53 protein-coding genes and 1 pseudogene (2 of these 54 only partly in view) are annotated in these 57460 nt (G+C 62.7%); 45 read left to right on the forward strand and 9 right to left on the reverse strand.

Going from position 1 to position 57460, the window contains the following annotated elements; all coding sequences use genetic code 11:
• The 26 genes from AC1RBA_RS23080 to tatC form a co-directional block, all read left to right on the forward strand.
• Positions 1-2087: the final stretch of a glutamate synthase-related protein gene (locus AC1RBA_RS23080; protein WP_492419920.1), read on the forward strand. 2614 nt of this gene lie to the left of the window's left edge; 2087 of the gene's 4701 nt are visible here — the last part of the coding sequence; its start codon lies off the left edge, out of view; it ends in the stop codon at positions 2085-2087.
• Between the two features lie 79 nt (positions 2088-2166).
• The gene (locus AC1RBA_RS23085; RefSeq protein WP_492419921.1) at positions 2167-3630 is read left to right on the forward strand and encodes a glutamate synthase subunit beta; all 1464 of its coding nucleotides are present in this window, start codon (positions 2167-2169) and stop codon (positions 3628-3630) included.
• Between the two features lie 259 nt (positions 3631-3889).
• Entirely contained in the window at positions 3890-4699 is an 810-nt protein-coding gene (locus tag AC1RBA_RS23090; protein ID WP_070219703.1) for an ABC transporter ATP-binding protein, read from the forward strand.
• Entirely contained in the window at positions 4696-5478 is a 783-nt protein-coding gene (mlaE, locus tag AC1RBA_RS23095) for a lipid asymmetry maintenance ABC transporter permease subunit MlaE (RefSeq protein ID WP_070219663.1), read from the forward strand. The genes AC1RBA_RS23090 and mlaE overlap by 4 nt, the downstream gene beginning before the upstream one ends.
• 80 nt (positions 5479-5558) lie before the next feature.
• Positions 5559-6029 (forward strand): outer membrane lipid asymmetry maintenance protein MlaD, encoded by a 471-nt coding sequence (gene mlaD / locus AC1RBA_RS23100; RefSeq protein ID WP_070219660.1) that lies wholly within the window; start codon positions 5559-5561, stop codon positions 6027-6029.
• Complete coding sequence (locus AC1RBA_RS23105; RefSeq protein WP_070219658.1) at positions 6026-6907, forward strand: MlaA family lipoprotein; 882 nt, start codon at positions 6026-6028, stop codon at positions 6905-6907. The genes mlaD and AC1RBA_RS23105 overlap by 4 nt, the downstream gene beginning before the upstream one ends.
• Before the next feature lie 72 nt (positions 6908-6979).
• On the forward strand, positions 6980-7615 hold the full coding sequence (locus AC1RBA_RS23110) for an MlaC/ttg2D family ABC transporter substrate-binding protein (protein ID WP_230506486.1): 636 nt from the start codon (positions 6980-6982) through the stop codon (positions 7613-7615).
• Between the two features lie 52 nt (positions 7616-7667).
• Positions 7668-8015 (forward strand): STAS domain-containing protein, encoded by a 348-nt coding sequence (locus AC1RBA_RS23115; protein WP_034753819.1) that lies wholly within the window; start codon positions 7668-7670, stop codon positions 8013-8015.
• 211 nt (positions 8016-8226) lie between these two features.
• Positions 8227-9144, forward strand: coding sequence for an ABC transporter ATP-binding protein (locus AC1RBA_RS23120; protein WP_070290317.1), 918 nt, complete (start codon positions 8227-8229; stop codon positions 9142-9144).
• Complete coding sequence (locus AC1RBA_RS23125) at positions 9141-9902, forward strand: ABC transporter permease (protein ID WP_070290316.1); 762 nt, start codon at positions 9141-9143, stop codon at positions 9900-9902. The genes AC1RBA_RS23120 and AC1RBA_RS23125 overlap by 4 nt, the downstream gene beginning before the upstream one ends.
• A 46-nt stretch (positions 9903-9948) precedes the next feature.
• A complete protein-coding gene (locus AC1RBA_RS23130; RefSeq protein WP_034753824.1) occupies positions 9949-10185 on the forward strand; it encodes a BolA family protein in 237 nt (78 codons plus the stop codon).
• Between the two features lie 4 nt (positions 10186-10189).
• Positions 10190-11440, forward strand: a complete 1251-nt coding sequence (gene murA / locus AC1RBA_RS23135; protein WP_070290314.1) for a UDP-N-acetylglucosamine 1-carboxyvinyltransferase — start codon at positions 10190-10192, stop codon at positions 11438-11440.
• 12 nt (positions 11441-11452) lie between these two features.
• On the forward strand, positions 11453-12121 hold the full coding sequence (gene hisG / locus AC1RBA_RS23140; RefSeq protein ID WP_070219646.1) for an ATP phosphoribosyltransferase: 669 nt from the start codon (positions 11453-11455) through the stop codon (positions 12119-12121).
• Positions 12122-12147: 26 nt separating this feature from the next.
• Positions 12148-13473 (forward strand): histidinol dehydrogenase, encoded by a 1326-nt coding sequence (hisD, locus tag AC1RBA_RS23145; protein ID WP_070219644.1) that lies wholly within the window; start codon positions 12148-12150, stop codon positions 13471-13473.
• Positions 13470-14408, forward strand: coding sequence for a DNA-methyltransferase (locus tag AC1RBA_RS23150; protein ID WP_492419922.1), 939 nt, complete (start codon positions 13470-13472; stop codon positions 14406-14408). The genes hisD and AC1RBA_RS23150 overlap by 4 nt, the downstream gene beginning before the upstream one ends.
• A 33-nt stretch (positions 14409-14441) precedes the next feature.
• Positions 14442-15536: a histidinol-phosphate transaminase gene (gene hisC, locus AC1RBA_RS23155; protein ID WP_492419923.1), complete on the forward strand. Its 1095-nt coding sequence runs from the start codon at positions 14442-14444 to the stop codon at positions 15534-15536.
• Between the two features lie 19 nt (positions 15537-15555).
• On the forward strand, positions 15556-16146 hold the full coding sequence (gene hisB / locus AC1RBA_RS23160) for an imidazoleglycerol-phosphate dehydratase HisB (RefSeq protein ID WP_010402123.1): 591 nt from the start codon (positions 15556-15558) through the stop codon (positions 16144-16146).
• Between the two features lie 38 nt (positions 16147-16184).
• Positions 16185-16823 carry an imidazole glycerol phosphate synthase subunit HisH gene (gene hisH / locus AC1RBA_RS23165; RefSeq protein ID WP_071650181.1) on the forward strand — a complete coding sequence of 213 codons (639 nt, stop codon included), beginning with the start codon at positions 16185-16187 and terminating at the stop codon, positions 16821-16823.
• A gap of 55 nt (positions 16824-16878) precedes the next feature.
• Positions 16879-17652 carry a 1-(5-phosphoribosyl)-5-[(5-phosphoribosylamino)methylideneamino]imidazole-4-carboxamide isomerase gene (gene hisA / locus AC1RBA_RS23170; protein ID WP_492419924.1) on the forward strand — a complete coding sequence of 258 codons (774 nt, stop codon included), beginning with the start codon at positions 16879-16881 and terminating at the stop codon, positions 17650-17652.
• Positions 17653-17713: 61 nt separating this feature from the next.
• Positions 17714-18475 (forward strand): imidazole glycerol phosphate synthase subunit HisF, encoded by a 762-nt coding sequence (gene hisF, locus AC1RBA_RS23175; protein ID WP_070290307.1) that lies wholly within the window; start codon positions 17714-17716, stop codon positions 18473-18475.
• Positions 18476-18501: 26 nt separating this feature from the next.
• Positions 18502-18939: a phosphoribosyl-AMP cyclohydrolase gene (hisI, locus tag AC1RBA_RS23180; protein ID WP_070219635.1), complete on the forward strand. Its 438-nt coding sequence runs from the start codon at positions 18502-18504 to the stop codon at positions 18937-18939.
• Positions 18936-19307, forward strand: coding sequence for a phosphoribosyl-ATP diphosphatase (locus AC1RBA_RS23185; protein WP_034753849.1), 372 nt, complete (start codon positions 18936-18938; stop codon positions 19305-19307). The genes hisI and AC1RBA_RS23185 overlap by 4 nt, the downstream gene beginning before the upstream one ends.
• Positions 19308-19322: 15 nt before the next feature.
• Positions 19323-19694 carry a histidine triad nucleotide-binding protein gene (locus AC1RBA_RS23190; RefSeq protein ID WP_492419925.1) on the forward strand — a complete coding sequence of 124 codons (372 nt, stop codon included), beginning with the start codon at positions 19323-19325 and terminating at the stop codon, positions 19692-19694.
• An 80-nt stretch (positions 19695-19774) separates the two neighbouring features.
• A complete protein-coding gene (gene tatA, locus AC1RBA_RS23195) occupies positions 19775-20011 on the forward strand; it encodes a Sec-independent protein translocase subunit TatA (protein WP_046683197.1) in 237 nt (78 codons plus the stop codon).
• Between the two features lie 47 nt (positions 20012-20058).
• Complete coding sequence (gene tatB / locus AC1RBA_RS23200; RefSeq protein WP_492419926.1) at positions 20059-20592, forward strand: Sec-independent protein translocase protein TatB; 534 nt, start codon at positions 20059-20061, stop codon at positions 20590-20592.
• On the forward strand, positions 20589-21344 hold the full coding sequence (gene tatC, locus AC1RBA_RS23205; RefSeq protein WP_035823092.1) for a twin-arginine translocase subunit TatC: 756 nt from the start codon (positions 20589-20591) through the stop codon (positions 21342-21344). The genes tatB and tatC overlap by 4 nt, the downstream gene beginning before the upstream one ends.
• Before the next feature lie 84 nt (positions 21345-21428).
• On the opposite strand, the gene AC1RBA_RS23210 is transcribed toward tatC, so the two are convergent.
• The 5 genes from AC1RBA_RS23210 to AC1RBA_RS23230 all read right to left on the reverse strand — a co-directional run bounded on the left by AC1RBA_RS23210 (position 21429) and on the right by AC1RBA_RS23230 (position 30708).
• Positions 21429-21827 (reverse strand): hypothetical protein, encoded by a 399-nt coding sequence (locus AC1RBA_RS23210; RefSeq protein WP_162995523.1) that lies wholly within the window; start codon positions 21825-21827, stop codon positions 21429-21431.
• A gap of 172 nt (positions 21828-21999) precedes the next feature.
• Positions 22000-23859 carry a DUF885 domain-containing protein gene (locus AC1RBA_RS23215; protein ID WP_492419985.1) on the reverse strand — a complete coding sequence of 620 codons (1860 nt, stop codon included), beginning with the start codon at positions 23857-23859 and terminating at the stop codon, positions 22000-22002.
• A gap of 169 nt (positions 23860-24028) precedes the next feature.
• Complete coding sequence (locus AC1RBA_RS23220; RefSeq protein ID WP_492419927.1) at positions 24029-24517, reverse strand: hypothetical protein; 489 nt, start codon at positions 24515-24517, stop codon at positions 24029-24031.
• Between the two features lie 69 nt (positions 24518-24586).
• Positions 24587-28768, reverse strand: a complete 4182-nt coding sequence (locus AC1RBA_RS23225) for a DEAD/DEAH box helicase (RefSeq protein ID WP_492419928.1) — start codon at positions 28766-28768, stop codon at positions 24587-24589.
• Positions 28765-30708, reverse strand: coding sequence for a dipeptidyl-peptidase 5 (locus AC1RBA_RS23230; RefSeq protein ID WP_492419929.1), 1944 nt, complete (start codon positions 30706-30708; stop codon positions 28765-28767). Before AC1RBA_RS23230 ends, AC1RBA_RS23225 begins: the two co-directional genes overlap by 4 nt.
• Before the next feature lie 198 nt (positions 30709-30906).
• Here AC1RBA_RS23230 and hemE point away from each other — a divergent pair, with 198 nt between their 5' ends.
• Both hemE and AC1RBA_RS23240 read left to right on the forward strand, forming a co-directional pair.
• Positions 30907-31992 (forward strand): uroporphyrinogen decarboxylase, encoded by a 1086-nt coding sequence (hemE, locus tag AC1RBA_RS23235; RefSeq protein ID WP_492419930.1) that lies wholly within the window; start codon positions 30907-30909, stop codon positions 31990-31992.
• Positions 31993-32834: 842 nt separating this feature from the next.
• A complete protein-coding gene (locus AC1RBA_RS23240) occupies positions 32835-34886 on the forward strand; it encodes a primosomal protein N' (protein ID WP_070219618.1) in 2052 nt (683 codons plus the stop codon).
• 1 nt (position 34887) lies between these two features.
• Here AC1RBA_RS23240 and AC1RBA_RS23245 read toward each other — a convergent pair whose 3' ends face one another.
• Positions 34888-35778 carry an ArgP/LysG family DNA-binding transcriptional regulator gene (locus AC1RBA_RS23245; RefSeq protein WP_492419931.1) on the reverse strand — a complete coding sequence of 297 codons (891 nt, stop codon included), beginning with the start codon at positions 35776-35778 and terminating at the stop codon, positions 34888-34890.
• Positions 35779-35909: 131 nt separating this feature from the next.
• Here AC1RBA_RS23245 and AC1RBA_RS23250 point away from each other — a divergent pair, with 131 nt between their 5' ends.
• A complete protein-coding gene (locus AC1RBA_RS23250) occupies positions 35910-37358 on the forward strand; it encodes a dihydrolipoyl dehydrogenase (protein WP_230506476.1) in 1449 nt (482 codons plus the stop codon).
• A gap of 164 nt (positions 37359-37522) precedes the next feature.
• Entirely contained in the window at positions 37523-38644 is a 1122-nt protein-coding gene (locus tag AC1RBA_RS23255) for an HD-GYP domain-containing protein (RefSeq protein ID WP_492419932.1), read from the forward strand.
• Positions 38645-38653: 9 nt separating this feature from the next.
• Here AC1RBA_RS23255 and AC1RBA_RS23260 read toward each other — a convergent pair whose 3' ends face one another.
• Complete coding sequence (locus tag AC1RBA_RS23260) at positions 38654-39139, reverse strand: SRPBCC family protein (RefSeq protein ID WP_070219615.1); 486 nt, start codon at positions 39137-39139, stop codon at positions 38654-38656.
• Between the two features lie 209 nt (positions 39140-39348).
• On the opposite strand from AC1RBA_RS23260, the gene AC1RBA_RS23265 reads away from it, so the two are divergent.
• Positions 39349-41409 (forward strand): UvrD-helicase domain-containing protein, encoded by a 2061-nt coding sequence (locus AC1RBA_RS23265; protein WP_070219613.1) that lies wholly within the window; start codon positions 39349-39351, stop codon positions 41407-41409.
• Positions 41410-41416: 7 nt separating this feature from the next.
• Here the strand turns inward: AC1RBA_RS23265 and AC1RBA_RS23270 are convergent, their stop codons facing one another.
• Entirely contained in the window at positions 41417-41773 is a 357-nt protein-coding gene (locus AC1RBA_RS23270; RefSeq protein WP_070290278.1) for an addiction module antidote protein, read from the reverse strand.
• Positions 41770-42156: a type II toxin-antitoxin system RelE/ParE family toxin gene (locus AC1RBA_RS23275; protein WP_070312005.1), complete on the reverse strand. Its 387-nt coding sequence runs from the start codon at positions 42154-42156 to the stop codon at positions 41770-41772. Before AC1RBA_RS23275 ends, AC1RBA_RS23270 begins: the two co-directional genes overlap by 4 nt.
• Before the next feature lie 160 nt (positions 42157-42316).
• On the opposite strand from AC1RBA_RS23275, the gene AC1RBA_RS23280 reads away from it, so the two are divergent.
• The 14 genes and pseudogenes from AC1RBA_RS23280 to AC1RBA_RS23345 form a co-directional block, all read left to right on the forward strand.
• Positions 42317-42538 carry a SlyX family protein gene (locus AC1RBA_RS23280; protein WP_070312006.1) on the forward strand — a complete coding sequence of 74 codons (222 nt, stop codon included), beginning with the start codon at positions 42317-42319 and terminating at the stop codon, positions 42536-42538.
• Between the two features lie 154 nt (positions 42539-42692).
• Positions 42693-44849: a M3 family metallopeptidase gene (locus AC1RBA_RS23285; RefSeq protein WP_492419933.1), complete on the forward strand. Its 2157-nt coding sequence runs from the start codon at positions 42693-42695 to the stop codon at positions 44847-44849.
• A 226-nt stretch (positions 44850-45075) separates the two neighbouring features.
• Positions 45076-47220, forward strand: a complete 2145-nt coding sequence (locus AC1RBA_RS23290) for a M3 family metallopeptidase (protein WP_492419934.1) — start codon at positions 45076-45078, stop codon at positions 47218-47220.
• 109 nt (positions 47221-47329) lie between these two features.
• Positions 47330-47542 (forward strand): VF530 family protein, encoded by a 213-nt coding sequence (locus AC1RBA_RS23295; RefSeq protein WP_070219603.1) that lies wholly within the window; start codon positions 47330-47332, stop codon positions 47540-47542.
• A gap of 11 nt (positions 47543-47553) precedes the next feature.
• Positions 47554-47832, forward strand: coding sequence for a DUF4404 family protein (locus tag AC1RBA_RS23300; protein WP_070219601.1), 279 nt, complete (start codon positions 47554-47556; stop codon positions 47830-47832).
• Between the two features lie 237 nt (positions 47833-48069).
• Positions 48070-50331, forward strand: a complete 2262-nt coding sequence (locus tag AC1RBA_RS23305; RefSeq protein WP_070290369.1) for a YgiQ family radical SAM protein — start codon at positions 48070-48072, stop codon at positions 50329-50331.
• Positions 50332-50613: 282 nt separating this feature from the next.
• Positions 50614-50721, forward strand: a pseudogene (locus AC1RBA_RS23310) (zinc-ribbon domain-containing protein); the annotation flags it as partial.
• Between the two features lie 168 nt (positions 50722-50889).
• Positions 50890-51639 (forward strand): hypothetical protein, encoded by a 750-nt coding sequence (locus tag AC1RBA_RS23315; RefSeq protein WP_492419988.1) that lies wholly within the window; start codon positions 50890-50892, stop codon positions 51637-51639.
• Positions 51640-51687: 48 nt separating this feature from the next.
• Positions 51688-52413: a hypothetical protein gene (locus AC1RBA_RS23320; RefSeq protein WP_070219459.1), complete on the forward strand. Its 726-nt coding sequence runs from the start codon at positions 51688-51690 to the stop codon at positions 52411-52413.
• A gap of 66 nt (positions 52414-52479) precedes the next feature.
• Positions 52480-53595, forward strand: a complete 1116-nt coding sequence (locus AC1RBA_RS23325) for a hypothetical protein (RefSeq protein WP_492419935.1) — start codon at positions 52480-52482, stop codon at positions 53593-53595.
• Between the two features lie 8 nt (positions 53596-53603).
• A complete protein-coding gene (locus AC1RBA_RS23330; protein ID WP_492419936.1) occupies positions 53604-54698 on the forward strand; it encodes a zinc-ribbon domain-containing protein in 1095 nt (364 codons plus the stop codon).
• 160 nt (positions 54699-54858) lie between these two features.
• On the forward strand, positions 54859-55740 hold the full coding sequence (locus tag AC1RBA_RS23335; RefSeq protein WP_070219456.1) for an EamA family transporter: 882 nt from the start codon (positions 54859-54861) through the stop codon (positions 55738-55740).
• A gap of 208 nt (positions 55741-55948) precedes the next feature.
• Entirely contained in the window at positions 55949-56908 is a 960-nt protein-coding gene (locus AC1RBA_RS23340) for a sugar ABC transporter substrate-binding protein (RefSeq protein ID WP_070219455.1), read from the forward strand.
• Positions 56909-56994: 86 nt separating this feature from the next.
• Positions 56995-57460, forward strand: partial view of a sugar ABC transporter ATP-binding protein gene (locus AC1RBA_RS23345; RefSeq protein ID WP_492419937.1) — the beginning only. Its footprint extends 1088 nt past the window's final position; the window shows 466 of its 1554 coding nt (coding positions 1-466); the start codon lies at positions 56995-56997; its stop codon lies beyond the right edge, outside the window.

Here is a 57460-nt window from a genome sequence, read left to right on the forward strand (position 1 = left end):
CGATCCCGCTCGACGAAGTGGAACCGGCCAAGGAAATCGTCAAGCGTTTCGCCACGGGCGCCATGTCGCTCGGTTCGATCAGCACGGAAGCGCACGCAACGCTGGCAGTGGCCATGAACCGCATCGGCGGCAAGTCGAACACGGGCGAGGGCGGCGAAGATCCGAACCGCTACACGCAGGAACTGAAGGGCATCCCGATCCGCCAGGGCGACACCATGGCGTCCGTCGTGGGCGCCGAGCAGATCGTCGTCGACATTCCGCTGCAGGAAGGCGATTCCATGCGCTCGCGCATCAAGCAGGTGGCGTCGGGACGTTTCGGCGTCACGGCCGCCTACCTGAACTCGGCCGACCAGATCCAGATCAAGATGGCGCAGGGCGCCAAACCGGGCGAAGGCGGCCAGTTGCCGGGCCATAAGGTGTCCGAATACATCGCCAGCCTGCGCTTTTCCGTGCCGGGCGTGGGCCTGATTTCGCCGCCGCCGCACCACGACATCTATTCGATCGAAGATCTGGCGCAGCTGATCCATGACTTGAAGAACGCCAATCCGCGCGCCTCGATTTCCGTGAAGCTGGTGTCGGAAGTGGGCATCGGCACGGTCGCTGCCGGCGTCACCAAGGCCAAGGCCGACCACGTGGTCGTCGCCGGCCACGACGGCGGCACGGGCGCCTCGCCTCTGTCGTCCGTGAAACATGCGGGCACGCCGTGGGAGTTGGGTCTGGCTGAAACGCAACAAACGCTGGTCTTGAACGGTTTGCGCAGCCGCATCCGCGTGCAGGCCGACGGCCAGATGAAGACGGGCCGCGACGTGGTCATCGCCGCCCTGCTGGGCGCCGACGAGATCGGTTTCGCCACGGCGCCGCTGGTGGTCGAAGGCTGCATCATGATGCGCAAATGCCACTTGAATACGTGCCCGGTGGGCGTGGCCACGCAAGATCCCGTGCTGCGCGCCAAGTTCTCGGGCAAACCCGAGTATGTCGTCAATTACTTCTTCTTCGTTGCCGAGGAAGCCCGTCAATTGATGGCGCAGCTGGGCATCCGCACGTATGACGAGCTGATCGGCCGTGTCGACTTGCTCGACAAATCGAAGGCGATTTCGCACTGGAAGGCGCAGGGGCTGGACTTCTCGTCCATTTTCTACAAGCCGGAAACCCCGGATGGCCAGGCTTGCCGTCACGTGGAATTCCAGGATCATGCGCTGGAAAAGGCGCTCGACCACAAGCTGATCGCGCAAGCGCGCGCGGCGCTGGAAAAGGGCGAGCGCGTCTCCTTCATCTCGCCCGTGCGCAACTTGAACCGCACGGTGGGCACCATGTTGTCCGGCGAAGTGGCGAAGAAATACGGCCACGCCGGCTTGCCGGACGACACCATCCACATCCAGTTGCAAGGCACGGCGGGCCAGTCGGCCTGTGCCTTCCTGGCGCACGGCATCACGATCGACCTGGTGGGCGAGGGCAACGATTACGTCGGTAAAGGCTTGTCGGGCGGACGCATCATCGTGCGGCCCAATACCGAGTTCCGCGGCTGGGCCGTGGACAACATCATCATCGGCAACACGGTGCTGTACGGCGCCATCGCCGGCGAAGCGTTCTTCAACGGCGTGGCCGGTGAACGCTTTGCCGTGCGCAACTCGGGCGCCACCACGGTGGTCGAGGGCCTGGGCGACCATGGCTGCGAATACATGACGGGCGGCACGGTGGTGGTCTTGGGCAACACGGGACGCAACTTCGCGGCCGGCATGTCGGGCGGCATCGCCTATGTGTATGACCCGGCCGGCGACTTTGCCACCAAATGCAACACGGCCATGGTCAGCCTGGACAAGGTCGTGTCGGCAGCGGAACAGCATGTCGACCGCGACGCCTGGCACACGCAGCACCGCGACGGCGTACCGGAAGCGGATGAAGTCATCCTCAAGCGCCTGATCGAGCGTCACTTCAAGCACACGGGCAGCACCCGCGCCCGCGTCCTGCTCGACGACTGGGCTGCGGCGCGCGGCAAGTTCGTGAAAGTCTTCCCGAACGAATACAAGCGCGCGCTGATCGAGATGGCAGCGGACGCCGCCATGGAAGTGCAAGCCGTCGCCGCCTGAGCCAGCCAAGCTCATTGCCAAATGAATGACCAGGGAGCGGCCCGGCCGCTCCCCGCCAGCCAAATACAAAGGAAACATCGTGGGTAAAATTACCGGCTTCATGGAATTCAAGCGCCAGGACGAACACTATCTGGAGCCTGCCGCGCGTCTGAAGAACTACAAGGAATTCGTCTTGCACCTGTCGGACGCGCAAGCGACCGTGCAGGGTGCGCGCTGCATGGATTGCGGCATTCCCTTCTGCACCACGGGTTGCCCCGTGAATAACATCATTCCCGACTGGAATGACCTGGTATACCGCGGCGCCTACCGCGAAGCGTTCGATATCTTGCATTCGACGAATAACTTCCCGGAATTTACGGGCCGCATCTGCCCGGCGCCGTGCGAATCGGCCTGTACCCTGGGTATCCATGAAGATCCGGTCGGCATCAAGTCGATCGAGCATAAAATCATCGACATGGGCTGGGAGCACGGCTGGGTCACGCCGCAGCCGGCGAGTTTTAGCACCGGCAAGAAAGTGGCCATCGTCGGCTCCGGTCCTGCCGGCCTGGCGGCGGCGCAGCAGCTGGCGCGCGCCGGCCATGCCGTCACCGTGTTTGAAAAGAGCGACCGGGTCGGCGGCTTGCTGCGTTATGGCATCCCCGACTTCAAGATGGAAAAATCGCACATCGACCTGCGCGTGAAACAGATGGAAGCCGAAGGCGTGGTCTTCCGCACCAGCGTGCTGGTCGGCAAGGATTTCCCTGCGCATGTAAACAACTGGGCCAAGGAAACCATTTTCCCGGAAGACCTGGAAAAAGAATTTGACGCCGTCATCATGGCCGGCGGCGCCGAGCAGCCGCGCGACTTGCCCGTGCCGGGCCGCGAATTGAAAGGCGTGCACTTCGCCATGGATTTCCTGCCGCTGCAAAACAAGGTCAACGCGGGCGACAAGCTCAAGGACCAGATCAAGGCGACGGGCAAGCACGTGGTGGTGATCGGCGGCGGCGATACGGGTTCCGACTGCGTGGGCACCTCGAACCGCCACGGCGCCGCCTCGGTGGCCCAGTTCGAACTGATGCCGCAGCCGCCGGAACAGGAAAACAAGCCGCTGGTCTGGCCGTACTGGCCGACCAAGCTGCGCACCTCGTCCTCGCACGAGGAAGGCTGCGAGCGCGACTGGGCCGTGGCCACCAAGCGTTTCGAAGGCAAGGGCGGCAAGGTGGAAAAGCTGATCGCCTGCAGAGTCGAATGGAAAGACGGCAAGATGAGCGAAGTGCCGAACTCGGAATTCGAGATGAAGGCGGATCTGGTCTTCCTGGCCATGGGTTTTGTTTCACCAGTACAACAAGTGTTGCAAGCGTTCGGCGTCGATACGGATGCGCGCGGCAATGTCAAGGCGACAACGGATGGCGCCGGCTGCTACCAGACCTCGGTGGCCAAGGTGTTTGCGGCCGGCGACATGCGCCGTGGCCAGTCGCTGGTGGTGTGGGCCATCCGCGAAGGGCGCCAGTGCGCGCGCGCCGTCGATGAGTTCCTGATGGGGGCATCCGTGCTGCCACGCTAATTAACGAGCAACTGTTCGTTTTTTTGACAGGGCCACGGCGCGGATTGCGGCGTGGCCCTTGTTATTTTAGTTATCAAGTGGACGGCCATGAACGCCGGCGGATGGGGGCGCGATGCGCAGGTCAAATTTCCACTACAATATCTGACTTTCGATTCATTAGTGTTGTATTCTTCCCCTTTACGGGGCTGTCCCAAGGGGTGTCTCAGCAGAGGTTGGCGTTTCTGCACTACAATACGCCATTAAAATAGTGAGCTTCGTCGTGCCAAATCTTGTTGAGATCCGTGATTTACACTTTGCCTATGGAGAACGTTCGATTTTATCGGGCCTTCAAATGGATTTCCCACGTGGAAAAGTTGTGGCCGTCATGGGTGGCTCCGGCAGTGGCAAGACGACCGTACTGCGCCTGATCGGCGGGCAGTTGCGCCCCAGTTCCGGTTCCGTGAATGTGGACGGCCAGATCGTGCATACGCTGGGAACCGACGAGCTGTATCAGCTGCGCCGCAAGATGGGCATGCTGTTCCAGCACGGCGCGTTGTTTACGGACCTGACGGCGTTCGAAAACGTGGCCTTCCCCCTGCGCGAACACACGGACTTGAATGAAGAGCTGATCCGCACCCTGGTGCTGATGAAGCTGCACGCCGTGGGTTTACGCAATGCGGCGCAATTGAAGCCGGCCGAGATTTCTGGCGGCATGGGCCGCCGCGTGGCGCTGGCGCGCGCCATCGCGCTCGACCCTGAACTGATCATGTACGACGAGCCGTTCGCCGGCCTGGACCCGATTTCCATGGGCGTGACGGCCAATTTGATCCGCAATTTGAACGATGCGCTGGGCTCCACGTCTATCCTGGTATCGCACGATGTGAAGGAGTGTTTCGCCATCGCTGATTACGTCTATTTTCTGTCATCGGGCAAAATTGTGGCGCACGGCACGCCGGCCGAGATGGCCGTGTCGACGCATCCGTACGTCAAGCAATTCGTCAATGCCGAGGCCGATGGCCCCGTGCCGTTCCATTACCCGGGCAAGTCGCTGGCCGACGACCTGGGCCTGCATGCGGGAGCGGGCCGATGATCGCGCGTTTCCTCGCGTCGATCGGAGCATGGTTGCGCAATTCGGTACAAGACCTCGGCTTTGCCGTGCGTTCGTTCTTTATCATCATCGCCTCGTCGGGCGGCCTGTGGCGCCGTCCGCGCCTGGTGATCGAGCAACTGTTTTTTATCGGTAACCGCTCGCTGGTGATTACCGCCGTCTCCGGCCTGTTTGTCGGCATGGTGCTGGGTTTGCAAGGCTATTACACCTTGACCACGTATGGCGCCGAGCAGTCGCTGGGCTTGCTGGTGGCGCTGTCGCTGACGCGCGAACTGGGCCCTGTCGTCACGGCGCTGCTGTTCGCCGGCCGCGCCGGCACCTCGCTGACGGCGGAAATCGGCCTGATGAAGGCGGGCGAGCAACTGTCGGCCATGGAAATGATGGCCGTCAACCCGATCCAGCGCGTGCTGGCGCCCCGTTTCTGGGCCGGCGTGATCGCCATGCCGATCCTGGGCGCCATCTTCACGGCCGTCGGCATCATCGGCAGCTACCTGGTCGGCGTGGTGCTGATCGGCGTCGATGAAGGCTCGTTCTGGTCGCAGATGCAAGGCGGCGTGGATGTCTGGAAAGAAGTTGGCAACGGCACCATCAAGAGCCTGGTGTTCGGCATCGCGGTGACCTTCATTGCGCTGTTCCAGGGTTACCAGGCGCAGCCGACGCCGGAAGACGTGTCCGGCGCCACCACGCGCACGGTGGTCATTTCGTCGTTGATGGTGTGGTGGCTCGATTTCATGATGACGGCGTTGATGTTTAGCAAGTAATTGCCGATAGGCGACAAAATTATCGGCCTGGGCAGTGTTCTGCGCAGGTGGCGGCAAGTAAAAATTATTTAGGATTGTTTATGCAACGTAAATCTTTGGATGTCTGGGTCGGCTTGTTCGTCTTGCTGGGTGTGGCGGCATTGATGTTTTTGGCGCTCAAGGCCGGCAATATGAGCTCGCTGTCTTTCAGCAAGACGTATACCATTACGGCCAAGTTCGACAATATTGGCGGCCTCAAGCCGCAAGCGCCCGTCAAGGGCGCTGGCGTGGTGGTGGGGCGCGTGGCGGAGATCCGCTTTGACGACAAGACGTATCAGGCGCTGGTGAAACTCGATATCGAAGATGGCTACAAATTTCCGAAAGACAGCTCGGCCAAGATTTTGACGGCCGGTTTGCTGGGTGAGCAATATATCGGCCTGGAAGCAGGCGGCGATTTGGCGAACTTGGCAGAGGGCGACAAGATCGCCCGTACTCAATCGGCCACAGTGCTGGAAGACCTGATCAATCAGTTCATCTACAGCAAGGCAGCGGAAGGAAAGGACAGCAAATGAGCGAGTCGACCAAGAAACCCCAAGGCAGCCTGGCGCGTATCGGCCTGGCCATGGCCATCGCCGCCAGCGTGAGCGCTTGCGCCACCGGCACCAATCCGCGCGACCCGCTGGAAGGGTATAACCGCGCGATGTTCAAGTTTAACGATACCGTCGACCAGGTGGCGCTGAAACCGGTCGCCACGGCCTACAAGACGGTGACGCCGTCGTTCGTGCAAACGGGCGTGGGCAACTTCTTCGGCAACCTGGCCGATGTGTGGAGTGCCGTGAACAACTTGCTGCAAGGCAAGGGTGAGGCGGGCTTGCAAGACGTCGTGCGCGTCAGCATGAACTCGACCTTCGGCATCCTCGGCCTGATCGACATCGCGTCGCAGGCCGGCATTCCCAAGCATAACGAAGACTTTGGCCAGACCCTGGGCTGGTACGGCGTCCAGTCGGGTCCGTACGTGATGCTGCCGCTGCTGGGCCCATCGACCGTGCGCGACACGGTGGCCTTGCCGCTCGATATCGCGGGCGACCCATGGCGCTACAAGGATCCCGTCAATGTACGCAATATCGGCACGGTGACGCGCGTGGTCGACAAGCGCGCCGCGCTGCTCGACGCGACCAACCTGATGGAAGCGGCCGCGCTGGACCGTTATGAATTCATCCGCGACGGCTTCCTGCAAGCGCGTGAAAGCAAGGTTTTCGACGGCGATACGGACCGCCGCGACCGCAAAGTGCCAAAAAACGACAGCAGCGATTACGAGCCGGAGTACGAGGCAAAACCGCAAGTTGCCAATGACGCGCCTGCGGCCACGGCCGCCGCCGAGGTGGCGCCAGCGGACCTCGTAACATCTGGTAGCAATACCGTTGCTTCCGAGGCCAGGCCCCAGGAGTAAACTCCCGTACAGAAACACCACGGCTGCGATCAACGCCAGCCGGTGCATAGCAACACCATGAAAGGTAGAACCATGAAATTGATGAAACAACTGCTGGCGATGGCGACCATCGCCTTTGCCACCGCCGCCCAGGCCGCTCCTGCTGTCGAAGCGCCGGACGTCTTGGTCAAGCGCATCAGCCAGGACGTGATCGACACGGCCAAGAACGACAAGGCCATCCAGGCTGGCGATATCAAGCGCGTCACCGAGTTGGTAGAAAGCAAAATCCTTCCTTACGTGGATTTCCAGCGCATGACGGCCCTGGCCGCCGGCCGCTTCTGGCGCGACGCCACGCCGGACCAGCAAAAGCAGCTGGCCGCGGAATTCCGCACCCTGCTGATCTACACGTACTCGGGCGCCCTGTCGCAGATCAAGAACGAAACCGTGGAATTCAAGCCGCTGCGCGCCGACCCGGCTGACACGGAAGTGGAAGTGCGTTCGCAGGTCAACGTGGCGCGCGGCGAACCCGTGCCCCTGAACTACCGCGTGGCGAAAACCCCGTCCGGCTGGAAGATCTATGACATCAACGTGCTGGGCGCGTGGCTGGTGGAAACGTACAAAAGCAGCTTCGCCAGCGAGATCAGCAAGGGCGGCATCGATGGCCTGATCAAGACCTTGCAGGCAAAAAACAAGGCCCTGGCCAGCCGTCCCGCTGCCAAAGCCAAATAATCGGCTATCATATAGCTCCAGACCCAGCTCCAGACCAGCGCAGCCCGACGCCATGCCCGACTCTCTCGACACCTTGCAGTCCCTGACTTCCCTGACCGTGCACAATGCCACTTCGGCATTGGAGCAGGGTCTGGACGCCATCCGCTCGGGTCAGACCAAGTTCGACCTGCGCAACGTCAAGGCCGTCGATTCGGCCGCCGTGTCCGTCATGCTGACGTGGCAGCGCGCGGCGCAGGATGCGGGCGCCGTGCTGGAGCTGAAAAACCTGCCGAACAACCTGAAAAACCTCACCAAGCTGTATGGCGTCTGCTCGCTCGTTTCGAGCACGTTGACGGCCGACGACTGCGCCAGCGCCGGCGGCCACGCCGAACGCAGCCCGTCCGACCTGCATCATCATTGATCCTGTCCCACTCCCCGCATCAGCAGTAGCTTTCAAGCCGGCAGGCCAGCAGCGCCGCCGGATTGATCTCCAAGTGTTCCACGAATTTTCCAACTATAATTGACTGTTGCGCCGTCCTCGCCTGAAGGTGGCGCCCTGCACCGGCCTGCCGGCCTGGATGTCTCCGGCAACTGGCGCATCACACCAGACGCATTACACTTGAAACAAGCACATGACCGCAATTCAAATAACGAATGTAGAAAAGAGCTATAAATCGCTCAAGGCGCTGGGCGGCGTGTCGCTGGCCATCGAAGAAGGCGAGTTCTTTGGCCTGCTCGGTCCCAACGGCGCCGGCAAGACCACCCTCATTTCCATCATCGCCGGCCTGATACGCCCCGACGCGGGCACCGTCAAGATCCACGGCCACGACGTGGTCAAGGACTTCCGCAATGCGCGCCGCAACCTGGGCGTGGTGCCGCAGGAACTCGTGTTCGACCCGTTTTTCACCGTGCGCGAAACCTTGCGCCTGCAGTCCGGCTACTTCGGCCTGCCGAACAACGACAAGTGGATCGACGAGGTCATGGAAAACCTCGACCTGACCGGCAAGGCCGACACGAATATGCGCGCCCTGTCCGGCGGCATGAAGCGCCGCGTGCTCGTGGCCCAGGCGCTGGTGCACAAGCCGCCCGTCATCGTGCTCGATGAACCGACGGCCGGCGTCGACGTGGAACTGCGCCAGACCCTGTGGAAGTTCATCTCGCGCCTGAACCGCGAAGGCGGCCACACGGTCGTGCTGACCACCCACTACCTGGAAGAGGCGCAAGCCATGTGCCAGCGCGTCGCCATGCTGAAAAGCGGGAAGGTGGTGGCGCTCGACACCATGTCGGCGCTGATCCGCCGCATCGCCGGCTCGCAGCTGCAGGTGCACCTGAAACACGGCAGCCTGCCGGCCGACCTGCAGCACCTGGTGCTGCACCCGGAAGAACAGCAGGCGCCGAACAAGTTCAGCTTGCGCGTCAACGAATACAGCGAAGTCGAGAAAATCCTCGCCCGCCTGCGCGAAGCAGGCGTCGAGATCGATGAAATGCAATTGCAACAAGCTGACCTGGAAGATATCTTCTTGCAGATCATGGATAAAGGTACCGTATGATTTCGACAGGATTTCGCACCCTCGTCTACAAAGAGACGCTGCGCTTCTGGAAAGTGGCGACGCAAACCGTGGCCGCACCCGTGCTCACGTCGATGCTGTACCTGCTGGTGTTCGGCCATGTGCTCGACGGCCGCGTCGAGCCGAGCCCCGGCGTCAGCTACACGGCCTTTCTGATTCCCGGTCTGGTGATGATGAGCGTGCTGCAAAACGCGTTTGCCAATTCCTCGTCCTCGCTGATCCAGTCCAAGATCACGGGCAACCTGGTGTTCGTGCTGCTCACGCCCCTGTCGCACTGGGAAATCTTCTCGGCGTATGTCCTCGCTTCCGTCGCGCGCGGCCTGGCCGTGGGCTTTGGCGTGTTTGCCATCACCTGCTGGTTCGCCGACCTGTCGTTTGTCGCGCCGCTGTGGATCGTCATCTTCGCGTTTCTCGGCGCCGCCATGTTGGGCACCATGGGCCTGATCGCCGGCATCTGGGCCGAGAAATTCGACCAGCTGGCCGCCTTCCAGAACTTTTTGATCATGCCGGCCACCTTTTTGTCGGGCGTGTTCTACTCGATCCACTCGCTGCCGCCATTCTGGCAGACGGTATCGCACCTGAACCCCTTCTTCTACATGATCGACGGCTTCCGCTACGGCTTCTTCGGCGTGTCCGACGTCAGCCCGTGGCTCAGTCTTTCCATCGTCGCCGGCTTCCTCGTGATCCTGGCGCTGGCATCGATCCGCCTGCTGAAAAGCGGTTACAGATTGCGCCATTGATTACGGCACATCACATCACTACATTATTCAATATCAAGGACTTATCGTGACCACCACTCCAGAACTGATCCACGGCTACCTGTCGGCCGGCCTCGAATGCACGCACCTCGAAGTGGAAGGCGACGGCCAGCACTTCCAGGCCGTGATCGTCTCGCCCGCATTCGCCGGCAAGCGCCTGATCCAGCGCCACCAGATCGTCTACGCGGCGCTGGGCGACCGCATGCGCGAAGAAATCCACGCGCTGTCGATGAAAACCCTGACACCTGAAGAATTCCAAGGATAAGCACATGGACAAGCTCCTCATCAACGGCGGCAACCGCCTGAACGGCGACATCGCCATCTCCGGCGCGAAAAACGCCGCCCTGCCCATCCTGTGCGCGGGTCTGCTGACCGCGGGCGACCTGGACCTGACGAACGTGCCGCATCTGCACGACGTGGCCACCATGCTCAAATTGCTGGGCCAGACGGGCCTGAAAGTGCAGCAGGACGGCGACCGCGTGGTTCTCAACGGCAGCGCCATCGACACCCTGGAAGCGCCGTATGAACTGGTGAAAACCATGCGCGCCTCGATCCTCGTGCTCGGTCCCATGCTGGCGCGCTTCGGCGAAGCCAAGGTGTCCTTGCCGGGCGGCTGCGCCATCGGTTCGCGTCCCGTCGACCAGCACATCAAGGGCCTGGAAGCGCTGGGTGCCGAGATCCGCATCGAGGCCGGTTACATCTACGCCAAGTGCGCCAAGCTCAAGGGCGCGCGCATCGTCACTGACATGATCACCGTCACCGGCACCGAAAATCTGCTGATGGCCGCGACCCTGGCCGAAGGCGAGACCATCCTGGAAAACGCCGCCTGCGAACCGGAAGTGACCGACCTGGCGCACCTGCTGGTGGCCATGGGCGCGAAGATCGACGGCATCGGCACCAGCCGTCTGGTGATCCAGGGCGTGGACGCCTTGCACGGCGCCTCGCACGCGGTGATCGCCGACCGTATCGAAACGGGTACCTTCCTGTGCGCCGTGGCGGCCACCGGCGGCGACATCACCCTGCGCAACGTGCGCACGGACATCCTCGACGCGGCGCTCGACAAGCTGCGCGCCATGGGCCTGACGATGACCTTCGGCGCCGACTGGATCCGCGCCGAGATGTCGGCCCGTCCGAACCCCGTCAGCTTCCGCACGACGGAATACCCGGGCTTCCCGACCGACATGCAGGCGCAGTTCATGGCCGTCAACACCATCGCCAACGGCGCCAGCCGCGTCACCGAGACGATTTTCGAGAACCGCTACATGCACGTGCAGGAAATGAACCGCCTGGGCGCCGACATCACCATCGAGGGCAACACGGCCATCATCGCCGGCGTCAAGCAGCTGCGCGGCGCGCCCGTGATGGCGACCGACCTGCGCGCCTCGGCGTCGCTGGTGATCGCGGCCCTGGCGGCCGACGGCGAAACCCTGATCGACCGCATCTATCACCTCGACCGCGGCTACGACCGCATGGAAGTCAAATTGTCGGCCGTCGGCGCGAACATCGTACGTATTAAATAACAAGGAACGAGCATGAACGGATCGAACAACGGCGACAGCTCCCAGCTGATCCTGGCGCTCTCGAAGGGCCGCATTTTTGAAGACACCATGCCGCTGCTGGAAGCGGCCGGCATCAAGGTGCTGGAAAACCCGGAGACCTCGCGCAAGCTGATTTTGGCCACCAACGATCCGAACGTGCGCGTCATCATCGTGCGCGCCAGCGACGTGCCGACCTACGTGCAGTACGGCGCGGCCGATTTCGGCGTGGCGGGCAAGGACGTGCTGCTGGAACACGGCGGCGAAGGCCTGTACCAGCCGATCGACCTGAATATCGCTTCCTGCCGCATGTCGGTGGCGGTGCAGGCCGGTTTCGACTATGAAAAGGCCGTGCACCAGGGCGCGCGTTTGCGCGTGGCCACCAAGTTCGTGCACACGGCGCGCGAGCATTTCGCCGCCAAGGGCGTGCACGTCGACCTGATCAAGCTGTACGGCTCGATGGAGCTGGCACCGTTGGTCGGCCTGTCCGACGCCATCGTCGACCTGGTCAGCACGGGCAGCACTTTGCGCGCAAACAACCTCGTCGAGGTCGAGCACATCATGGAAATTTCGTCGCGCCTGGTGGTCAACCAGGCGGCATTAAAGCTCAAGCGCGAGCGCTTGCAGCCGATTATCGAGGCGTTTGAACGCGCCTCGCAAGCCTAGACACATTCAGTAGCAGAAAGCCGATTATGCCGATACAGATACGCAAGCTCGATTCAAGCCAGGAAGGTTTCCAACAATCGCTCGACACCTTGCTGGCGTTCGAGGCGGGCACCGATGCAGCGATTGAAACGTCGGTCGCAAAAATCCTGGCCGACGTGAAAACGCGCGGCGACGCCGCCGTCCTGGAATACACCAACCGTTTCGACCGCATCCCGCATGGCGGCGCGGCGGAAATGGCGGCCTTCGATATTTCGCAAGCCGAACTGCAGGCGGCCCTGAACGGCCTGCCGTCGGCCCAGCGCGAGGCGCTGCAGATCGCCGCCCAGCGCATCCGCGCCTTCCACGAACGCCAGCGCGAGGAATTGCGCGGTTTTACTTACACCGAGCCCGATGGCACGGTGCTGGGGCAAAAAATCACGCCGCTGGACCGGGTCGGCATCTACGTCCCGGGCGGCAAGGCCGCGTATCCGTCGTCCGTGCTGATGAACGCCATTCCCGCGCACGTGGCGGGCGTGGGCGAGATCATCATGGTGGTGCCGACGCCCGATGGCGTGAAAAACCAGATGGTGCTGGCCGCCGCCGCGATCGCGGGCGTGACGCGCGTGATCACCATCGGCGGTGCGCAAGCCGTCGGCGCGCTGGCCTACGGCACGCAGACGATTGCCGCCGTCGACAAAATCGTCGGCCCCGGCAACGCCTATGTGGCGGCCGCCAAGCGCCGCGTGTTCGGCATCGTCGGCATCGACATGATCGCGGGGCCTTCCGAAATCCTCGTGCTGTGCGACGGCACGACGGACCCGGACTGGGTCGCGATGGACCTGTTTTCGCAGGCCGAGCACGACGAACTGGCGCAGGCGATCCTGCTGTGCCCCGACGCGGCCTACATCGCGAAAGTGGAAGAGAGCATCGCCAGGCTGCTGCCGACGATGCCGCGCCAGGCCACCATCAGCACTTCGCTGGCCGACCGCGGCGCGCTGATCAAGGTGCGCAGCATGCAAGAGGCGTGCGAGATCGCCAATGCCATCGCCGCCGAGCACCTGGAAATCTCGGCGGACAACCCGCAGCAGTGGGCCGAGCAGATCCGTCACGCGGGCGCCATGTTTCTGGGCCGCTTTTCGTCCGAATCGCTGGGCGACTATTGCTGCGGTCCCAATCACGTGCTGCCGACCTCGCGCACGGCGCGCTTCTCGTCGCCGCTGGGTGTGTACGACTTCCAGAAGCGTTCGTCCATCATTCACGTCAGTGAGGCGGGCGCGCAAACCCTGGGCCGTGTCGCCGCCACCCTGGCGTATGGCGAAGGCTTGCAGGCGCACGCGCGCAGCGCCGAACTGCGTCTGAAGCCGCAGCCATGACGAATATGGCGGAGCGGCCGGACTGGGTCAACCGGGTCTATTGCGAAGATGCGCTGGCGGGGCTGGCGCGCATTCCCGATGGCTCGGTGGACCTGATCCTGACGGATCCGCCGTACAACCTGGGCAAGGATTACGGCAATGCCTCGGACCAGCAGTCGGTGGCCGACTACCTGCGCTGGACGGAACAGTGGATCGATGCGGCGCTGCCCAAGCTCAAAGCCAACGGCAGCCTGTATATCTTCCTCACCTGGCGCTATTCGCCGGAGATCTTCGTCATGCTGAAACAGCGCATGGCGATGATGAATGAAATCATCTGGGACCGCCGCGTGCCGTCCATGGGCGGCAGCGTGCGCAGCTTTTCATCGGTGCACGACACCATCGGCTTCTTCGTCAAGCGCAAGGATTACTACTTCGACCTTGACGCGGTGCGCATCGCCTACGACGCGGCCACCAAGAAGGCCCGTTCGCGCTCGATCTTCATCGGCGCCAAATGGCTGGAAGTGGGCTACAACCCGAAAGACTTGTGGAGCGTGTCGCGCCTGCACAAGGAGCACCCGGAACGGGCCGACCACCCGACCCAAAAGCCGCTCGAAATCATCGAGCGCATGGTCAAGGCGTCGTGCCCGCCCGGCGGCGTGGTGCTCGACCTGTTCATGGGCAGCGGCACCACGGCCCTGGCGGCCAAGCGCTGCGGGCGCGATTTCGTCGGTTTTGAATTGAATCCCGATTACTGCGCCATCATCGAACAGCGATTGGCGGCCCTCGCGCAGGAGCTGGCCGAACCGGCCACATCGCCCGCGGCCAAGCCCGCCAAGGCGGCGAAAAAGCCGGCGGCGGTCAAGAAGCCTGCGGCGGCGAAAAAGCCGCCCGCCGTGAAAAAAGCGCCGGCCCGCAAGGCGCGCAGCGCCAGCGTGCCGGAAGACGTCGTCATTTAGTCTCCATCTCATTTCATCAGGAGTGTTTGCAGCATGTCTTTCCTCGATCAGTTAATCAGCAACACCGTGCGCGCCGATGTGCGGGCCGTCAAAAGCTACCAGGTAGCCGATGCCAGCGGTTACATCAAGCTCGATGCGATGGAAAACCCGTATCCGCTGCCGCAGCATCTGCGCGAGGAACTGGGCGCGCGCCTGGCCGGCGTGGCGCTGAACCGCTATCCGCCGTCGTACGCCAGCCTGCAGGCGGCCATCTGCGCCAAACTGGGCGTGCCCGCCGGTTACGACGTCATGCTGGGCAACGGCTCCGATGAACTGATTTCCATCCTGGCCATGGCCTGCGCCCGCCAGGCGCCGGGCCAGCGCGCCGTGCTGCTGGCGCCCGTGCCGGCCTTCGTCATGTATGCGCGCTCGGCGCAGTTTGCCGGCATGGATTTCGTCGGCGTGCCGTTGAACCCGGACTTCAGCCTGGACATGCCGGCCATGCTGGCGGCCATCGAAGCGCACCGCCCGGCGCTGGTTTTCCTCGCCTATCCGAACAACCCGACGGGCAACCTGTTCGCCGCTGCCGACATCGAACGCATCCTCGCCGCCCTGGGCGACACGGGCATCGCCGTCGTCGACGAAGCCTACGAGCCGTTCGCGCAGCACAGCTTCATGGGGCGCCTGCCTGAATATGAAAACCTGGTGGTGATGCGCACCGTGTCGAAACTGGGCCTGGCCGGCATCCGCCTCGGCTACATGTCGGCCGCGCCGGCCTTGCTGGCGCAGTTCGAGAAAGTGCGTCCGCCGTACAATGTCAATGTGCTGACGCAGGCGGCGGCCGAATTCGCGCTTGAGCACCTCGACGTGCTCAATGCGCAGGCGGATCTGCTCAATAGCGCGCGTGACGCGCTGGCGCTGCGCCTGGCGGAACTGCCGGGCGTGACGGTATTTCCCTCGAAGGCAAATTTTCTTCTGATTCGTGTGGCAGATTCCGACGATGTTTGCGCAAAACTGCTTGCCCGCAGGGTTTTAATTAAAAATATGAGTAAAATGCATGCTGCGCTGGCCAATTGCCTGCGCATCAGCGTCAGCACCCCGGAAGAAAATTCCCTTTTTTACGATGCCTTCAAGGCATCCCTCGTTTAGCCTATCGCCAGAGCCTCCCATGAACCGCACCGCAGAAATCACGCGCAACACCAATGAGACGCAAGTTCGCGTCGCCCTCAACCTGGACGGCACGGGCCAGCAAAAGCTCAATACCGGCGTGCCCTTCCTCGACCATATGCTGGACCAGATCGCCCGCCATGGCTTGATCGACCTCGATATCGAAGCGACTGGCGACGTGCATATCGACAACCACCATACGGTGGAAGACGTGGGCATCACCCTGGGCATGGCCGTGGCCAAGGCCATCGGCGACAAGAAGGGCATCCGCCGCTATGGCCACGCCTACGTGCCGCTGGACGAGGCGCTGTCGCGCGTGGTGCTCGATTTCTCGGGCCGCCCTGGCATCGAATACCACATCCCGTTTACGCGCGCCATGATCGCCGGCTTCGACGTCGACCTGACCCTGGAATTTTTCCGCGGCTTCGTCAACCACGCGGGCGTGACCTTGCATATCGACAACTTGCGCGGCACGAATGCCCACCATCAGTGCGAAACCGTGTTCAAGGCCTTTGGCCGCGCGCTGCGCATGGCTGCCGAGCTCGACGAGCGCGCGGCCGGCATCATTCCATCGACCAAGGGCAGCCTGTGAGCGCCGCTCTCGCTATATTGTAGATTCCGGGATCAAACATGAATAAAATTGTGGTGGTGGATTACGGCATGGGCAATTTGCGCTCGGTGGCGCAAGCGTTGCGTGCCGTGGCGCCGGACGCCGACGTGCGCATTTCCGGTGTCGCTGCCGACATCGACAGCGCCGACCGCATCGTCCTGCCGGGCCAGGGCGCCATGCCTGACTGCATGCGCAGTCTGCGCGAATCGGGCGTATTGGAGGCGCTGCTGCGCGCCGCCGACAGCAAGCCCGTGCTGGGCGTGTGCATCGGCGAGCAAATGCTGTTCGACGGCAGCGAAGAGGGCGACGCGGCCGGCTTGGGCTTGCTGCCAGGCAAAGTCGTGCGCTTCCAGCTCGACGGCCAGGTGCAGGAAGACGGCTCGCGCTTCAAGGTGCCGCAAATGGGCTGGAACCAAGTGCGGCAAACGGCGTCCCATGTCATGTGGGATGGCATCGCCGACAACGCGTATTTTTACTTTGTGCACAGCTATTTTGCTCAACCTCAAGAGGCGGCGCACACGGTGGGCGAGACTGTCTATGGTGCGCCGTTCGCTTGCGCCGTCGCCCGTGATAATATTTTCGCGACACAGTTTCACCCTGAAAAAAGTGCTGCCGCTGGCTTGCAGCTGTACAAGAACTTCGTTCACTGGCAACCTTAACGTTGGCTCTCCGGCTTTTTTTCCGCCTCTCACTCACTTTTAAATCACACTGACCATGCTGCTTATTCCCGCCATCGACCTGAAAGACGGTCACTGCGTACGCCTGAAACAAGGCGATATGGAACTTGCCACCGTATTTTCCGAAGACCCGGCCGAGATGGCCCGCCATTGGCTGATGCAAGGCGCGCGCCGGCTGCACCTGGTCGACCTGAACGGCGCCTTTGCCGGCAAGCCGAAGAACGAAGGCGCCGTGAAAGCCATCCTGAAAGCCGTGCAGGATTTCGCCGTGGAAAACGACATCGAGGAAATCCCCGTGCAGCTGGGCGGCGGCATCCGTGACCTCGACACCATCGAGCGCTACCTCGACGCCGGCATCACCTACATCATCATCGGCACGGCGGCCGTGAAAAGCCCCGGCTTCCTGCATGACGCCTGCAGCGCTTTCCCCGGCCACATCATCGTCGGCCTCGATGCCAAGGATGGCAAGGTGGCAACGGATGGCTGGAGCAAGATGTCGGGCCACGAAGTGATCGACCTGGCGAAAAAATTCGAAGCCTACGGCGTCGAAGCTATCATCTACACGGACATCGGCCGCGACGGCATGATGGGCGGCATCAATATCGACGCCACCGTCAAGCTGGCGCAAGCCGTCAAGATCCCCGTCATCGCCTCGGGCGGCCTGCACAATATCGGCGACGTGGAAGCGCTGTGCGCGGTCCAGGCCGAAGGCATCGAAGGCGTGATCTGCGGCCGTTCCATCTATGAAGGCACGATCGACCTGGCGCAGGCGCAAGAACGCGCCGACGAATTGACCGACGCCGCCGTTTAAGCCTGCCCGGCCGGGAGCGTGCCTGCGCACGCCCTGGCCTGGCGACAATCTGGATACCATCATGCTTGCAAAACGTATCATCCCCTGCCTCGACGTGACCAATGGCCGCGTCGTCAAAGGCGTCAATTTCACGGAATTGCGCGACGCCGGCGATCCGGTGGAAATCGCCCGCCGCTATGACGAGCAGGGCGCCGATGAAATCACTTTCCTCGACATTACCGCGTCCAGCGACAACCGCGGCCTGATCTTCGACATCATCGAAGCAGTCGCGTCGCAAGTGTTCATTCCGCTGACCGTGGGCGGCGGCGTGCGCGTGGTGGAAGACGTGCGCCGGCTGCTCAATGCGGGCGCCGACAAGGTCAGCATCAACACCTCGGCCGTGACGAACCCCCAGCTCGTGTTTGAGGCATCGCAAAAGCACGGTTCGCAATGCATCGTCGTCGCCATCGACGCCAAGCAGGTGTCGCCCGGCAAGTGGGAAGTGTTTACCCATGGCGGACGCACGGCCACGGGCCTGGACGCGTTCGAATGGGCGCGTAAAATGGAAAGCCTGGGCGCCGGTGAAATCTTGCTCACCAGCATGGACCGCGACGGCACCAAGGTGGGCTTCGACTTGGGCCTGACGCGCGGCGTGTCCGACGCCGTCAGCATCCCCGTGATCGCCTCGGGCGGCGTGGGTGGCTTGCAAGACCTGGTCGATGGCATCAAGGTGGGCCGCGCGGACGCCGTGCTGGCCGCCAGCATCTTCCACTATGGCCAGCACACGGTGCAGGAAGCCAAGCAGTTCATGGCGCAGCAGGGCATTCCCATGCGCCTGGCGTAAAGTACATACAAGCAGGATAGAAGAACATGCAAAACGGAACCATCGTAGCAAGCAATGCCAAGTGGCTGAAAAAGGTCAAATGGGACGAGCACGGCCTGGTGCCCGTGATCGCGCAGGAAGCGGGCAGCAATGACGTGCTGATGTTCGCCTGGATGAACCGCGACGCGCTGGCGCGCACGGTGGAGCTGGGCGAAGCCGTATACTGGAGCCGTTCGCGCAAGAAGCTGTGGCACAAGGGCGAAGAATCGGGCCACACGCAAAAGGTGCTGGAAATCCGCCTCGATTGCGACGAAGACGTGGTCTTGCTGAAAATCGAGCAAGCGGGCGGCATCGCCTGCCATACGGGCCGCCATTCGTGCTTCTTCCAGAAGTTCGAAGGCGACGAGAAAACGGGCGAATGGCAGATCACCGACCCCGTCCTGAAAGACCCTGAGACGATTTATGCGGAAAGCAAGAGCAAATGAGTGAAACGTTAAAACGCCTGGCCGCCGTGATCGAATCGCGCAAGCTGGCCAATGGCGGCGACCCCGCCACCTCGTATGTCGCGCGCCTGTTTGCCAAGGGCGATGATGCCATTTTGAAAAAAATCGGCGAGGAAGCGACGGAAACGGTGATGGCCGCCAAGGATGCGCGCCGCGACAACGACCCGTCGAAGGTCTTGTACGAATGCGCCGACCTGTGGTTTCACTCGCTGGTGATGCTGGCGCAGTTCGACCTGACGCCGCAGCAGGTGCTCGACGAGCTGGCGCGCCGCGAAGGCCTGTCCGGCCTCGAGGAAAAGGCGGCGCGCAAGGACGAGCTGCGCGACGCCGGCGAAACAGACAAACACTGACCTACTGGAGCGTGCGTGGATAACTGTATTTTCTGCAAGATTGCTGCAAAACAAATTCCCTCGACCATCGTGTATGAGGATGACGACTTGCTGGCCTTCAAGGACATCAACCCGGCCGCCCCCGTGCATCTGCTGTTGATCCCGAAGCGCCACGTGGCCAGCCTGTCCGATTGCGACGACAGCCATACGGAAATACTGGGCAAGCTGCTGCGCCTGGCGCCGAAACTCGCCGCCGAATTTGGCTGCGCCGTCACCTATGACGCCGATGGCACGCCTGCCGGCGGCTTCAAGACCATGATCAACAGCGGCCCGAACGGTGGGCAAGAGGTGTATCACCTGCACATGCATGTGTACGGCGGTCCCCGTCCCTGGCGCGGCCAGCACTGATTTCGCCGTGCGCCGGGTTCGCGTGTATACTACCGGCATTGGTTGACGCTATTCGGGCACCGTCCCGCAAGGAGAATGTGATGGGTTCATTGAGTATTTGGCACTGGGTGATCGTTCTGGTTATCGTGATGCTGGTCTTCGGCACCAAGAAACTGGGCAATATCGGCGGTGATATCGGCAAGGCCGTCAAAGGCTTCAAGGATGGCGTCAAGGGCGACGATGACGCGCCGGCAGCCAATACCCCTCCTGCTGCGCCATCGCAAGTGGCCGACAAAAGCACCATCGACGTCGAAACGAAAGAGAAAAGCAAGTCCTGATAGCGTGGCGGGGCGCTTGCCTCGTCCGGTAACAGCCTTGTCTGCTTATGATCGATCTCGGTCTCTCTAAAATCGCCATCATCGGCGTGGTTGCGTTGATAGTCATCGGCCCTGAAAAGTTGCCGAGAGTGGCGCGCATGGCCGGCACCCTGTATGGCCGCGCGCAACGCTACCTGAACCAGGTGAAATCCGAAGTCTCGCGCGAAATTGAAATGGAAGAGCTGAAAAACCTGCAGAAGGAAGTGCGGGAGGCGGCCCATTCCGTCAAGCAAAGTGTGGAGAAATCCATGCATGGCGTGGAAAATTCGATTTCCGGCAACCTGGCCGAGGTGGAAAACGCCTGGCGCGGCGATTCCAGTTCGTATGAGGGGCATCACGACGCCCATGAAGCCATGCTGCGCGCCACCAACGATGACCTGGCCCGCAAGGCGCGCGAATTCCGCCGCAAGAAACTGGTGCGCAATTCCGCCATCCCTGGCTGGTACAAGCAGCGCCATGGCGGCAAGCTGCACGTGCAATCGGCGGCCGCCCGCGTGGCGCGTTTCCGGCCGCGTGCCAGTTCCTCCTCCTTTTACTCATGAGTAGCAAATCTCCGGTGGAAGAAACCTTTATCTCGCATCTGGTCGAGCTGCGCAACCGCCTGGTCAAGGCGTCGATCGGCATCGCCGTCGTCTGCGCCGTGCTGTTTTACTGGCCCGGCCCTTCGCATATCTACGATTTCATTGCCGCGCCGATGATCGCCTCGCTGCCGGCCGGCTCGAAAATGATCGCCACCGGCGTCATCTCGCCCTTCCTCGTGCCGATGAAAGTGACGCTGGTGATCGCCTTTATCGTCGCCTTGCCCTGGGTGCTGTACCAGATGTGGGCGTTTATCGCCCCCGGCCTGTACACGCATGAAAAGCGTTTGATCGCGCCGCTGGTCATCTCCTCGTCGCTGCTGTTCATGGCCGGCGTGGCCTTCTGCTATTTCTTTGTGTTTGGCCGCGTGTTTCACTTCATCAGCGACTTTTCGCCGTCGTCGATCGCGGTGACGCCGGATATCGAAAACTACCTCGATTTCGTCATGTCGATGTGCCTGGCCTTTGGCGCCACGTTCGAAGTGCCCGTGGTGGTGGTGATCCTCGTGCGCATGGGGCTGGTTTCCATCGCGAAACTCAAGGAAGTGCGCCCCTACATCATCGTCGGCGCCTTCGTCATTGCCGCCATCGTCACGCCGCCGGACGTGGTCAGCCAGTTCTCGCTGGCCATCCCGATGTGCCTGCTGTTCGAGCTGGGCCTGCTGGTGGCGCCCATCTTCGTCAAGGCCACCCAGGCGCCGGAAGAGGCGTCCTAGACGCTTTACTATACTCGCAAGCAAAAGCCGCTGACCTCCCCCGGGAGCAGCGGCTTTTTTGTTGCCAGGAAAGTGAGTGCGCGCTTACTGCAGCATCAGTTTGCTGAGGATGCCCAGGTTGAGCAGGATCAAGGTGCTCATCATCCAGTAGACGTGTTTCATGTCCGCGCCATGGCGCAAGTCCAGGCGTTCCAGGCGGGCGTCGAATTTTTGCTCCAGGGCGTCAATTTTGGTGTCGAGCCTGAGCTCCAGCGCATCGATCTTCATCTCCAGGGCGCCCACTTTGGTATCGACGTTCTGCGACACCAGCTTGATTTCCCCCAGCAGATTGCGCTCCAGCGCCAGTTCGCCATGCACGACGACGGCCGAGCCCAGTACCTCGCCCAGGGCCGTGGCATGGGCTTCCGCCTGCTGCGTGGGCACCCCTGCCGAGGCGAGGCGTTTGGCGTAATCGAGGGTGTCGAACTGGATGGGCATATGCATGGACGCTCCCGACTCTCACCCTAGCAGAAAAATCGGCAATTGCCAGTGAGGAGTGCGGTGGCGCCTGCCTTCCCGTCAGTTTAATGGACAGGGGCGCTGGTGGTTTGCGGCGGCGCAAACGCATGCAAAAAGGGCGCCGCAGCGCCCTTTGCAAGCTGACGGCGAGCGCCGCTTAATTCATCAATTCCTTGATGACTTTGACAGGGGCACTGCCGTAGCTGAGGAATTGCTCGTGGAAATCCTTCAGCACGAACTTGTTGCCCAGCGCTTGCTTGCGCTGTTCGCGCAAGTCCATGATTTCGCTGTAGCCGCTGAAATAGCTGGTCAGTTGCACCGAGCTCAACTGCACGCGGCGCCATTTTTCCGTGGCTTCACGCTTGGTCTGGAACGCCTGGCGCGTCAGCAGGTCGAGCGCTTGCGCTTCCGTCATGCCCAGCACGTGCACGCTGTAGTCGAGGATGGTGTTGGTGACGCTGCGCAAGTTCCACTTCGAATACATCAGCCACATTTCCGGCGCGTTGTTGCCATAGCCCGATTCGAGCATCATGCGCTCGCCATACACGGCCCAGCCTTCGATCATGGCGCCATTGCCGAAGATCGATTTGACCAGCGACGGCGACTTGTTCGCGTACACGAGCTGCGTGTAGTGGCCGGGGATGGCTTCGTGGATGTTCAGGATCTGCAAGATCCAGTGGTTGTACTCGCGCAAGCTGCTTTCCGCCTGTTCCGGCGTTTCGCCGTCGAGCGGCGTCACGTTGTAATAGGTGCGGTCCTGCGGACGGTAGGGGCCGGGCGCCTCGATGCTGGCGCCGGCCACGCCGCGCTGGTAGGCGGGTGTTTCACGCACGACCAGAGGCTTTTTCGGGTCCATCGTCAGCAGGTTGTGGCTGGTCACCCATTCCTGCAATTCCGGGATCTGGCGGCGGATTTCCGGCACGAAATCGGCGGGGGCCACGTGCTTGCTGGACAGCTTGTCGATCACCATGCCGATCTTCGCCGTGCGGTCCGCCGGCTTGGCCGTGCTGCCCATGGTTTTCACCCACAGCTCGTCGGACAGGCTATCCATGTGCTCGAGCAGCTTTTCGCGCGCGGCCAGAGCTTTCTGGTACATCTGCTCGGCGCTCACGCTGGCCTGGATATCGTAGGCGAATTTCTGTTCATATAAATCTTTGCCGATGCGGAAGGAGCGCGCATTGCCGTTCTGCGCCAGCGCGGCATCCTGTTCCGTCAGCCAGGCCGCATAGCCTTGCACGGCCGTGCGGGCTGCGGCGATGCGCGCGTTGTACAGCTGTTTTTCCGCCGGCGTCAGGATGGAACCCTGTGCCGTCTTGTTCAGGTCGTCAAGCACGCTGAGCACGCCGGCGCTCTGGGCGATGGCCAGCTGCGTGTGCTCGCGCGTGGGGTTCACGATGCTGGCGCGGGCGGCCGCATAGTATTGCGGCACGCTGGCGATACGCTTGAGCAAGGTGCGCAGGCGCTGCGGCTGGGCCGCGTATTCCGTGTTCAGGATGAAATCGATGGAGCCGGCCACGTTGTACTGGGCGGGATTCCATTCGAATTCGCGGAAGGTGGTCAGATACCAGCGGTCCGACTGCAATTTATTCGTCAGCAAGGCCAGGTCGGTGCGTTGCTTGTCCGACATCTTGCCGGCATTCAGCTTGCCGAATTTGCCCAGCCATTCTTCGATGAAGGCCAGCTGCTTCTGGCGGCTGGCCGCGTCGGGAATGCTCAGGTTGGCGGCGCCATCGTACTTGCCGACCGAAATCGCGCTTTCCGGGTCCAGGCGCCACAGGGCCGTAAGGAACTGGCCGCTGAGGTTATTCATGGAGCGGTCGCTGCTGTTCTCGCTGGCGACGGCCGCGACCGTCGCTGCCGTGGCCGCCGTGACGACGGCCGCTTTCTTGGCGACGGTTTTTTTCTTGCTGCTGCTGGTGCCGGCCTTGCCTTGCTTCTGCGGTTTCTTGGCGGCGCTGGCCGGTGTCAGGGTAAAAGCCATCATCAATGCGGCGAGCACAACTTTATTTTTGATCAGCATAGTTTATCTCTTGAATATTTTGCTGTCTGTCAGTATCAGAAAATAATAAACTGATAATATAAGTAACAAACAACTATTGAAAGGTTGGCCTTGCTTGCCTGGGCGGCCCAAAGATTAGCATTAATTGCCGCCGCTGCGCAGTTTTTTGCGCCGGGAGCGCGCGGCGCTAGACGACGATGGCGCTGCCGCGCAGCAGGTCCTGGTGGCGCGCATTGATGGCCGCCACGGCATCCTTGCCGCGCGCCATGCCGGTGGCGTGGATTTCCGTTTCCTGCGTGTAGCGCTGGCGGACTCTTACCGTATAGGACTGGAACAGCCAGCTCCAGAAGTTGGTTTCATAGACGGCTTCATCCATGTCGCGCCACTTGACGCCCGTCAGTTTCTTTTTCCACGGCAAGATGCCGGACGCCAGCCACACGCCCGTCTCGTCGTAGTACAGCTGATAGCTGCGGATGGTCAGCAGGCGGTAGCCGACGATCAGCGCCGAGCCGATCAGCACCACGAAGGCGGCGCGCGCGTTGTACTTGAAGGCCAGCGGCAGGGCGGCAAAGAACAGCAGCACGGCGATGATGAAGGTGCTGACATAAGCGGTCCAGGATTTGCCGCACAAAAAGGTGGCGCGCTGGCCGGCGCTGGTGGCGATATAGTCGGTCATGGCGTGGCATCAAAACAGGGAAAAACGATCATCGCATGGAACGCGGCTTCCCCGTGCATTTTTTCAAGCTCATCGCTTCAGCCCTTCCTGCAGCATGCCCAGCATGTCACTGGCCGACATGCGCGCGGCCGCATCGCTGCCTTCCAGCAGACTGTCGGCCAGGTCGCGCTTGTGCTGGTGCAATTCGACGATGCCTTCCTCGATCGTGTGTTTCGCCACCAGCCGGTAAATGGTAACGGGGCGCAATTGCCCCATGCGGTGGGCGCGGTCCGAGGCCTGGTCTTCCACGGCCGGGTTCCACCACGGGTCCATGTGGATCACGTAATCGGCCGCCGTCAAGTTGATGCCCATGCCGCCCGCCTTCAGGCTGATCAGGAAGACGTCGCCATCGCCCGCCTGGAAGGCGTCGACCCGGCGCTTGCGCTCCTGCATGGGCGTGCTGCCGTCGAGATACTGATAGCTGACGCCATGCTGCTCCAGGTGCTTGCGGATGAGTGTCAAATGGTCGACGAACTGGCTGAAGACGAGCACCTTGTGGCGGTTTTCCAGCAAGCCCGAAAGCAGCTCGGCGAAGGCGGCCAGCTTGCTGCTGGCCAGGCCCAGTTCCGGCGCCACCAGTTGCGGATTGCAGCAGGCGCGGCGCAGTTTCATGATCTCGGCCAGGATCTGGATGGCCTTTTTCGAGGCCGGTCCTTCCACCATGGCCAGCTTTTCCAGCGCTTCGCGGCGCAAGGATTCGTACAGCGCCGTTTCCTGCGGCGACAATTCCACTTCCAGCACGATTTCCGTGCGTGACGGCAATTCCGACAGCACTTGCGTTTTTGTCCGGCGCAGGATGAACGGCGCGATCAGGCGGCGCAGCCGCAGGCGCGCGCCGGCCGCCGCCCGCTTGTCCTGATCCTTTTCGATCGGTCCCGCAAAGCGCAAATTGAACTGGTCCAGGGTGCCCAGCAAGCCCGGGTTAATAAAACGGAACAGATTCCACAGTTCGCCCAGGTGGTTTTCCAGCGGCGTGCCGCTGGCCACCATGCGGAAATCGCCTTGCAGGGCCATCACGGCTTGCGAGCGCTTGGTGGCGCCATTCTTGATCGCCTGCGCTTCGTCGAGCACGATCGTATGCCAGCGCACGCCGGCAAACATGGCGGCTTCCTGCTGCAGCAAGCCATAGCTGGCCACCACCACGTCGAACGGCTGCAGGGTGTCGAGCATGTCGGCCCGGTCGCCGCTGCCGAACAGTTTGACGTTCAAGGTGGGCGCGAAGCGCTGCGCTTCGCTGATCCAGTTCATGCACACGGACGTGGGGGCGACGACGAGGGTGGGGCCGTTCGGCGCGCGCGCGAGGATCAGCGCCAGCGCCTGCAAAGTCTTGCCGAGTCCCATGTCGTCGGCCAGGCAGGCGCCCACGCCCCAGTGCGCCAGGCGCGCCAGCCATTGGTAGCCGGCCAGCTGGTAGTCGCGCAAGTCCGCCTGCAGGGTGCTGGGCAGCTGCGGTTGATAGTCGTCGAGCGCGCGCAGGCGCAGCAAGTGTTCGCGCCATAGTTTGTCGGCCTTCACGCCGCCCGCATCGTTGGCCAGCTCTTCCAGCGCAAACGCGGCCAGCGGGTGGATGTGCACGCCATCGGCATGCGCTTCGCCATACGCGGCCAGTTCCGACAGGCGGCGGTGCAGCTCGTCGCTGAGGGCGAGGAACTGGTTGTCGCCCAGGGCCACGAAGCGGCTTTTATTGTTCTGCATCAAATCGAGCAGGGCGCGCAAATCCATCACCTTGTCTTCATCGATCTGCACTTCGCCGCTGGCGGCAAACCAGTCTTTTTCACTCTTGATATTCAAGCGCATCTGGCCGCTGTCGATGCGTTTCGACACGCGCATGGTTTCGCCTTCCGGCCAGGCCAAGACCATGCCGGCGGGGTCGAGCGATTGCAGCTCCACCAGCAATTGCAGGCCCAGCGCAGGCTGGCCCAGCAGCCATTCGCCATGCTCTTCTTCCGCCTCTTCCAGCACCAGACATTTTCCGATCAGCTGGCGCTGCGCTTCGCGTTCCGCATTCAGGTCGCGCCGCGCTTGCACGGCCCGGCCCGCCACATCGGCAAACACGCTTTCGGCGCCGCTGCCCGGTGCGTAATAGGCGCCGTTGTCGAGCAGCGGGCGCACGAGAATTTGCATCTTCAACCCCTGCTGGTAGGGCAGCAAATGCACGTGCAGGCGGTGGTCGGCCGTGATGACTTCAGCGTCGCCGGCGCCGTCGCCGATATCGGACTGCACGGTGACCATGGACGAGATGGCGCCGATGGCCTGCATCACCTGTTTTTCCGCGTGCAGGGGCACGGACAAGCCCAGGCCCACGATGGCGCCGATGCGCCGGTGTTCGTCGAGGATGTGCACCACGCGCAGGCGCGTCGGCGTCTCGCGCTGCACCACGACGTTGCTGCCGCTGTCGGGCAGCGGCGGCTGCATGCCCAGCCACAGCTGTCCCTCGTGCGACTTGATCAGGAGTTCGGGCGCGCCGGCGATCAGTTCCACGCGCGTGTCGGGGTGATCGAGCCAGAAGACGAGCGGGTGGCCCACCAGCAGCACGGCAGCCTTGTCCAGCTCGATTTCATAGCGCGGTGCCGACGAATAATATTGTTTGAACGGCGCGATGCTGCCGGCCGCGCGCGCGTCTTGCGGCGTGAGGAAATCGATGTCGCCCGCCTCTTCGGCCAGGCGCTTGAGGCCCATGGCGCGGCCCTTGCTCCAGCCGCCCCGCGCGTCGCGTTTCTGCTCGCGCACTTCCACGGCCGTCAAGCCGAAGCGCGGGTCGAACGCCACCAGCCACACGAGGCGCGAGACGCCGCCCAGCGCTTCGGCGGGCGCGTTCTGCTGCAGGTTGATCAGGGCGCTCAGCTGGCGCTGCCACGCTTCCTGGCGCTCGAACCACGGCGCCATGTCCGTCAGACCGTGTTGCGCGCGCTTGGCCGTGGCGTAGCGCTCCTGCTGCGGCTCGCCCAGCAAGCCCAGCAAGCCGGCCGCCTGCGCGGCAATCAGGTCGTAGCCGGCCGCGTCCGCTTGCTGCACCAACAGGCGCAGTTGATCCTTGCGCTCGCTCAATTGCGGCAGGGCCAGCCAGTAGTACAGCAAGGCCTGGAACAGCTGCGCCTGCAGTCCCGTTTCCCAGCTGCGCGTGGGGATCGCATCGGCTTGCAGCACGCCGGCGCGCACCAGGCGCAAGGTATTGAGTTGCTGGTAGACGATGCTGTCGTGGTTCGGTTGCGCATGCAGCGCGATATCGAGGTAGGTCTCCGCGCTTTTCAGCAGCTTGGCATCGTTGCCGCGCAGCAGGGCCAGCACGTACAGGTGGCCGCCGATGCCCGTAAAGCACAGCTTGCGCTTGCCCGTTTCCTTGCGCAACCCTTTCAGGGCCGTTTCGAAGCCCGCCACGGCGTGCGCATGTTCGCCGCGCAACAGGGCGATGCTGCTGTCGACAAACAGTGCCTGCGGCCCCTGCTGGCCCGCCAGGTAGCGCGCGGCCGCGTCGAGTTCGCCGCACAGCAGGGCGTCTTCGGCCAGGGCCAGCGGCAGGGCGGCGCCGATGTGGTCGCCGGCGGCCGCCTGGCGCGCGTGGTGCGCGCGCGCGTAGGTACGGATGGCGTGCGCCGTGGCCGGTTCGCGCGGGGCGTTGCCCAGCAGCACGGCGAGGATGTCGTCCTGCAGTTGCGGCATGACGAAAGACAGCATTTCCGGCTCGAACGGCCGGCCGAAGATCTCGATCAGCGGATGCAGCTGCTGCGCTTCATAGCACGCCATGCAGGCGGCCAGGATGGCGGCCACGTGGCGCACCTCGTCATTGCGCAAGAGGGCGATGCGCAGGCGCGCCACGCCTTGCCGGTAGCTGCGCAATTCCACATAGCCATCCCAGTTGCGCCGCACGGGGTTGATCAGCTCGATGGCCTGGCACAGGTCGCGGAACACCAGGTGCTCGATGGCGGCGCGCATGGCGGGCCAGCGCAGCTTCGCTTCGCAGGCATAGCCCCGTCCCACCACTTCGGACGCCAGCGCGTGCCGCGTCAAATGCTGCAGCATGCCCGTGACGGTGAGCAGGGCAAACGGCGTGCCGTCCGGCTCGACGACGTTGGCGCGCTGCAAGTGTTCATACACGGCATGCTTGCCCACGGGTTCGCCCGCGATGGCCAGCAAGGCCAGGATCATCTGTTCGTGCTGCTCCAGGGCGGAGAACTCGTCCAGCAGATGTTGCTCTACATTCGGTTCGCTCATGCGGGTAAATTGGCGATATGCACGGGCGGCTCGCCGGCCGTCACGGGCAGGCCGAATACGCGCTGGTAGAAATACAGTTCCGCGTCGAGGGTGCGCACGATGTTCTCCGCCTTGCGGAAGCCGTGGCCCTCGCCTTCGAGCGGCACGTAGGCGACGGGCACGCCGCGCGCCTGCAGGGCGTCGACCATCAGCTGCGATTGCTGCGGCGGCACCACCTTGTCATCGAGGCCCTGGAAGAAGATCATCGGGCGCGACAGTTTGTCCGTGTGGTGGATGGGCGAGCGCTCGCGGTACAGGGCCTCGGCTTGCGGCTGGGGGGCGATCAGGTAATCGGTGTAGCGCGATTCGAACTTGTGCGAATCGTCGTCCAGGCCTTTCAGGTCGGACACGCCATAGTAGCTGGCGCCGGCCTTGAAGACGTCGTGGAAGGTCAGCGCGCACAGGGTCGTCAGGCCGCCCGCGCTGCCGCCGCGGATAATCAGGCGCTCGGGGTCGGCCAGGCCCTCGGCGGCCAGGTAGCGGGCGCCGGCGATGCAGTCTTCCACGTCGACGATGCCCCATTGCCCGCGCAACGCGTCGCGGTATTCGCGGCCGAAGCCGCTGCTGCCGCCGTAGTTGACGTCGAGCACGCCGATGCCGCGGCTGGTCCAGTACTGCGTCGCCAGCTTCAAGGTATTGCTGGCCATGCTCGTGGGACCGCCATGACTGATGACGATGACAGGCGGCAAGGTGCCTGCCGGCGCCTGCACGTCGCCATTCGTGGGCGCATAGAAGAACGCGTACGCCGTGCGGCCATTGCTGCTAGGGAAACTCAAGCTGCGCGGCACGGACAGGTACGCCAGCGCGGGCAAGGCCGTGATCGACTGCGCCAGCACTTCCAGTTCATGGTTCGACAGGTCGATGCGCGCCAGTTCCAGCGCGATGGTGGGACTGCCGCCGAGCAGCGCGACGAAGCCGGGCCCCACGCGCAGTTCGCGGATTTCCTGGTACGGGTGCGGTATCGGTTCCAGCTTGGCCACCGTCACGTTCAATTGCGCCAGGTAGCTGATGCCGGACTGGATATACGTGCAGACGATCTCGTCGTCGGAAAGAAAACCGTACATGCTGCCGCCGAAGGTCCAGTGCGGCGTGGCAAATTCCGCTTCCATCGGGCACAGCGCCTCGATGTCGGCGCCGTGCAGACGGTACAAATTCCACCAGCCGCTGCTGTCGGAAACGAAGTGCAGCAAGCCGTTCGGCGACCATTCCGGCTGGCAAATCGACTCGCGCGCGCCGCCGGCGATCAGGCGGGGCGAACCGAGGCTGCCGTCCGCCTGCACGTCGGCCAGCCACAGCTCCGTGCCTTGCCACGGCAGGCGCGGGTGGTCCCAGCTGATCCAGGCGAGCTGGCTGCCGTCCGGCGACAAACGCGGCGCCGCATAAAAATCGTGGCCGCGCGCCAGCACCGTTTCGTGCCCGTCGAAGCCGACGGCCGCCAGGCAGTTTTCCGGCTGCGCATGGCCCTCTGCCGGATGCTGCTCGCGCACGGCGATCAGGCGGGCACGGGCCGCATCGACGACGAAGTCCGCGTGGCGCGTATTGCCGCCCGTGGTGAACGCTTCGGGCGCGGCGTCGCCGGCCACGCGGTACAGGCAATTGTCGGCGAAATGCGAGAAATACACGGTATCGCCGGCCACCGCATACGCGCCGCCGCCGTATTCATGCACGCGGGTGCGCACATTGAACGGCGCTGGCGTGAGTTCATCGACACGCGCGCCGCGCTGGCGCAGCAGGGTGTTGCGGCCCGCCTCGCTGGCGCGCCCGGCCAGCCAGAACACGTCGGCGCCATCCGCTCCCCCGAGGGCCAGCTGCGTCAGCGGCGAGGCGCCGGCGGCGACGATGGCCGCGCTGATCGGCGATGGCCAAATGCCATAAGGGGTGCTGGATGCGGTCGAGGTCATGCGGGCTCCGTGTCGTGGTGGGTAGAGGGGCCTCCAGGCGGCGTCAGGCAGCGCGGCGGCGTTCATCATCATAATGGAAGGGCAGGCACAACGAAAGTCATCGCTGTGCGTGGCAAATGCTGCAAAGCGGCACCGGAATCAATGAAATGGCGGCGATTGGATGCGATAATACCGCTTCTCCAAGCTCGATTGCCTGCCATGCCACAATTTGCTCCGCTCCAGAATGACACTTTCCTGCGCGCCCTGCTGCGCCAGCCGACCGAGCACACTCCTGTCTGGCTGATGCGCCAGGCGGGCCGCTACCTGCCCGAATACCGCGCCACGCGCGAGCGGGCCGGCTCCTTCCTGGGCCTGGCGAAGAATCCCGATTACGCAACGGAAGTGACCTTGCAGCCCCTGGAGCGTTTCCCGCTCGACGCGGCCATTTTGTTTTCGGACATTCTGACGGTGCCGGACGCCATGGGCCTGGGCCTGTATTTCGCCGATGGCGAAGGCCCGAAGTTCGAGCGCCCGCTGCGCACGGAGCAGGACGTGAAGGCCTTGCAAGTGCCGGACCTGGCATCGCTCGACTACGTTTTCAAGGCCGTCACGCAAATCCGCACGGAACTCAATGGCCGTGTGCCGCTGATCGGTTTTTCCGGCAGCCCGTGGACCCTGGCGTGCTACATGGTGGAGGGCGGCGGCTCGAAAGAGTTCCATACCATCAAGAAGATGCTGTACAACCGCCCTGACCTGATGCACCACATCCTGGTGATCAACGCCACGTCCGTGGCGCAGTACCTGAATGCGCAAATCGATGCCGGCGCGCAAGCCGTGATGATCTTCGATTCCTGGGGCGGTGCGCTGGCTGACGGCGCCTACCAGGAATTCTCGCTGGCCTACATGCAGCAAGTGGTGGCGCAGCTGAAACGCGACAAGGATGGCGTCAAGATTCCCGCCATCGTGTTTACCAAGGGCGGCGGCCAGTGGATCGAGCAGATCGCCGACATCGGCGCCGATGCCGTGGGCCTGGACTGGACCGTCAACCTGACGCGCGCGCGCCAGCTGGTGGGCCATAAAGTGGGCTTGCAGGGCAACCTCGACCCTGCCATCCTGTTCGCCAGCCCCGAGCAGATCCGCGCCGAAGTGGCGAAAGTGCTCAACGCCTTCGGCGCGCCATCGGCTGGTACGGGCCACGTGTTCAACCTGGGTCATGGCATTTCCCAGTTCACGCCGCCGGAATCCGTGGCAGCGATGGTGGAAGCCGTGCACAGCATGAGCCGCGCCATGCGCAGCGGCCAGTAAGTCGTCGTTTTCCCCTGGCGCAGGGGCAGAAAAGGCAGGCTTTCCAACGGAAGCCTGCCTTTTTCTTTGCTGCGCCTTAGCAAGATATACCGACTTATGCACAATTTTTTTTGCTGCGGAAATAAGAGGCAGTGTCAAAGCCATGCCCGGGGGCGATTTGCAAGTGATTGATTATTAAGGAATAAAAAATTCATTGACTAGCGGACTTTGTTGCTATTGATAAGGTTATTCTTTCGTCCGCTTGTCTTATTCCTTCATTGTCCACAAAGTTATCAACAGATTCTGTGGATAAAATTGAAAAGTATTTTGTTAACCGATACTTAGCGCCGATGTTCAGGTTTCACCTGAAGTGCATGTTGCAGCGCATGATAATTGAACAATGTTTCGCCGTCCGTCAGGTAAAAACGAACGCTTGCCCGGCAATTGTCAATTTTGCTGCATGCCGTCCGCGTTTTTGCCGATCGGACGCCTCAAAATGGTGCCGATTTCTGTATAAATACATTACAAATGGCTCAGTTATGCACAGCGGCGGAAATGCCCTGTGGATTTGTGGCCGCCCGGGCATCAATTTTTAAGCCATTGATTTTAAATGATTAATTTTTCTTGCGTGCCGCTCTTGACGGCAGTCGAAATTTTATGTCCACATTTTTCTGAAAGTTAATTTTGCTTTGTCCACAAAGTTATCCACAGAATTTTCTTCAGGCACGAGAGTACGCCGTCCCGTCCGTCGTTAGGCGTTTGACGGATGAAACAAGTATCATGGCCCGCTGGCTTGATGCCGGACATTCCGCCGCGCCATCGCCCCTGCGGCGCGCTTTTTTATTGAGATAGGCCCTACCCCCATGTCGCAGTGCATTTTGACGTCGTGCATCCTGAAAATCGCGCTCGACACGCCCTTGAACGCCTTGTTCGACTACCGCTGGACAGCGGCGGCGGATACGGGCGCTGCCGTGCCGCTGCCGCAAGTGGGGCAGCTGGCGCTGGTGCCATTCGGCCGGCGCGAAGTGATGGGGCTGATCGTCGGCGTGTCCGACAGCACCGATGTGCCCGCCGCGAAATTGAAGGACGTGCTGGCCGTGCGCAGCCAGCTGGCGCCGCTGTCGGAACAGTGGCTGGCGCTGGCCGCCTTCGCCGCCGATTACTACCAGCGCCCGCTCGGTGAAGTGGCCTTGCCGGGTTTACCGAAGAATTTGCGCGTGCTCACCACCGTGGCGCTCGACCGCGCCATCAAGAAGCTGGGCAAGCTGGCCGATGCGCATGACGGCACGCCGCTGAACATGCCGGCGCTCAATGCCGCCCAGCAAGAGGCGGCGGACGCCATCGGCGGCGCGCAGGGTTTCAAGCCGACCCTGCTGTACGGCGTGACGGGCAGCGGCAAGACGGAAGTGTATCTGCAGGCGTGCGCCCAGGTGCTGGCGCGCGAGGACGATGCACAAATCCTGATTTTAGTGCCGGAAATCAACCTGACGCCCCAGCTGGAAGGCAATATCCGCGCGCGCTTTCCCGGCGTCATGCTGGCCACTTTGCATAGCAGCCTGTCCGAAGGCGAGCGCATGCTGCACTGGCTGGCCGCGCACCAGGGCCAGGCGCGCATCGTGCTCGGCACGCGCTTGGCCATCCTGGCGTCCTTGCCGAAACTCAAACTGATCGTCATCGACGAAGAGCACGATCCTTCCTACAAGCAGCAGGAAGGCTTGCGTTATTCCGCGCGCGACCTGGCCGTGTGGCGCGCCTGGCAATTGCAGATTCCCATCGTGCTCGGTTCGGCCACGCCGTCGCTGGAAAGCTGGCACCACGCGCAGACGGGGCGCTACCGCAAGCTGGAATTGCGCGAGCGGGCCGTCAAAAATGCGGTCTTGCCGCGCGTCAAGATCCTCGACATGGAGCGCGACAAGCCGAAAGACGGCCTGACCTCGCATCTGGTCGCCGCATTAAAACTGCGCATGGAGCGCGGCGAGCAGTCGCTGCTGTTCCTGAACCGGCGCGGCTATTCGCCCGTGATCTGCTGCGAATCGTGCGGCTGGATCAGCAATTGCACGCGCTGCACTTCGTTCATGGTGCTGCACAAGCCCGAACACCGCTTGCGCTGCCACCATTGCAGCCTGGAATTGCGTATTCCCCGCCATTGCCCCACTTGCGGCAACGTCGACCTGCAGCCGCTGGGACGCGGCACGCAGCGTGTGGAAGAGGGCTTGCAGCAACTGTTTCCCGAGGCGCGCATTTTGCGCATCGACGCCGATTCCACGCGCAAGAAGGGCAGTGCGCAGGAAGCGTTCGACACCGTGCACCGGGGCGAAGTCGATATCCTGATCGGCACGCAGATGGTGGCCAAGGGCCACGATTTCAAAAAGCTGACCCTGGTCGGCATCCTGAACCCGGACACGGCCCTGTTTTCGCAGGATTACCGGGCCAGCGAACGCCTGTTCGCCCAGCTGATGCAGGTGGCGGGCCGCGCCGGACGGGCTGCGCAGACGGAAGGGGGCAGCGTCAGTGAAGTGCTGATCCAGACGCGCTATGCGCGCCATCCGCTGTACGACGCCGTCGTCAACCACGATTACGACCATTTCGCCACGACCTTGCTGGAAGAGCGGGCGCAGGCGGCGCTGCCGCCGTATCTGTTCCAGGCCCTGCTGCGTGCCGAGGCGCCCGAGCTGGCCACGGCCATCGAATTCCTGCAGGCGGCGAAAGAGTGCATGGAACACCCGCAGGTGACCATCAATGACCCGATTCCCATGAGCATGACGCGCGTCTACAACGTGGACCGCGCCCAGCTGCTGCTCGAATCGCCTTCGCGGCCGGCCTTGCAGGCGTTCCTGAAGGAATGGTTAGCGGAGTTGCGGGCCATGAAGACGCGCGTGAAATGGTCGCTGGAAGTGGACCCGCTCGATATTTAAATTACTGCAGGTAATCGCGCGCCGATTTGACGATCTGTTCCGACAACAGCTTGGTAAACGGCGTGTCCAGGGTCCACGCGTGCCAGCTCAGCGGCACGTCCAGGGTACTGCCGGGCATCAGATCGACGAGCCGGTCCGTCGCCAGCGCCTGCGCGGCCAGGCGCTGCGGCATCAGGCCGTAGGCCAAGCCGTCCTGGACGCAGGCGCGGCGCGCCGCTTCGACCGGCAAGGTGTGGTGCGGAAACGGTTCGCGCATGCTCAATTGTTCAGCGAGGAAACGCGCCAGCAAGCCGTGCTGGCCCACGACGGCGGGCGCCAGTTGTACCGCCTCGGCAATAAAACCGTCGCCGAACCAGTGTCCCGCAAACACGGGTGTGGCCACGCAGACATAGCGCAAGGTGCCCAGCGGCGTGACGCTGGTGGCGGCCGCCGCGTCGAGCGCCGTGCCGGATTCGGCCGCCACGCAGCCGAACACGGAGCCGTCGCGCACCATCTGCAGGGCGCTGTCGCTGTCGGCCAGGCGCACGTCGAGTTGGCAGCGGGGTGGTGCCAGCAGGGCGGACAAGGTGTCGGGGAGCCACGTGGCCAGGCTGTCGGCATCGATGGCGATGGCGATTTCCGGCATGCTGACGCTGTTGCCCAGGTCGATGTCGAGCGATGCTTCCATCAGCTTGACGTTGCGGTGATGCACGATCAATCGCTGGCCCAGGCCCGTCGGCACGGCTGGCTGGCCACGGATGATCAGCAAGCGCCCGCTGGCGTCTTCCAGCGCCTTGATGCGCTGCGAGACGGCCGACTGGGTGATGCCCAGCGCCAGGGCGGCCTTGTCGAAACTGCCATGGCTGGCCACGGCGTCCAGCACGGCCAGCGCGCGATAATCGAGTGATCCCATTAGCTCAGCTTATAAATTTTAGAATTGATTAGTTATACTAATACACATATTGCAGCAAAGTAAAACCTTATTTTCGGCAAACGGGTAGTATCGAACGCTGTGAGCAATCTGACGCGGAGATAAGTAGCACGATGAAAACGATACAAGTGGATGTAGCCGTGATCGGCAGCGGCACGGCCGGCATGACGGCGCACAAGGCCGCGCGCATGCAGGGCAAGCGCGTGCTGATGATCGAAAGCGGGCCGTACGGCACGACGTGCGCGCGCGTGGGCTGCATGCCCAGCAAGCTCCTCATCGCGGCGGCCGAGGCGGCCCATGCCGTGGCTGCCGCGCCCGCTTTTGGCGTGCATCCTGGCCCCGTGCGCATCGACGGCCGGCAAGTGATGGCCAGGGTGCGCAGCGAGCGCGACCGTTTTGTCGGCTTCGTGCTCGACGGCGTCAACGCCATCCCCGAGGAAGAAAAACTGCGCGGCCACGCCCGCTTCATTGCGCCGGGCAAGCTGCAGGTCGACGAACATACGCTTGTCGAAGCGGCCAGCGTGGTGATCGCCACCGGTTCCACGCCCATCGTGCCGCCCGAGTGGCAGGCGGCGGGCGAGCGCGTCATCACCAGCGACGCCGTGTTCGAATGGACGGACTTGCCAAAGTCAGTCGCCGTGGTCGGCAGCGGCGTCATCGGTCTGGAACTGGGCCAGGCGCTGGCGCGGCTGGGCGTGCGCGTGACCTTGTTTGCGCGCGGTAATAAAGTCGCGCAGCTGACGGACCCGCTGGTGCTGCGGGAGGCCGATGCCGTGCTGGCGCGCGAACTCGATATCCGTTTCATGACCCAGGTCGCGCACATGGCAACAACGCCGGACGGCGGCGGAATCGCGCTCACCAGCCGCGATGATGCGGGTCAGGAAAAAACCGAGCAGTTCGAGTACGTGCTGGCCGCCATCGGCCGCCGTCCGAACGTGGACAAGATCGGTCTGGACACGGCGCAAATCGAGCTCGACCGCCACGGCATCCCCCTGCATGACCCGCACACCATGCAGTGCGGCACCAGCGCCATCTTCATCGCGGGCGATGCCGACAACGCCTTGCCGCTGCTGCCCGAAGCGGCCGACGAGGGCCGCATAGCGGGTGACAACGCGGCGCGCTTTCCCGACGTCAAACCTGGCTTGCGCCGCACGCCGCTGGCGATCGCTTTCACGGAGCCGCAGATCGCCACCGTGGGCGCCACCTACCAGCAATTGTGCGTCAGTCACGCGGGCCGCTTTGCCGTCGGTGCCGTGTCGTTCGGCAACCAGGGCCGCAGCCGCGTCATGCTGCAAAACCAAGGCATGTTGCGCGTGTATGCGGAATTCGGCAGCAAGCGCTTTCTCGGCGCCGAGCTGATCGGCCCACGGGCGGAACACCTGGGCCACTTGCTGGCCTGGGCCTGCCAGGCGCAGCTGACGGTGCCCGCCATGCTCGACATGCCGTTCTACCACCCCGTCATCGAGGAAGGCGTGCGCACGGCCTTGCGCGAGCTGGCGCTGCACCTGGAAAAAGACCCGGAACACGCACCGGACTGCGCCGACTGCTCGCCTGGCGTCTGATGCAATTTTGATATTTATACAATTTTGTAGACAAGCGCACATGATTGCGCGATCATCGCTGCCACATTGAAATATTGATTAAAAGCAAAAAACATTTCAATTGGCACATGCCGCTGATGCCAGGATGGTAAAAACAAGCGGGTGCAGGCGATGATGGAGACGATGTGAAAATTCGGCGCATTTACGCGGGAGAACTCGCCCTGGGCGTGGCCCTGCCCTGGGACGTGCATGGCGAAACGGGCGGCTTGCTGGCCAGGCTGGGCCATGTCATCAGCAGCGAAAACCAGATCGCATTGCTGCTGGCGCGCGGCGTCATCGCCGATACCAGCGCCGACGTGCCGCGCACGGCCACGGAAGCGCCATCGGCCCTGCGCATGCTGAACCTCGTCACGGCAGGGCTGGCCCTCGTCTTGCCGGTCATCGCCGCCGGGCAGGCGGGCAGCCACCTATCCCTGGCGCCGCTGGCGCAACTGGTGGAAGAGGCCGTTGTTCTGGATGCCGACGTGGCGCTGGCCTGCATCCTGCACAACCAGAGCGCGGGCGACTTTGCCGTGCGCCACAGCGTCGACACGGCCGTCATCACGGCCCTGCTGGCGCGCGCGCTGAAACTCGACGACGCCGTCTTGCGCAGCGTGCTGCTGGCCGCGCTGAGCATGAATGTGGGCATGCTGGAACGCCATGCGGATTTCCAGCACAAGGCGGGCCCGCTGGACGCGCAGGAACGCGCCTATTTGCGCGCCCATCCGCAAGCCGGTGTCGACTTGCTGCGCGCGGCCGGCGTCACGGATGCCGTCTGGCTGCAGGCCGTGCTGCAGCACCATGAAAATATCGATGGCAGCGGCTATCCGCTGGGCACGCAAGGCGAGGCGATCGGCATCGGCGCCCGGCTGATCATGCTGGCCGACCGCTATTGCGCGCGCGTCTCGAAGCGCAGCTACCGCCAGCCTTTGCTGCCGAACGTGGCCTTGCGTGAAATGTTGATGGCCGACAAGGCCACCCTGGATGCGCCGCTGGCGTCCCTGCTGGTGCGCGAGCTGGGCATCTACCCGGTCGGCACTTTCGTCAAATTACTCAATGGGGAAATCGGCGTCGTCACGCGCAAGGGCTTGAATGCCACCACGCCCCACGTGCAGTCGCTGGTCGGCCCCCGCGGCGCGCGCCTGGACGTGCCGCTGCGGCGCGACACGCGCGTGGACTTGCACGCCATCCGCGAAGTGCTCAGCGCGGAGCAGGCGGGACTGCAATTTCGCCCCGACCAGTTATGGGGCCGCAGCGCACGAATTTAGCGTGGGAGCTTAATTCAGCAGACCTGCATCGAGCCGTCCCTCGAGCGCCAGCTCGCGCATGATGCGCACCGTGTCGATGTCGGACTCCTTGTAGGCCGAGCGGCGGAAGTCGTCGTACAGGGCGTTGGCCGCATCGGTGGCCGCGTCGTGGCCGTCGTCGTACTGGAAGCGCACCCACAGGCTCGCTTCGTCGGGCATCTCGATGGTCATGACCAATGAAGAGGCGCTGATATCCTGTTGCGCCGGCACTTCGTAACGCACCTGCAGTTGCGGCACCAGCACCACCTTGTCGTTGATGACCAGTTCGCCATAGCGCAGGCTGCGCGCGAAACCGGCGTCGCAGCGCTCGCTGATCCGGCACTCATCGAGGTGCGGCACGAACAGCTTCGGCGACTCGGCGCGCAAGACGAGGCCGCGCCACACTTGTTCCAGGGTCAAGGTATCGATCAGCGGATTCAACGGATCATTGATTTCAATCAGGTGTTCAAATTTCATGGGACTGCCATTCGGTAAGTGGGCGCGCACGGGCGATATAGGCGGAATGGTACTCCAGGCGTGGCATCGCCGCACGCATTGCATCGGCCAAGATGGCGGCATATGGCGATATATCAATGCCATTGCCTGTTTTTCAGGCATGGTCCGGCATGCAAATAGGCTGCACGACGCTGTTACAATGGGCTGCTGTTCCCTGCGGAAATACCCTGATGTCCAAAGCACCACAGTTCGGTCTGAATGCGCCCCAAAGCGAAGCGGTTACCTACCTCGACGGCCCCTGCCTGGTGCTGGCGGGCGCCGGTTCGGGCAAGACGCGCGTGATCACGCAAAAGATCGCCCATCTGATCGAAGACCGGGGGTATGACCCGCGCACCATTGCCGCACTGACCTTCACCAACAAGGCGGCGCTGGAAATGCAGGAACGCATCGCCAAATTATTGAAACAGCCGCGCCAGGCCAAGCAGTTGACGGTGTCGACCTTTCACTCGCTGGGCGTGAAAATCCTGCGCCAGGAAGCCAATGGCGTGGGGCTGAAGGACCGCTTTTCCATCATGGACAGCGACGACTGTTTTTCCCTCGTGCAAGACCTTGCCATTACCACCGATAAACAGGTGATCCGCGGCATCCAGAATGCCATGTCGCTGTGGAAAAATGGCCTGATCGATCCGGACATGGCGCTGGCGCAAGCCAAGGATGAAGATGAAGCCAACGCGGCGCGCATCTACCGCAGCTATGTGGCCACGCTTTCCGCCTACCAGGCCGTCGATTTCGACGACCTGATCCGCCTGCCCGTGGAATTGTTCCGCAACAACGGCCCCGTGCGCGACAAGTGGCAGCGCCGTTTGCGCTACCTGCTGGTCGATGAATACCAGGATACGAATACGTGCCAGTACGAACTGGTCAAACTGATGGTGACGGGCATCGGCAAGAAGCCGATGTTTACGGCCGTGGGCGACGACGACCAGGCGATCTATGCGTGGCGCGGCGCCACGGTGGAAAATTTAAAAACGCTGGAAACGGATTTCCCCGACTTGCGCGTGATCAAGCTCGAGCAGAATTACCGCTCCACCATGCGCGTGCTGAACGCGGCCAATGCCGTCATCGGCAACAATCCGAAGCTGTTTGAAAAGTCGCTGTGGTCCGAACACGGCCTGGGCGAGCCGATCAAGGTGCTGGGCATGCAGACGGACGAGCAGGAGGCGGAGCAGGTCGCCATCATGATCTCGGCCGACCATTTCGAGCGCAAGAACAAATTTTCCGATTACGCGATTTTGTACCGGGGCAACCACCAGGCGCGCATCATCGAGCAGTGTCTGCGCAAGGAGCGCATCCCGTACACGATCTCGGGCGGCCAGAGTTTTTTTGATAAGGCCGAGATCAAGGACATCATCAGCTACCTGCGTTTGCTGGCCAACGAAGACGACGACCCGGCCTTCATTCGCGCCGTGACGACGCCGCGCCGTGGCGTGGGCCAGTCGACGCTGGAGGTGCTGGGCGCATTCTCGGGGCAGTGGCAGTGCTCGCTGTTCCAGGCCGTGTTCAAGGGCGGCATCGAGGCCAAGCTGACGGATCGCCAGCTGGGACCGCTGCGCGACTTCTGCAACTTCATCAACGACCTCGAGTCGCGCGCCAGCCGTCCCGGCGCTGCCGGCAGCGGCGACAACGCGGCCGAAGTGCTGGACGACATGATGAAGGAAATCCACTACGAATCGTATCTGTATGACGCCTTCGAGGAACGGCAAGCGCAAAGCAAGTGGCAGAACGTGCTCGAATTCGTCAACTGGCTCAAGGAACGGGGCAGGGGCGGCAAGGACCGCGACGGCGAAGAAAAGAACGTGCTGGAACTGACGCAGATGGTGGCCCTGATGACCATGCTCGAGGGCAAGGACGAAGAGCAGGACGCCGTGCGCATGTCCACCCTGCACGCGTCGAAAGGGCTGGAGTTTCCGCACGTATTTCTCGTTGGCGTGGAAGAGGGGATCTTGCCGCACAAGGGCGATCCTGACGCGCCGGCCGAAACCATCGCCGCGCGTATCCAGGAAGAGCGGCGGCTGATGTATGTGGGCATCACGCGCGCGCAGCGCACCTTGCACGTCACCTGGTGCAAGAAGCGCAAGCGGGCGGGCGAGCAAGTCCATTGCGACCCGTCGCGCTTTATCAAGGAAATGCAACTCGACGTGGGCGATGCCGTGCCGACGGAGGCGGAAGTGATTTCGCCCAAGGAAAGATTGGCGCGCATGAAGGCCTTGCTGGCCGCGCCGAAGGCTTAAGCAGCGTTCACGCTTCCACGGTGCTGTCGGGCGTGGTTTTGGGCACGATGGCCAGCTGCATGCCCAGCGCATCGAGCATCTTCAAAATGGTTTCAAAGCGCGGCTTGCTGCCTTCGCGCAAGGCTTTATATGCGCCTTCGCGCGTGATGTCGGCCCGGGCCGCCACCTTGCCCATGCCGTACGCGCGCACCACGTCGTTCATGGCCGACTGGAACAGTTCGGCATTGCCGGTGGCGACGATTTCGCTCATGTAGGCGGCCACGGCGGCCTTGCTGGTCAGGTGTTGGGTTGGGTCAAATTTGCTCAGGCCTAAGGCTTCCAGGTCGTCGAGGTCGAAGGTGTCATGGTCGATATGGTGGTTCATTTCTTTCGTGCTCCTGTCGATGGGCTTGCCGCCGCTTTCCGGATGGCTGCCTGCCGGGCTTTCAAGTCCTTGAGTATCGCTTGCGCCTGTTTGATGTCGCGCTGCTGGCTCGATTTGTTGCCACCCAGCAGCAGCAAGATCAGGGTGCCCAGGTTGGTTTCGTGAAAGTACACGCGCCAGCCGGGTCCCGTCTGTAAAAAACGCAGTTCGCACACGCCTTCGCCCACTGGCCGCCAGTCGCCCTTCTTGCCGTGCTGCAAATGCTTGATGCGTGCATCGATGGCTGCGGCCGCCACATCGTGCAGGGAGTCTTCCCAGCGCCGGTATTCGGCCGTCTTGCGCGTATCGATCAGCACTGGTTCGGGTGGCGCTGGTGTGTTCATTGTAATCGTTTGTTCTCATTCGTCAAGCGGTTTGATTCAGCCATACTGAGAGAATAGGCAGAATTCGGTACCGCCTCGGGAAGAATGCCGTTTGTTTGTCCTGGCGCACGCCGTTGCGGCGGTAGAATGCCGCTTTCAGTCAGGAATCACCGAGAGCACCATGGACAATGCAGAACAACAGATGGAAACACGTTTCGTCGATATTGAAATCAAGCTGGCGCAGCAGGAAGATCTGGTCGAGTCGCTGAACCAGATGGTGTACCAGCAGGGCAAGCGCATCGACCAGCTGGAAGCGATGCTGCACAAGCTGGGCGAGCATGTGCGCGACGGGGCGCAGCAGGCGAATGGCGGGCTGGTCAACGAACGTCCGCCGCATTATTAAATCGGCATCGTAGTGCGGGGCGCATGAAAACCGTTCATTACTGGCAGGCGCGCTACCACCGGTAGTTGCTGGTGACGCAAGTGTGTCAGGCTGTTATTATTTCAGGCTGGCCCGCGACACAATCGCGGCTCTCTTGCGTTCCTTGAAAGAAGACATGACCCGTCCTACAATGCTCGTCATCGCCGCCAGCCTGATGCTGGCGCCAGCCGCCGCCGCTTTTGCCGCCACCGCCGCTACCACCGTGCCCGCCGCTACCGCCGCCTTGCCCGCCTCGAACCCGTTTGCGCAAGCGAGCAGCCTGCCATTCCAGTATCCGCCGTTCGACAAGGTGCAGGACGCCGACTACGCGCCCGCCTTTACGGCAGGCATGGCCGCCAACCTGGCGGAAATCAACGCGATTGCGAATAACAAGAAAGCGGCCACGTTCGACAACACCATCGTGGCCATGGAACGCTCGGGCCAACTGCTGAGCCGCGTGCGCACCGTGTTTTCCGTGATGTCCGGTTCCAACACGAATGACACGATCCAGGGCCTGGAACGCGAACTGGCGCCGAAGATGGCGGCCCACAGCGACGCGATCATGCTCAACGACAAGCTTTTCCAGCGCATCGACACCCTGTACGCCAAGCGCGACAAGCTGGGTCTGGATGCGGAATCGAAACGCCTGCTGGAACGCTACCACACCGATTTTGTCCGCGCCGGCGCCAAGCTGTCGGCGGCGGACAAGGAAAAGCTGCGCGCCTACAACGGCCAGCTGGCTGCCCTGTCGACCAAGTTCGCACAGAACGTGCTGAAGGAATTGAACGCTTCGGCCGTCGTCGTCGATACGCGCGAAGAACTCGACGGCCTGTCGTCGGCCGCCATCGAAGTGGCTGCCGGCCTGGCCAAGAAGCGCGGCCTCGATGGCAAGTACGTGATCGCCCTCGTCAACACGACGGGCCAGGCGCCGCTGTCGCTGCTGACCAACCGCGCTGTGCGCGAACGCATCATGGCGGCATCGCAAGCGCGCGGCAGCCGTGGCGGCGAGTTCGACAACACCGAGGAAGTGCTGGCACTGGCAAAGCTGCGCGCCGAACGTGCCGCGCTGATGGGCTACCCGAACTACGCGGCCTACTCGCTGGAAGACCAGACGGCGCATGACACCACCGCCGTGAACGCCCTGCTGGGCGAGTTGGCGAAGCCGGCCGTTGTCAACGCGCGCCGCGAAGCGGACGATATCCAGAAGGTCATCGATGCAGGCAAGGGCGGCTTCAAGGTAGGCGCCGCCGACTGGGCCTTCTACAGCGACAAGGTGCGCGCCGAACGCTACAACTTTGATGAAAATCAGTTGAAGCCGTACTTTGAAATGCACAGCGTGCTGACCCGTGGCGTGTTCTTTGCCGCCGGCAAGTTGTACGGCCTCACTTTCAAGCAGCGCACCGACTTGCCCGTTTACACGTCCGACATGCTGGTGTACGACGTCTTCAATGAAGACGGTACGCAACTGGCCATCTTTACGCTCGACCCTTACGCGCGCAGCAACAAGCGCGGCGGCGCCTGGGCGAATGCCTATGTGGGCCAGTCGACCTTGCTGAACCGCAAGCCGGTGATCGCGAATAATCTCAACATTCCGAAACCGGAAGCGGGCCAGCCGACCCTGATGACGTTTGACGAAGTCAACACCATGTTCCACGAATTCGGCCATGCGCTGCACGGCATGTTTTCGAACGTGAAATACCCGCGCTTTGCCGGCACCAGCGTGCCGCGCGACTTCGTCGAATACCCGTCGCAAGTCAATGAAATGTGGGCGCTGTGGCCGGAAGTGCTGCAAAACTACGCCAAGCACTACCAGACGGGCGCGGCCATTCCGGCCGAACTGCTGGCCAAGGTGACGGCGGCAGACAATTTCAACCAGGGCTATAAAACCACGGAATACCTGGCCTCGGCCCTGCTGGACCAGCGCTGGCATCAGCTGACCCCGGCACAGATCCCCACCGACGTGCTGGCGTTTGAAAAAACCGCCTTGACGGAAGCGGGCGTCGATTTCGCCCCGGCGCCGCCGCGCTACCGCACCACGTATTTCTCGCACGCGTTCGCGGGCGGCTATTCGGCCGGTTACTACGCGTATCTGTGGTCGGAAAAGCTCGATGCCGACACGGTCGAGTGGTTCAAGGAAAACGGCGGCCTGACGCGCAAGAACGGCGACTGGTTCAGAGCCAAGTTGCTGTCGCGCGGCGGCAGCGCCGATGCGCTCGACATCTACCGCAACTTCCGCGGCCGCGATGCGAAGATCGAGCCGCTGCTGGAACGCCGTGGCTTGAACGGCAAGTAATCGGGTGATTCCGGCGTCAAGGCCGGGTCAATGGAAAAATGGCTGCCAAGTAATTGGCGGCCATTTTTATTTGGAGATTTTGACTGTAAACCGTGGTAAACCGCGCATTTGGCGTGCTGCACCACAGGATCGCCCATGTTGGATGACGCCTGTGTGACAGGCTGCTATGATCTGCCACTGGCCCGCGACGCGATCGCGGTTCTTCCCGCGCTTCCTGAAAGATGTCATGATCCGTCCACAACTGCTCGTCATCGCCGCCAGCGTCATGCTGGCCCACGCCGCCCCATCCGCCATGGCCGCCGCCGCTGCACCTGCCGCCGCCGTCAGCGCCCAGAACCCCCTGCTCAAAGTGAGCCCGCTGCCGTTCCAGATGCCGCAGTTCGGCCTGATCAAGGATGGTCACTATGCGCCGGCGTTTGCCGAAGGCATGAAACGCCAGCTGGCCGAAGTCAATGCGATTGCCAACAACCGCCAGCCGGCCACGTTCGAGAACACCATCGTGGCCCTCGAGCGCACGGGACAGCTGCTGCACCGCGTGCAGAGCATCTTCAGCAACATGACCTCGACCAATACCAATGCCGTGCTGGAAGCGGTGGAAGTGGACGTGTCGCCGAAACTGGCCGCGCATGGCGACGCCATCACGCTGAACCCGAAACTGTTTGCCCGCATCGACACCCTGTACGCCAAGCGCGACAAGCTGGGCCTCGATGCCGAATCCCTGCGCCTGCTCGAGCGCTATCACACGGATTTCGTGCGCGCCGGCGCCAAGCTGTCCGATGCGGACAAGGAAAAACTGAAAGCCTATAACGCCGAGCAGGCGGGCCTGGAAACGGCCTTCGCGCAAAACGTCCTGAAGGAAACGAATGCCAAGAGCATCGTCGTCGACACCCGTGCCGAGCTGGCCGGCATGACGGACAGCGATATCGACACGGCTGCCGCGGCCGCCAAGGAACGGGGCTTGACGGGCAAGTTCGTCATCGCCCTCGTCAACACCAGCGGCCAGCCGCCGCTGGCCGTATTGACGGATCGCAAGACGCGTCAGCGCCTGATGGACGCGTCGCTGAACCGCGGCAGCCAGGGCGGCGAGTTCGACAACCGCGCCATCGTGCTGAAACTGGCCAAACTGCGCGCCGAACGGGCGACCTTGCTCGGGTACGCCAACTACGCCGCGTATGCGCTGGAAGACCAGACGGCCAAGACCACGACGGCCGTCAATACCCTGCTGTCGGAACTGGCGAAACCGGCCGTCGCGAATGCGCGCCGCGAAGCGGCCGACCTGCAGCAAGTGGTCGATGCGGAAAAGGGCGGTTTCCAGGTGGCAGCGGCCGACTGGGCCATCTACACGGACAAGCTGCGCAAGCAGCGTTTCAATTTCGATGAAAACGAGCTGAAACCGTACCTGGAACTCAACAGCGTGCTGAACAACGGCGTCTTCTTTGCCGCGAACAAGTTGTACGGCATCAGTTTCAAGGAGCGGAAGGACTTGCCGGTGTACAACCCGGACGTGCGCGTCTACGACGTTCTGGATGCCAACGGCAAGCCGCTGGCCCTGTTCATCGCCGATTTCTATGCGCGCGGCAACAAGCATGGCGGCGCGTGGATGAATGAATACGTGTCGCAATCATCGCTGATGGGCACGCATCCCGTCGTCGCCAACCAGTTGAACATTCCGAAGCCGCCCGCCGGCCAGCCGACCTTATTGACGTTTGATGAAGTGACGACCATGTTCCACGAATTCGGCCATGCGCTGCATGGCATGTTTTCGAACGTGAAATACCCGCGCTTTGCCGGCACCAGCGTACCGAGCGACTTCGTCGAGTATCCATCGCAAGTCAATGAAATGTGGGCCGTCTGGCCGGAAGTGCTGCAAAACTACGCCAAGCACTACCAGAGCGGCGCGGCCATGCCGCAGGAATTGCTCGACAAGGTCACGGCGGCGAAGAAATTCAACCAGGGTTTCATGACGACGGAATACCTGTCGGCGGCCTTGCTGGACCAGCGCTGGCACCAGCTGGCGCCAAGCCAGATCCCGACGGACGTGCTGGCCTTTGAAGCGGCATCGTTGAAAGACGCGGGTGTCGACTACGCGCCCGTGCCGCCGCGCTACCGCACCACGTATTTCTCGCACAGCTTCTCGGGCGGCTACTCGGCAGCCTATTACGCCTACCTGTGGTCGGAAAAGCTGGACGCGGAATCGGTCAACTGGTTCAAGGAAAACGGCGGCCTGACGCGCAAGAACGGCGACTGGTTCCGCAGCAAATTGCTGTCGCGCGGCGGCAGCGTCGATGCGTTGCAACTGTTCCGCGACTTCCGCGGCCGCGACGCCACCGTGGAACCGCTGCTGGAACGCCGGGGCTTGAACGCCAAGTAAGACGTCCTCATCAGAAGCTTGCGTTGCGTTGACATGGCGCACGCAAGCTTTCCGTGCCGGCGGCGTAGAATTGAGTAAGATGTAAACAAGAAGGCAGTTGAAAGAGTATATGAGTCAGCAAGATTTGAATGGCATTACCCTGGAAGGTATCGTGACGCGCCTGCACGCCCACTACGGCTGGGACGGCTTGGCCAAGCACATCGATATCAATTGCTTCATCAGCGATCCCAGCATCAAGTCGAGCCTGAAGTTTTTGCGCAAGACCCCGTGGGCCAGGAGCAAGGTGGAACAATTGTTCCTGGACACGCAATTTACTGACTGACAGGAAAAAACATGGATAGCAAACTCAAGGAATCGCTGCAACAGCTGCATTCGACACTGGCAAGCAGCGGTCCCGTCGATGAAGAACTGCATGGTTTGCTGCAAAAACTCGATGTCGACATCAAGTTGCTGATGGAAAAGCGCGCCGCGCAGGAGCAGGAAGAAGAGTCGACCACGTATGGACTGGCCGAGCGCAGCCAGGAATTGTCGGCCAAGTTTGCCGTCAAGCATCCGAAACTGGAGCCGGCGCTGCGCGAACTTGGCGAGATTCTTGCCAATATGGGGATTTGATGTAACCCGGGGAAAAGCTGGGGTCAGACCCCCGAAGGGTCTGACCCCAAGGGCCTTCTTTCCCCAAGTGATTGAAAAATAAACGTTTTTTGTACTGAAATCCAACAGTAAAAAGCAGGCCGTCAGGTTGGAAATGGCCAATTCCGGTACAATCCGTACCCTATGAGCTCCCCTACCAATTTATTTGCGACCGTTCCCAAGCGGTCTGCCCGCGCTGCCGTGGCGCCTTTCCTGCCGATGTCGCGTGCCGAGATGGACGCGCTGGGCTGGGACCAGTGCGACGTCATCCTCGTCACGGGCGACGCCTACATCGACCATCCGAGTTTCGGCATGGCCCTGGTCGGCCGCCTGCTCGAAGCGCAGGGTTATCGCGTCGGCATCATCAGCCAGCCCGACTGGCTGTCAGCCGACGCCTTCCGCATCCTCGGCAAGCCGCGCCTGTACTACGGCATCACGGCCGGCAACATGGATTCCATGGTCAACCAGTACACGGCCGACCGCAAGATCCGCTCGGACGATGCCTACACGGCCAATGCCGAACCGAACAAGCGCCCGGACCGCGCCGTCACTGTGTACGCCCAGCGCGCGCGCGAAGCGTATTCCGACGTGCCCATCGTCATCGGCAGCATCGAAGCGTCCTTGCGCCGCATCGCCCATTACGATTACTGGTCGGACAAGGTCCGCCGTTCCGTCTTGCCCGATTCCAAGGCTGATTTGTTGATCTTCGGTAATGCCGAGCGGGCACTGGTCGACCTGACGCACCGCCTGGCCGCCGGCGAACACATCAAGGATATCCGCGACTTGCGCGGCACGGCCTTCATGGTGCCGGCCGGCTGGCTGCCCGGCGACGACTGGGGCGTGCACAATTCCACCCGCGTCGACGTGCCCGGCAAGATCGACCCGCACTACAGCCCGTACGAGATGGTGCAGGAAGACAAGACCGCCTGCGCCACGGAAAATGCGTCGAAATCGGCCGAAGTCATCAAGCCGATCCGCATCATGAGCCGCGAAGAGCGCCTGGCCATGGCCAAGGAAAAGCACGACAAGACCGTCGTGCGCCTGCCCGCCTACGACGTCGTCAAGGATGACCCCGTCATGTATGCGCACGCGTCGCGCGTGTTCCACCTGGAATCGAATCCCGGCAATGCGCGCGCCATGGTGCAGGCGCATGGCGAGCGCGACGTGTGGCTCAACCCGCCGCCGCTGCCGCTGGCCATGGACGAGATGGATGGCGTGTACGACATGAACTACGCGCGCGCCCCGCACCCGAGCTATGGCAAGGCGCATATCCCCGCCTGGGAAATGATCCGCTTTTCCGTCAACATCATGCGCGGCTGCTTCGGCGGCTGCACCTTCTGCTCGATCACGGAGCACGAAGGCCGCATCATCCAGAGCCGTTCGGAACCGTCGATCCTGCGCGAGATTGAGCATATCCGCGATAAAACCAAAGGCTTTACGGGCACCATTTCCGATATGGGTGGCCCGACGGCGAATATGTATCGCCTCGCCTGCAAGGAAAAAGAGATCGAAGTGTCGTGCCGCCGCCTGTCGTGCGTGTACCCGTCCATCTGCGTCAACCTGGGCACGGATCACAGCAAGCTCATCTCGCTATATCGCAAGGCGCGCGCCATTCCCGGCATCAAGAAAGTGCTGATCAGTTCGGGCTTGCGCTACGACCTGGCCGTGCGTTCGCCCGAGTACGTGAAGGAACTGGTCACGCACCATGTGGGCGGCCTGTTGAAGATCGCCCCTGAGCACACGGAAGAGGGCACCTTGTCGAAGATGATGAAGCCCGGCATCGGCGCCTACGACGAATTCAAGGAAATGTTCGACCGTTTTTCGCTGGAAGCGGGCAAGAAGCAATACCTGATCCCGTATTTCATCGCCGCCCATCCGGGCACGACGGACCTGGACATGCTGAACCTGGCCCTGTGGCTGAAGAAAAACAATTTTAAATTGGACCAGGTGCAGACCTTCATGCCCACGCCGATGGCCATGGCCACGACGATGTACCACACGCGCAAGAATCCGCTGCGCAAGGTGACAGCCGACTCGGAAGTGGTGGAAACGGCGCGCAGCGGCAAGATCCGCCGCACCCATAAAGCGTTCCTGCGCTACCAGGACCCGGCCAACTGGCCGATCTTGCGCGAAGCGCTGGTCAACATGGGCCGTGGCGACTTGATCGGCAATGGCGACAAGCACTTGATACCGGCCTGGACGTCGTCGGAATCGGGCGGCCTGGCCGCAGGCGAACGCAGCCGCCAGACGCATGGCGCCGGCACGCCGGACAAGTTCAAGGTCACGCCGGGCAAGAACCGCATCGCCCTGGGCGGCACGGCAGCGGCGCCCAAAGCGTCGGCCGCCGAGTCGAAAGTGCGTCCATCGATTCTGTCGACCATCAAGACGAAGGCCAAGCCGGCCGCCGTGCCGATGGGCCGTGGCAGCAAGCCGCCAGCCAAGGGCGGCCATGCCGCGCCGGCACGGGGTGGACGCAAGTAGATAGTCTTCGGCCCTTGGGCATCCTTTGAAAAACCCGGCAACGCGTACTGCGTTGCCGGGTTTTTTGCTATGGGCGCACCAAGATGGGGCGGCAAACCGCCGTGGCGGCGGGATTTTTACCAATATTTAAAAATTGAATAGAGCAAAAAGCAATTTTCCCTTGTGGCAACTTGGTGTTTGAAAATATACTCGTTGGATATTTAGCCGTACGGCAACAATGCTGCCTTTCTGGCAAGCGCCAGCGTACGCGACTCCCAGCGTTGATATGAAAAGAGATGCCAATTGAAATGCCTTTCCTGCCAAGCCGAGAATAAGCCGGGCGCCAAATTCTGTTCTTCCTGCGGCACGACGTTTGCCGTCGCCACGACCGCCGTCGCTGCCGTGCCGGGCAAATCCTGTGGCCAGTGCGGCCATGATTGCAAGCCCGACGCCAAGTTCTGCCCCAAATGCGCGTTCAGCTTTGCCGTGGCGCCAGTGCTGCCGCCAGAACCTGTTGCGGCACCTGTGCCGGCGCCGATTCCCGAACCAGTGAGTGTGGTCGTTCCTGAGCCCGCTCCAGTGACAGAAATGGTCGCGCAAGCTGTTCCGGAACCCGTTCCCGTCTTCATCCCGGAGCCGGTCGCGCCACCGCCGCCACCGCCCGTGCTGGAAAAGCGCCGTGCCGATCCTGCACCCGCACCCGCACCAGCGCCAGCACCAGCACCAGCTCCCGTGGCCGACACGCCAAGTGACAGCCCAGCGGCGGGCAGCCGCATGAAACTGATCGCTGCAGCCGTCGCCGCAGTAGTACTGCTGGGCGGTGCGGGCGCTTACTATTTTCTCTCAAGCAAGCCGGCAGCGCCGGCGCCGGAAGCTGTTCCAGTCTTGCCCGCGCAGGTGGAACCTGCGCCTGCCGCCGAGCAGCCGCTGGCCATCAGCGACCCGGCGCTCGACGGCGCGACGGCGGCCGAGCCTGCCGTTGCGCCTGCTGCGCCCGCCCCGGCATCTGTCGCCGCGCCCGCCCCCGAGCCGGTGCCCGCACCCGCCCCGGCTGTGGAAAAACCGGCTCCCGTCGCTGAAAAGCCGGCCAAACCGGTCAAGGTGATACCGCCAGCGGCGCCTGTCAAACAGACTAGCGGCCTGGAAAGCGTGATCACGGACAGCCTGTCGGAAGCGAGCCACTGCATGAGCCAGCGCAAGTACGACTGCGCCATTGCCAATGCGAATGCCGTGTTGCGCATGGACACGGGCAACCGCCATGCGCTCGACATCAAGCGCAAGGCGAAGGAAGCGCAAGACAAGGCGCTGTCGCAAATCCAGATCGAGTAAGCCGCGCGGCTTGCCTTCCCCCTATTTTTGATCCTTCCGGAGAATAACGTGAAAAACTTGAAACAAATTGCCAAGCCCATGGTGGCGCTGCTGGTCGTGTCTTCGATGCTGGCCGGTTGCGCCGCACCGGGCGGTCCTGGCGCCACGGGCAATACCACCACCGCCGGCACGGAAGCGGGCAGCGGCGAATGCAATACGGCCATGCTGGCCGGCATCGGCGCCGTCGTGGGCGGCTTGCTGGGCGGCGGCAACAATACCGTGCGCGGCGCGGCACTGGGCGCCAGCCTGGGCGCACTCGCCTGCGTGGCCCTGAATTATCAAAGCCAGCAAGTCAAGACGTCGCAGCAGGTACAGGCCGACTACAAGGTGGCCAACAAGGGCAAGCTGCCCGAGCAGTCGACCCTGGTGAAGTACGAGACGGGCTTTACGCCGTCGTCCGTGCGTCCGGGCCAGAAGGCGCAGACCAATTCGTATATCGAAGTGGCGGCCGGCACGCGCGATCCGAACCCGCTGGTGGAAGAGGAATTGAGCCTGTACAAGCCCAATGGCGACTTGATCAAAACCGTGCGCAAGGTGGTCAGCAGCAATAACGGCAGCGGCGCCTACAAGGGCGGCTTCTCGATTCCCATGCCTGAAGGCGTGCCGCAAGGCATTTACCCGGTACGCACGGCCCTGTACCTGAATAGCAAGCGCGTCGGCGGCCAGGACGTCAAGCTGCAGATCGTCCAGCGCCAGGCGCCTGCGTCCGACCTGCAACTGGCCCGCGCTTACTGACACTGATTGCCACGGGGCGGCCATGCCGGCCGTTCCGTTCCCGATTTACCCCCATCCAGGCTAGACATGACCATTTCCACAGAAGCACCTAAACCTCTTCCCTTTTCCTCCGCGCTCGGTTCGCTGATCGAAGCGACCGACGCCATCAAGAATTTCCGCGCGATTGCCCTGCTGGCCCTGACCTTCATCGGCGCCGTGCTCGTCGGTGGTGTACTGACGATGCTCGCCGGCAGCATGAGCAGCGTGCTGCTGGGCTTCCTGGGCGGCCTGATGGCCTTCCTCGTGATGTTTTACGGCTCCAACGCCGTCGGCATCCTGCTGATGCGCGATGCCCAGGGCCAGCCTGGCTTGAGCCTGGTGGATGCCGTGCTCGTTTCGCTGTACACGAGCCACCGCCTGATCGCGGTCGTGTTCCTGGAATTTCTGATCGTGCTGGCGGCCATGATCGCCATCGCCATCATTTTGTTCGTCTGCAAGATCCCCGTGCTCGGTCCCGTGCTGTACACGCTGGTCTTCCCGTTGTCGGCCATCGTGCTGGGCGTGCTGGTGTTTGCGCTGTTTTACGTGATGCTGCCGCTGGCCGGCCCCGCCGCGTGGTCGGGCGCCACCGTGTTCCAGATCATTGCCCGCCTGAACCTGATCGTGCGCACCAAGCTGGTGTCGGTGATCCTGCTGGAAGTGCTGCTGTTCCTGATCACGACGTTTGTGGCGCTGCTGATCTTTGGCGTGGTCGGTACCGGCGTGTCGCTGACCAGCGGCATGTCGGCTGGCATCCTGGGCCTGGGCGGCCAGATGAATATGTATTCCCTGGCTTCGGGTCTGAGTGGCGGTTCCGGCTACATCATCGCAGCCGGTCTGGGCGGCGGCTTGCTGATGGCGGCCGCGGCTGTGGTGCCCGGCCTGATCTTTACCAAGGGTGTGTGCATCATTTACCTGAACGCCACGCGCAATGTCGATTTCAGCGCCTCGGAAGCGAGCCTGAACGGCGGGCTGGCCGCGGTCAAGAAGAAAGCCGAAGAAGCGCGTGAACGCGCGCGTGCCCTGGCCGAACAGGCCGCGGCACCTGCCGCACCGGCCGCACCGGCCGCTGCGTCGGTTGACAGCCTGCATTGCCCGAGCTGCAAGGCCCCGGTCGCGTCCGATGACGTGTTCTGCGGCGAATGCGCGCATAAACTCAAGTAAGGCAGACCATGGCGCAATTCTGTAAACAGTGCGGCACCGCCCACGCGCCCGACGCGCGTTTTTGCGACGAGTGCGGCAAGGCCGTCAATGCCGCGCCAGCCCCATCACCGGCACCCGCGCCGGCCGCGACACCGGCGCTGTCCGGCGTGAAGCGGCGCCACGTCGTCATCGCCGGCGGCGCGCTGGCGGCGGTCATCGTGGCTGGCGGCGCCCTGGCGTGGCTGCTGGCGCCGGAAGCGGCGTCGGCCAGCAGTTTTGGCCGCGCCATCGATGCCCACCTGGCGGCCGACGAGGCGGCGCGCGACAAGCTGCTGTGCTTCACCAACTTGCCGTACCAGAAGGAAGAAATCCGCGTGGCGTCGTACGACAGTTCCACTCGACAATGGCTCGATATCCTCGTGCGTGGCGGCTTGTACAACGCGCCCGTCGAACAAAGCAGCGGCGGCTGGCTGGCGCAATCGCAATTCGTCTATGCGCTGGCCGCGCCGGGCAAGGCCGCCTTGCGCGGCGACAAGCTGTGCGTGGCCAAGGGCGTGAAAGTGGCCAAGGTCAGCGGCTACGAGCAGGTGCGCGAGATGGGCGGGCAGCCGACGGCGATGGCCACGGCCACCCTGGCGCTGAGCGATGAGGCGGCATGGCTCGTCAAGTCGCCGGACCGCGCGCAGATCCTGCAACGCTTGCCGGGCGGCGGTCTGGAAGTGCAACTGCCGCTGGCGCTGGTCGACAAGCAATGGCAAGTCACCGACCGTGCGCAACTGCACCAGGCCGCCATGGCCATGGCGGGTGCCATGCGCAATGCCTCGGGTGCGCAAGAAGCGGGCATGCTGGACAAGCTGAAAAGCCTGTTCCGCTTTGGCGGCCACCCGCTGGTGGGCAAATGGAAGGGCTCGACGGGCAAAATCCTGGAATTTACAAAGGACAGCATTATCGAGAACGGCAACGCAAGCACGGCCACGTTTGCCACCGAAGGCAATGTCGTGACGATCGTCTCGGAAGAGGGGGGCGGCATGGCCATGCAGATCAGCCTGAGCAACAGCAACAACGTGGCCACGCTCACCGTCGGCGGCATGCCGGTCGCGGTGCTGCAGCGCGTGCGCGATTAAGCGTCGGGCAGGCGGCAGCGTGCCGCCTTGCCTCATTCCCGAAGCCCGGCCCTGCCGGGCTTTTTTACGCCCGCCAGGCGCCGGTGCCTCCGTCAATTTATCTTGACATCAAGATAGTTCGCGCCCACACTGGCTTTTTATCTTGATGTCGAGATAGTACATGTCCGCCTTTTCTGTCCGCCCCGCCTGGGGCGATATTCTGCTCACGGCGCTGGCGCCCCTGATCTGGGGTTCCACGTATATCGTCACGTCCGAACTGCTGCCGCCGGACCGGCCCTTCACGGCGGCCCTGATCCGCGTGCTGCCGGCCGGCCTGCTGTTGCTGCTGATCATGCGGCGCCTGCCCGCGCGGCGCGACTGGGGCCGCGTGCTGATCCTGTCGGCGCTCAATATCGGCGTGTTCCAGGCGCTGCTGTTCGTGGCCGCCTACCGCCTGCCCGGCGGCCTGGCGGCCGTGGTGGGCGCCATCCAGCCGCTGCTGGTGATGGGCCTGGCCTGGGGCGTGGAAGGGCGCCGTCCGGCCCGCCTGGCCTTGCTTGCCAGCGTGCTGGGCGTGGCCGGCATGGCCGTTTTGTTGTTGTCGCCGCGCACGGTGTGGGAACCGATCGGCATCGCCGCCGCGCTGGGCGGCACGGCCTGCATGGCGGCCGGCACCTATCTGACGCGGCGCTGGAAGCCGGACTTGCCCGTGCTGGCGCTGACGGGCTGGCAATTGCTGCTCGGCGGCCTGATGCTGGCGCCCGTCGCCTGGCTGGCCGACGCCCCGTTGCCGGCGCTGTCCTTGCAGCAAGTGCTGGCCTACGCCTACCTGTGCCTGGCCGGCGCGCTGCTGGCGTATGCCTTGTGGTTTCGCGGCATCGCCCGCCTGTCGCCCGTGGCCGTCTCCTCGCTGGGACTGCTCAGTCCCCTGATGGCCGTCGTGCTGGGCTGGGCCTTGCTGGGCCAGGCCATGACGGGCTGGTCGATGCTGGGCTTGCTGCTGGTGCTGGCCAGCGTGCTGGCGGTGCAGTGGGCCAGCGCCCGTCCCGCAACAAACGCCTGACTTCCGCGCATTTCCCCTCGGCAGGCCGGTCGCATCGGCCTGCCCGTTTCCCTCTGAGCGTCCTCTTTTTGCTGCACCGCACATACTGTTTTGCTTGCACTGTAATAGGGCATTGAGGCACTATTCGCTTCGCGCAAACGTTTGCGCGCAACGAATTTCCTAAAAAGCATGCAGTACACGTGCTTGACCAACAACTCTGGAGACGCTCATGACATCCCGTATTCGCCTGAAAATGATTGCCGCCGCTGTCCTGGTATGTGCTTTGCCCGCCGTGCCGGCCATGGCGCAGACGCCTGCCAAACCGAAGGTGGCGCTGGTGATGAAGTCGCTCGCCAATGAATTTTTCCTGACCATGGAAAATGGCGCCAAGGCGCATCAGAAGGCCAATGCCGCCAAGTACGACCTGCTGTCGAACGGCATCAAGGATGAAACGGATACGTCGAGCCAGATCAAGCTGGTCGAGCAAATGATCGTCTCGCGCGTCAACGCGCTGGTGATCGCCCCGGCCGATTCGAAAGCGCTGGTGCCGGTGCTGAAAAAAGCCATCGACGCGGGCATCATCGTCGTCAATATCGACAACAAGCTCGACGAGGGCGCGCTGAAAGAGAAGGGCATCACCGTGCCGTTCGTCGGGCCGGACAACCGCAAGGGCGCCAAGGTCGTCGGCGACTTCCTGGCCAAGCAGATCAAGAAGGGCGACCCCGTCGGCATCATCGAGGGCGTGTCCACCACCTATAACGCGCAGCAGCGCACCCTGGGCTTCCAGGACGCCATGAACGCGGCCGGTGCCAAGGTCGTCAGCGTGCAGTCGGGCCAGTGGGAAATCGCCCCCGCCAATACGGTGGCCGCCGCCATGCTGAACGCCAACCCGAATATCAAGGCCTTGCTGTGCGGTAACGACAACATGGCCATCGGCGCCGTGTCCGCCATCAAGGCGGCCGGCAAGACGGGCAAGGTCCTCGTCGTCGGCTACGACAACATCAACGCCATCAAGCCGATGCTGGCCGATGGCCGCGTGCTGGCTACCGCCGACCAGTTCGGTTCGCAGCAAGCCGTGTTCGGCATCGACACCGTGCTCAAAGCGCTGGCGCAGAAGAAGAAACAGGCCGATCTCGGTGGCGTCATCGAAACCAAGGTCGAACTGGTCGCCAAGGGCGCCAAGTCCTGATCGTCTGATCCCGCCGGGGCCAGCGCCCGCGTCTCAGCCTGAGGCGGCGGCGCCGGCCCCGCCGCCTTTTTCCGCGGAGTTTTATCATGCCCACCGACATCCTCCCGGCGCCATCAGCCGCCATCCCTCTATTGACCCTGGATAACATCGGCAAGTCCTATGTCGGCCCCGTGCTGGGCGGCGTGGGCCTGCGTTTCGCCCCCGGCCAGGTACTGGCGCTGACGGGAGAGAACGGTGCCGGTAAAAGCACCCTGTCGAAGATCATCTGCGGCCTGGAGCAAGCGACCACGGGCACGATGCTGCTCGACGGCAAGCCCTACCAGCCCGCCTCGCGCGGCGCGGCCGAGGCGCTGGGCATCCGCATGGTGATGCAGGAACTCAATTTGATTCCCACCCTGTCGATCGCGGAAAACCTGTACCTGAAAAACCTGCCGCAGCGCTTCGGCTTCATCGACCGCACGCGTCTCGAACGCGACGCGCGCGAACAGATGGAGAAAGTGGGCCTGGGCGGCCTCGATCCGTGGACCCTCGTGGGCGAACTGGGTATCGGCC

It is taken from the genome of Janthinobacterium sp. GW823-FHT03B06, assembly GCF_058796955.1.

Excerpts from the sequence above, each read along its gene's own strand:
- mlaE (WP_070219663.1), top strand. The coding sequence starts at position 4,696 with ATGATCGCGCGTTTCCTCGCGTCGATCGGAGCATGGTTGCGCAATTCG.
- mlaD (WP_070219660.1), top strand. The coding sequence starts at position 5,559 with ATGCAACGTAAATCTTTGGATGTCTGGGTCGGCTTGTTCGTCTTGCTG.
- AC1RBA_RS23105 (WP_070219658.1), top strand. The coding sequence starts at position 6,026 with ATGAGCGAGTCGACCAAGAAACCCCAAGGCAGCCTGGCGCGTATCGGC.
- AC1RBA_RS23110 (WP_230506486.1), top strand. The coding sequence starts at position 6,980 with ATGAAATTGATGAAACAACTGCTGGCGATGGCGACCATCGCCTTTGCC.
- AC1RBA_RS23115 (WP_034753819.1), top strand. The coding sequence starts at position 7,668 with ATGCCCGACTCTCTCGACACCTTGCAGTCCCTGACTTCCCTGACCGTG.
- AC1RBA_RS23120 (WP_070290317.1), top strand. The coding sequence starts at position 8,227 with ATGACCGCAATTCAAATAACGAATGTAGAAAAGAGCTATAAATCGCTC.
- AC1RBA_RS23125 (WP_070290316.1), top strand. The coding sequence starts at position 9,141 with ATGATTTCGACAGGATTTCGCACCCTCGTCTACAAAGAGACGCTGCGC.
- murA (WP_070290314.1), top strand. The coding sequence starts at position 10,190 with ATGGACAAGCTCCTCATCAACGGCGGCAACCGCCTGAACGGCGACATC.
- hisG (WP_070219646.1), top strand. The coding sequence starts at position 11,453 with ATGAACGGATCGAACAACGGCGACAGCTCCCAGCTGATCCTGGCGCTC.
- hisD (WP_070219644.1), top strand. The coding sequence starts at position 12,148 with ATGCCGATACAGATACGCAAGCTCGATTCAAGCCAGGAAGGTTTCCAA.
- AC1RBA_RS23150 (WP_492419922.1), top strand. The coding sequence starts at position 13,470 with ATGACGAATATGGCGGAGCGGCCGGACTGGGTCAACCGGGTCTATTGC.
- hisC (WP_492419923.1), top strand. The coding sequence starts at position 14,442 with ATGTCTTTCCTCGATCAGTTAATCAGCAACACCGTGCGCGCCGATGTG.
- hisB (WP_010402123.1), top strand. The coding sequence starts at position 15,556 with ATGAACCGCACCGCAGAAATCACGCGCAACACCAATGAGACGCAAGTT.
- hisH (WP_071650181.1), top strand. The coding sequence starts at position 16,185 with ATGAATAAAATTGTGGTGGTGGATTACGGCATGGGCAATTTGCGCTCG.
- hisA (WP_492419924.1), top strand. The coding sequence starts at position 16,879 with ATGCTGCTTATTCCCGCCATCGACCTGAAAGACGGTCACTGCGTACGC.
- hisF (WP_070290307.1), top strand. The coding sequence starts at position 17,714 with ATGCTTGCAAAACGTATCATCCCCTGCCTCGACGTGACCAATGGCCGC.
- hisI (WP_070219635.1), top strand. The coding sequence starts at position 18,502 with ATGCAAAACGGAACCATCGTAGCAAGCAATGCCAAGTGGCTGAAAAAG.
- AC1RBA_RS23185 (WP_034753849.1), top strand. The coding sequence starts at position 18,936 with ATGAGTGAAACGTTAAAACGCCTGGCCGCCGTGATCGAATCGCGCAAG.
- tatA (WP_046683197.1), top strand. The coding sequence starts at position 19,775 with ATGGGTTCATTGAGTATTTGGCACTGGGTGATCGTTCTGGTTATCGTG.
- tatB (WP_492419926.1), top strand. The coding sequence starts at position 20,059 with ATGATCGATCTCGGTCTCTCTAAAATCGCCATCATCGGCGTGGTTGCG.
- tatC (WP_035823092.1), top strand. The coding sequence starts at position 20,589 with ATGAGTAGCAAATCTCCGGTGGAAGAAACCTTTATCTCGCATCTGGTC.
- AC1RBA_RS23210 (WP_162995523.1), bottom strand. The coding sequence starts at position 21,827 with ATGCATATGCCCATCCAGTTCGACACCCTCGATTACGCCAAACGCCTC.
- AC1RBA_RS23220 (WP_492419927.1), bottom strand. The coding sequence starts at position 24,517 with ATGACCGACTATATCGCCACCAGCGCCGGCCAGCGCGCCACCTTTTTG.
- AC1RBA_RS23225 (WP_492419928.1), bottom strand. The coding sequence starts at position 28,768 with ATGAGCGAACCGAATGTAGAGCAACATCTGCTGGACGAGTTCTCCGCC.
- AC1RBA_RS23230 (WP_492419929.1), bottom strand. The coding sequence starts at position 30,708 with ATGACCTCGACCGCATCCAGCACCCCTTATGGCATTTGGCCATCGCCG.
- hemE (WP_492419930.1), top strand. The coding sequence starts at position 30,907 with ATGCCACAATTTGCTCCGCTCCAGAATGACACTTTCCTGCGCGCCCTG.
- AC1RBA_RS23240 (WP_070219618.1), top strand. The coding sequence starts at position 32,835 with ATGTCGCAGTGCATTTTGACGTCGTGCATCCTGAAAATCGCGCTCGAC.
- AC1RBA_RS23245 (WP_492419931.1), bottom strand. The coding sequence starts at position 35,778 with ATGGGATCACTCGATTATCGCGCGCTGGCCGTGCTGGACGCCGTGGCC.
- AC1RBA_RS23250 (WP_230506476.1), top strand. The coding sequence starts at position 35,910 with ATGAAAACGATACAAGTGGATGTAGCCGTGATCGGCAGCGGCACGGCC.
- AC1RBA_RS23260 (WP_070219615.1), bottom strand. The coding sequence starts at position 39,139 with ATGAAATTTGAACACCTGATTGAAATCAATGATCCGTTGAATCCGCTG.
- AC1RBA_RS23265 (WP_070219613.1), top strand. The coding sequence starts at position 39,349 with ATGTCCAAAGCACCACAGTTCGGTCTGAATGCGCCCCAAAGCGAAGCG.
- AC1RBA_RS23270 (WP_070290278.1), bottom strand. The coding sequence starts at position 41,773 with ATGAACCACCATATCGACCATGACACCTTCGACCTCGACGACCTGGAA.
- AC1RBA_RS23275 (WP_070312005.1), bottom strand. The coding sequence starts at position 42,156 with ATGAACACACCAGCGCCACCCGAACCAGTGCTGATCGATACGCGCAAG.
- AC1RBA_RS23280 (WP_070312006.1), top strand. The coding sequence starts at position 42,317 with ATGGACAATGCAGAACAACAGATGGAAACACGTTTCGTCGATATTGAA.
- AC1RBA_RS23285 (WP_492419933.1), top strand. The coding sequence starts at position 42,693 with ATGACCCGTCCTACAATGCTCGTCATCGCCGCCAGCCTGATGCTGGCG.
- AC1RBA_RS23290 (WP_492419934.1), top strand. The coding sequence starts at position 45,076 with ATGATCCGTCCACAACTGCTCGTCATCGCCGCCAGCGTCATGCTGGCC.
- AC1RBA_RS23295 (WP_070219603.1), top strand. The coding sequence starts at position 47,330 with ATGAGTCAGCAAGATTTGAATGGCATTACCCTGGAAGGTATCGTGACG.
- AC1RBA_RS23300 (WP_070219601.1), top strand. The coding sequence starts at position 47,554 with ATGGATAGCAAACTCAAGGAATCGCTGCAACAGCTGCATTCGACACTG.
- AC1RBA_RS23305 (WP_070290369.1), top strand. The coding sequence starts at position 48,070 with ATGTCGCGTGCCGAGATGGACGCGCTGGGCTGGGACCAGTGCGACGTC.
- AC1RBA_RS23325 (WP_492419935.1), top strand. The coding sequence starts at position 52,480 with ATGACCATTTCCACAGAAGCACCTAAACCTCTTCCCTTTTCCTCCGCG.
- AC1RBA_RS23330 (WP_492419936.1), top strand. The coding sequence starts at position 53,604 with ATGGCGCAATTCTGTAAACAGTGCGGCACCGCCCACGCGCCCGACGCG.
- AC1RBA_RS23335 (WP_070219456.1), top strand. The coding sequence starts at position 54,859 with ATGTCCGCCTTTTCTGTCCGCCCCGCCTGGGGCGATATTCTGCTCACG.
- AC1RBA_RS23340 (WP_070219455.1), top strand. The coding sequence starts at position 55,949 with ATGACATCCCGTATTCGCCTGAAAATGATTGCCGCCGCTGTCCTGGTA.